52 protein-coding genes (1 of these 52 running past the window's edge) are annotated in these 57,671 nt (G+C 42.3%); 16 read left to right on the forward strand and 36 right to left on the reverse strand.

Translation table 11 applies throughout. The features are described from left to right. Nucleotides 1-274, reverse strand: a 274-nt coding sequence (locus H8B21_RS11975; RefSeq protein ID WP_223815002.1) for a hypothetical protein, incomplete at its 3' end; no start/stop codon positions are given. Between the two features lie 22 nt (nucleotides 275-296). Then, nucleotides 297-1,382, reverse strand: coding sequence for a PLP-dependent cysteine synthase family protein (locus H8B21_RS11980; RefSeq protein WP_190314033.1), 1,086 nt, complete (start codon nucleotides 1,380-1,382; stop codon nucleotides 297-299). A 151-nt stretch (nucleotides 1,383-1,533) separates the two neighbouring features. On the opposite strand from H8B21_RS11980, the gene H8B21_RS11985 reads away from it, so the two are divergent. After that, nucleotides 1,534-1,992, forward strand: a complete 459-nt coding sequence (locus H8B21_RS11985) for an Lrp/AsnC family transcriptional regulator (protein WP_223815003.1) — start codon at nucleotides 1,534-1,536, stop codon at nucleotides 1,990-1,992. 70 nt (nucleotides 1,993-2,062) lie between these two features. Here the strand turns inward: H8B21_RS11985 and H8B21_RS11990 are convergent, their stop codons facing one another. From H8B21_RS11990 to H8B21_RS12005, 4 genes are all read right to left on the reverse strand, one after another. Then, complete coding sequence (locus H8B21_RS11990) at nucleotides 2,063-5,011, reverse strand: M16 family metallopeptidase (protein ID WP_190314034.1); 2,949 nt, start codon at nucleotides 5,009-5,011, stop codon at nucleotides 2,063-2,065. Between the two features lie 24 nt (nucleotides 5,012-5,035). Beyond that, complete coding sequence (locus H8B21_RS11995) at nucleotides 5,036-5,482, reverse strand: protein-disulfide reductase DsbD domain-containing protein (RefSeq protein ID WP_190314035.1); 447 nt, start codon at nucleotides 5,480-5,482, stop codon at nucleotides 5,036-5,038. A gap of 353 nt (nucleotides 5,483-5,835) precedes the next feature. Further along, nucleotides 5,836-6,099 carry a hypothetical protein gene (locus H8B21_RS20625; protein ID WP_223815004.1) on the reverse strand — a complete coding sequence of 88 codons (264 nt, stop codon included), beginning with the start codon at nucleotides 6,097-6,099 and terminating at the stop codon, nucleotides 5,836-5,838. An 83-nt stretch (nucleotides 6,100-6,182) separates the two neighbouring features. Next, entirely contained in the window at nucleotides 6,183-6,599 is a 417-nt protein-coding gene (locus H8B21_RS12005; RefSeq protein ID WP_190314037.1) for a hypothetical protein, read from the reverse strand. 301 nt (nucleotides 6,600-6,900) lie between these two features. Between H8B21_RS12005 and H8B21_RS12010 the strand changes: the two genes are divergently transcribed. From H8B21_RS12010 to H8B21_RS12070, 13 genes are all read left to right on the forward strand, one after another. Then, on the forward strand, nucleotides 6,901-7,338 hold the full coding sequence (locus tag H8B21_RS12010) for a cytochrome c oxidase subunit II (protein WP_190314038.1): 438 nt from the start codon (nucleotides 6,901-6,903) through the stop codon (nucleotides 7,336-7,338). A gap of 13 nt (nucleotides 7,339-7,351) precedes the next feature. Further along, nucleotides 7,352-9,034, forward strand: a complete 1,683-nt coding sequence (locus H8B21_RS12015; RefSeq protein ID WP_190314039.1) for a cbb3-type cytochrome c oxidase subunit I — start codon at nucleotides 7,352-7,354, stop codon at nucleotides 9,032-9,034. Beyond that, entirely contained in the window at nucleotides 9,027-9,662 is a 636-nt protein-coding gene (locus tag H8B21_RS12020; RefSeq protein WP_190314040.1) for an SCO family protein, read from the forward strand. Before H8B21_RS12015 ends, H8B21_RS12020 begins: the two co-directional genes overlap by 8 nt. 12 nt (nucleotides 9,663-9,674) lie before the next feature. Next, nucleotides 9,675-10,307 carry a c-type cytochrome gene (locus H8B21_RS12025; RefSeq protein WP_190314041.1) on the forward strand — a complete coding sequence of 211 codons (633 nt, stop codon included), beginning with the start codon at nucleotides 9,675-9,677 and terminating at the stop codon, nucleotides 10,305-10,307. Then, nucleotides 10,294-10,950 carry an SCO family protein gene (locus H8B21_RS12030; RefSeq protein WP_190314042.1) on the forward strand — a complete coding sequence of 219 codons (657 nt, stop codon included), beginning with the start codon at nucleotides 10,294-10,296 and terminating at the stop codon, nucleotides 10,948-10,950. Before H8B21_RS12025 ends, H8B21_RS12030 begins: the two co-directional genes overlap by 14 nt. 26 nt (nucleotides 10,951-10,976) lie before the next feature. Beyond that, complete coding sequence (locus H8B21_RS12035; RefSeq protein ID WP_190314043.1) at nucleotides 10,977-11,402, forward strand: HYC_CC_PP family protein; 426 nt, start codon at nucleotides 10,977-10,979, stop codon at nucleotides 11,400-11,402. Between the two features lie 87 nt (nucleotides 11,403-11,489). Beyond that, a complete protein-coding gene (locus H8B21_RS12040) occupies nucleotides 11,490-12,878 on the forward strand; it encodes a TolC family protein (RefSeq protein ID WP_190314044.1) in 1,389 nt (462 codons plus the stop codon). A 12-nt stretch (nucleotides 12,879-12,890) separates the two neighbouring features. Then, nucleotides 12,891-16,055: an efflux RND transporter permease subunit gene (locus H8B21_RS12045; RefSeq protein WP_190314045.1), complete on the forward strand. Its 3,165-nt coding sequence runs from the start codon at nucleotides 12,891-12,893 to the stop codon at nucleotides 16,053-16,055. Then, nucleotides 16,045-17,172 (forward strand): efflux RND transporter periplasmic adaptor subunit, encoded by a 1,128-nt coding sequence (locus tag H8B21_RS12050; RefSeq protein WP_190314046.1) that lies wholly within the window; start codon nucleotides 16,045-16,047, stop codon nucleotides 17,170-17,172. The genes H8B21_RS12045 and H8B21_RS12050 overlap by 11 nt, the downstream gene beginning before the upstream one ends. A 12-nt stretch (nucleotides 17,173-17,184) precedes the next feature. After that, complete coding sequence (locus H8B21_RS12055) at nucleotides 17,185-17,562, forward strand: hypothetical protein (RefSeq protein WP_190314047.1); 378 nt, start codon at nucleotides 17,185-17,187, stop codon at nucleotides 17,560-17,562. Nucleotides 17,563-17,700: 138 nt separating this feature from the next. Beyond that, nucleotides 17,701-18,177: a DUF983 domain-containing protein gene (locus tag H8B21_RS12060; protein ID WP_190314048.1), complete on the forward strand. Its 477-nt coding sequence runs from the start codon at nucleotides 17,701-17,703 to the stop codon at nucleotides 18,175-18,177. Beyond that, complete coding sequence (locus H8B21_RS12065; RefSeq protein ID WP_190314049.1) at nucleotides 18,170-19,093, forward strand: AraC family transcriptional regulator; 924 nt, start codon at nucleotides 18,170-18,172, stop codon at nucleotides 19,091-19,093. Before H8B21_RS12060 ends, H8B21_RS12065 begins: the two co-directional genes overlap by 8 nt. Nucleotides 19,094-19,105: 12 nt before the next feature. Beyond that, the gene (locus H8B21_RS12070) at nucleotides 19,106-19,741 is read left to right on the forward strand and encodes a peroxiredoxin (protein WP_190314050.1); all 636 of its coding nucleotides are present in this window, start codon (nucleotides 19,106-19,108) and stop codon (nucleotides 19,739-19,741) included. Nucleotides 19,742-19,811: 70 nt separating this feature from the next. Here H8B21_RS12070 and H8B21_RS12075 read toward each other — a convergent pair whose 3' ends face one another. From H8B21_RS12075 to H8B21_RS12085, 3 genes are read right to left on the reverse strand one after another with little or no spacing between them, the layout of a single operon-like run. Beyond that, nucleotides 19,812-20,495: a beta/alpha barrel domain-containing protein gene (locus H8B21_RS12075; RefSeq protein WP_190314051.1), complete on the reverse strand. Its 684-nt coding sequence runs from the start codon at nucleotides 20,493-20,495 to the stop codon at nucleotides 19,812-19,814. 26 nt (nucleotides 20,496-20,521) lie between these two features. Then, nucleotides 20,522-22,618: a nitrite/sulfite reductase gene (locus H8B21_RS12080; protein ID WP_190314052.1), complete on the reverse strand. Its 2,097-nt coding sequence runs from the start codon at nucleotides 22,616-22,618 to the stop codon at nucleotides 20,522-20,524. A gap of 6 nt (nucleotides 22,619-22,624) precedes the next feature. Continuing rightward, the gene (locus tag H8B21_RS12085; protein ID WP_190314053.1) at nucleotides 22,625-23,560 is read right to left on the reverse strand and encodes a carbon-nitrogen hydrolase family protein; all 936 of its coding nucleotides are present in this window, start codon (nucleotides 23,558-23,560) and stop codon (nucleotides 22,625-22,627) included. A gap of 207 nt (nucleotides 23,561-23,767) precedes the next feature. Between H8B21_RS12085 and H8B21_RS12090 the strand changes: the two genes are divergently transcribed. Both H8B21_RS12090 and H8B21_RS12095 read left to right on the forward strand, forming a co-directional pair. Beyond that, entirely contained in the window at nucleotides 23,768-24,166 is a 399-nt protein-coding gene (locus H8B21_RS12090; protein WP_190314054.1) for a nucleoside deaminase, read from the forward strand. A gap of 326 nt (nucleotides 24,167-24,492) precedes the next feature. Then, entirely contained in the window at nucleotides 24,493-24,699 is a 207-nt protein-coding gene (locus H8B21_RS12095; protein ID WP_190314055.1) for a hypothetical protein, read from the forward strand. A gap of 260 nt (nucleotides 24,700-24,959) precedes the next feature. Here the strand turns inward: H8B21_RS12095 and H8B21_RS12100 are convergent, their stop codons facing one another. The 27 genes from H8B21_RS12100 to H8B21_RS12230 all read right to left on the reverse strand — a co-directional run. Continuing rightward, on the reverse strand, nucleotides 24,960-26,261 hold the full coding sequence (locus tag H8B21_RS12100) for a site-specific integrase (RefSeq protein WP_190314056.1): 1,302 nt from the start codon (nucleotides 26,259-26,261) through the stop codon (nucleotides 24,960-24,962). A gap of 336 nt (nucleotides 26,262-26,597) precedes the next feature. Further along, entirely contained in the window at nucleotides 26,598-28,955 is a 2,358-nt protein-coding gene (locus tag H8B21_RS12105) for an AAA family ATPase (protein ID WP_190314057.1), read from the reverse strand. Next, entirely contained in the window at nucleotides 28,939-29,667 is a 729-nt protein-coding gene (locus tag H8B21_RS12110) for an ABC-three component system middle component 1 (RefSeq protein WP_190314058.1), read from the reverse strand. Before H8B21_RS12110 ends, H8B21_RS12105 begins: the two co-directional genes overlap by 17 nt. Further along, nucleotides 29,664-30,857 (reverse strand): ABC-three component system protein, encoded by a 1,194-nt coding sequence (locus H8B21_RS12115; protein ID WP_190314059.1) that lies wholly within the window; start codon nucleotides 30,855-30,857, stop codon nucleotides 29,664-29,666. The genes H8B21_RS12110 and H8B21_RS12115 overlap by 4 nt, the downstream gene beginning before the upstream one ends. Nucleotides 30,858-31,018: 161 nt before the next feature. Next, nucleotides 31,019-31,870: an IS3 family transposase gene (locus H8B21_RS12120; protein WP_190314060.1), complete on the reverse strand. Its 852-nt coding sequence runs from the start codon at nucleotides 31,868-31,870 to the stop codon at nucleotides 31,019-31,021. Then, nucleotides 31,867-32,145 carry a transposase gene (locus H8B21_RS12125; protein ID WP_132776788.1) on the reverse strand — a complete coding sequence of 93 codons (279 nt, stop codon included), beginning with the start codon at nucleotides 32,143-32,145 and terminating at the stop codon, nucleotides 31,867-31,869. Before H8B21_RS12125 ends, H8B21_RS12120 begins: the two co-directional genes overlap by 4 nt. A gap of 198 nt (nucleotides 32,146-32,343) precedes the next feature. Beyond that, complete coding sequence (locus H8B21_RS12130) at nucleotides 32,344-33,237, reverse strand: hypothetical protein (RefSeq protein ID WP_190314061.1); 894 nt, start codon at nucleotides 33,235-33,237, stop codon at nucleotides 32,344-32,346. 131 nt (nucleotides 33,238-33,368) lie between these two features. Beyond that, nucleotides 33,369-33,650 (reverse strand): hypothetical protein, encoded by a 282-nt coding sequence (locus H8B21_RS12135; RefSeq protein WP_190314062.1) that lies wholly within the window; start codon nucleotides 33,648-33,650, stop codon nucleotides 33,369-33,371. Between the two features lie 316 nt (nucleotides 33,651-33,966). Further along, nucleotides 33,967-34,938 (reverse strand): sugar phosphate isomerase/epimerase family protein, encoded by a 972-nt coding sequence (locus H8B21_RS12140; protein WP_190314063.1) that lies wholly within the window; start codon nucleotides 34,936-34,938, stop codon nucleotides 33,967-33,969. Nucleotides 34,939-35,003: 65 nt separating this feature from the next. Further along, nucleotides 35,004-36,170, reverse strand: a complete 1,167-nt coding sequence (locus tag H8B21_RS12145) for an alpha-hydroxy acid oxidase (RefSeq protein WP_190314064.1) — start codon at nucleotides 36,168-36,170, stop codon at nucleotides 35,004-35,006. Between the two features lie 22 nt (nucleotides 36,171-36,192). Beyond that, nucleotides 36,193-37,134, reverse strand: a complete 942-nt coding sequence (locus H8B21_RS12150) for a DUF4886 domain-containing protein (RefSeq protein WP_223815005.1) — start codon at nucleotides 37,132-37,134, stop codon at nucleotides 36,193-36,195. 60 nt (nucleotides 37,135-37,194) lie between these two features. After that, nucleotides 37,195-38,004 (reverse strand): 5-deoxy-glucuronate isomerase, encoded by an 810-nt coding sequence (gene iolB / locus H8B21_RS12155; protein ID WP_190314065.1) that lies wholly within the window; start codon nucleotides 38,002-38,004, stop codon nucleotides 37,195-37,197. A gap of 14 nt (nucleotides 38,005-38,018) precedes the next feature. Next, a complete protein-coding gene (locus tag H8B21_RS12160; RefSeq protein ID WP_190314066.1) occupies nucleotides 38,019-39,134 on the reverse strand; it encodes a (Fe-S)-binding protein in 1,116 nt (371 codons plus the stop codon). A gap of 28 nt (nucleotides 39,135-39,162) precedes the next feature. Then, complete coding sequence (locus H8B21_RS12165; protein WP_190314067.1) at nucleotides 39,163-40,617, reverse strand: FAD-binding oxidoreductase; 1,455 nt, start codon at nucleotides 40,615-40,617, stop codon at nucleotides 39,163-39,165. A 9-nt stretch (nucleotides 40,618-40,626) separates the two neighbouring features. Continuing rightward, nucleotides 40,627-42,150: a xylulokinase gene (gene xylB, locus H8B21_RS12170; RefSeq protein WP_190314068.1), complete on the reverse strand. Its 1,524-nt coding sequence runs from the start codon at nucleotides 42,148-42,150 to the stop codon at nucleotides 40,627-40,629. 1 nt (nucleotide 42,151) lies between these two features. Next, entirely contained in the window at nucleotides 42,152-44,782 is a 2,631-nt protein-coding gene (locus H8B21_RS12175) for a hypothetical protein (protein ID WP_190314069.1), read from the reverse strand. Nucleotides 44,783-44,791: 9 nt separating this feature from the next. Next, nucleotides 44,792-45,889 (reverse strand): lactonase family protein, encoded by a 1,098-nt coding sequence (locus H8B21_RS12180; RefSeq protein WP_190314070.1) that lies wholly within the window; start codon nucleotides 45,887-45,889, stop codon nucleotides 44,792-44,794. Between the two features lie 11 nt (nucleotides 45,890-45,900). Then, nucleotides 45,901-47,361, reverse strand: coding sequence for a sialate O-acetylesterase (locus H8B21_RS12185; protein ID WP_190314071.1), 1,461 nt, complete (start codon nucleotides 47,359-47,361; stop codon nucleotides 45,901-45,903). Between the two features lie 14 nt (nucleotides 47,362-47,375). Then, the gene (locus H8B21_RS12190) at nucleotides 47,376-48,293 is read right to left on the reverse strand and encodes a dihydrodipicolinate synthase family protein (protein WP_190314072.1); all 918 of its coding nucleotides are present in this window, start codon (nucleotides 48,291-48,293) and stop codon (nucleotides 47,376-47,378) included. A 7-nt stretch (nucleotides 48,294-48,300) separates the two neighbouring features. Next, entirely contained in the window at nucleotides 48,301-49,839 is a 1,539-nt protein-coding gene (locus H8B21_RS12195; RefSeq protein ID WP_190314073.1) for a sodium:solute symporter family transporter, read from the reverse strand. After that, the gene (locus H8B21_RS12200) at nucleotides 49,829-51,010 is read right to left on the reverse strand and encodes a mandelate racemase/muconate lactonizing enzyme family protein (RefSeq protein ID WP_190314074.1); all 1,182 of its coding nucleotides are present in this window, start codon (nucleotides 51,008-51,010) and stop codon (nucleotides 49,829-49,831) included. The genes H8B21_RS12195 and H8B21_RS12200 overlap by 11 nt, the downstream gene beginning before the upstream one ends. 64 nt (nucleotides 51,011-51,074) lie before the next feature. Continuing rightward, a complete protein-coding gene (locus H8B21_RS12205; RefSeq protein ID WP_190314075.1) occupies nucleotides 51,075-51,842 on the reverse strand; it encodes an SDR family NAD(P)-dependent oxidoreductase in 768 nt (255 codons plus the stop codon). Nucleotides 51,843-51,859: 17 nt separating this feature from the next. After that, entirely contained in the window at nucleotides 51,860-53,197 is a 1,338-nt protein-coding gene (locus H8B21_RS12210; protein WP_190314076.1) for a glycoside hydrolase, read from the reverse strand. A gap of 32 nt (nucleotides 53,198-53,229) precedes the next feature. After that, on the reverse strand, nucleotides 53,230-54,588 hold the full coding sequence (locus tag H8B21_RS12215; protein ID WP_190314077.1) for a glycoside hydrolase: 1,359 nt from the start codon (nucleotides 54,586-54,588) through the stop codon (nucleotides 53,230-53,232). Nucleotides 54,589-54,682: 94 nt separating this feature from the next. After that, a complete protein-coding gene (locus tag H8B21_RS12220) occupies nucleotides 54,683-55,402 on the reverse strand; it encodes a hypothetical protein (protein WP_190314078.1) in 720 nt (239 codons plus the stop codon). 53 nt (nucleotides 55,403-55,455) lie between these two features. Further along, nucleotides 55,456-56,685 (reverse strand): fibronectin type III domain-containing protein, encoded by a 1,230-nt coding sequence (locus H8B21_RS12225; RefSeq protein ID WP_190314079.1) that lies wholly within the window; start codon nucleotides 56,683-56,685, stop codon nucleotides 55,456-55,458. A gap of 58 nt (nucleotides 56,686-56,743) precedes the next feature. Then, nucleotides 56,744-57,671, reverse strand: the 3' portion of a protein-coding gene (locus H8B21_RS12230) for a RagB/SusD family nutrient uptake outer membrane protein (protein WP_190314080.1). The gene runs 890 nt beyond the window's last position; 928 of the gene's 1,818 nt are visible here — the last part of the coding sequence; its start codon lies off the right edge, out of view; its stop codon occupies nucleotides 56,744-56,746.

Raw genomic sequence — 57,671 nt, forward strand, 5'->3', positions numbered from 1 at the left:
ATTGTTGTTCCGTATCACTGGCATCAACTGGTTGTACAGGTGCACCGACTGCCTGTCCCTCTTCATCCTCTCCACTGGCTGTTCCTTCCTCAAAGACGAGATCGTCCGGAATCTCCAACAGGGTATCACTTCCAGTAGAAGCACGCCCATCATCTGCCCGGCTCTCTTTAAATTCGATCCCATCGGATGAGATCAGCGTATCCGCCTCTTGTCCGAATATGATTAGGGGAATCATCAAGACTAAACTTATAAGAAATTTACGTATGCTATTCATACACTTTGTTTTTTTGAAAAAATTATGAAAGTGGAGCAGATGTTGGAAGTGATATAAGAGGCTGCGTTAGACGACTAATGGGATGGAACCCATCAAACGCTACGTCTGTCGTAATAAATCCATCCCGAACAGGCTCTTCTTTAACCAAATCTGTACTTAAATATTTTTTATTGTCGTCACATAGGAGCGTTACAACCGTTGCATCGGGTCCCAGCTGCTCTTTCAGTTTAATTGCCCCTATCACGTTTGCTCCAGATGATATACCCACCGCGAGCCCTAACTGTTTTGCCAGTTTTTGCGCCATGAGGATAGAATCACCGTCAGAAGCTTGAATGACTTCGTCCAATTGATCAAGTTTAACAATAGCAGGAATAAATTCATCTGAAATCCCCTGTATACGGTGTGAGCCTACTTTATATCCCGTTGTTAAGGTCGGGCTTTCGGCAGGCTCTAACGGATGCACCTTCACAGCAGGATTTATTCGTCGGAGATAACTTCCAACCCCCATTACCGTACCTCCTGTTCCGACGCCGGCCACAAATGCGTCTGCTGTTTTCCCAATCGATTCCAGTTGCGATGCAATTTCCCGTCCGGTAGTCAACTCGTGCGCTTCGGCGTTATACTGATTTTCAAACTGACGTGGAAGAAAGACACCGCCCTTTGCAGCCAACTCCTCACTCAAACGGATACTACCGAGAAATCCTCCCTCCTCTTTACTGACTAACTGTATATCCGCACCCATACTCTTGATAATATCAATACGCTCTTTACTAAGCCAATTGGGCATCATAATCTTAACCCGATGTCCCAACGCCTTGCCAATAGCGGAAAACGCTATCCCGGTGTTTCCACTCGTAGCTTCGACAATCATATCATCCGGACGTATTGCACAGTTCATATAGGCTTTATAAAGAATGTACAAAGCCATCCTATCTTTGATACTACCTGTTAAATTGTAATTTTCACACTTCACGTAAATCATTCCGGGTCTACCTTGGTAAACATATTGTAAAGCCAGCATTGGCGTATTACCCACTAAACACCATAGATGTTTAAATTTACTATCCAGCTTGGGAGACAGACATTTATTAATTACCTCTTCCATCATATTCAAATTATTATCTTACAAAATTTGCATTAAACAAAATAATATTCAACACTTTGATATCATATCAAAAAAAATAATTGAAAATCATATAAAAACAATAATTATTTCATTTTTTTATATCTTTAAAAGATCAAATCAAGAAAAACATATCATGGAACTTGACAATGTAGACATAAAGCTGCTCCGTCTTTTGCAAGAAGACGCGTCGCTCAGCAACAAAGAACTGTCCTATCATCTTAATAAGTCTATTGCAGCGGTTCACGAACGGGTGAAAAAATTAAAGGCAAACGGATATATAAAACGTACGGTAGCTATATTGGATCGTGTAAAAGTAGGGATCGACCTCATTTCCTTTTCTCAGGTATTTTTAAAGGCGCATACTGCGGAGGTACTAAATGAATTCGAAAAGGAGGTCGCGAAATTCCCGGAAGTGATGGAGTGTTACCAGATGGCCGGTTCGTACGATTTTATGCTGCGCATCGCGACAAGAGACATGGAAGCATACCATCAATTTTTAAGGTATAAACTGGCGGTATTACCACATGTCAATACGGTGCAGACCTATTTTGTACTGTCTGAAACGAAAAGCGAAACAGCTTATCCGATATAACTTAAAAAATACAAAAGAAGGCACCCTTTTACCAAGAGCACCTTCTTTTGCTGGTCAATGATGGATAATCTTAGTATCCGAATATTTCTTCGAGGCTTAACTTCGTAAGTTTTCCAATAGTACCAAGCTGTTCATCCGTAATATTTTTCTCGGAGGCGACAATACAATATGTATACGGCTTATTAGCCAACTCCGTTTGATGAACTTTTTCGATATCGGTGAACCCCATCGTTTTCACCCGGCTATACCAATCTTTGCGACGGTCGTAGTCGATACCCTTTTTAAGATTTTGCAGGTAACTAAAGATAACAGCATCCTTTTTGATCCGTTGCGTTTCGATATCGCTGAGGAAGCTTTTCTTGGCGGTATTAAATGCTTTCTCTGAACGTGGCAACGTATTCAACAGTGCATTCATCCCTTCTACGGCCTCACGGATTTTGTCAGATTGCGTACCGATGAACGCAGACACTGTAAAAGGATCTTCCTTCTTTGCCGGGGATGAATAGGTTGCATAGGTCGTATAGGCCAACCCTTTTGCTTCGCGTAGGTTTTGAAACACGATGGATCCCATTCCTCCACCAAAGTAACTGTTAAACAAGGCTACACTCGCCTCTTTATCAGCCTGATAGTCGCTTCCTTTTCTATACCAGCTGATATCTGCCTGTACCATGTCATAATTTGCGAAAAGCACAGTGTTTTCCGTTTGATCTAAACGAGTATACTGGCGTTTAGCAGGTATACTTTTATAAGAGTCCGATGATTTGTGATACTGCCCCAATTCGGCTGTATATTGCTTCAAACTCAAGGGGCTGTACGCAATAACTTTGTGCTCGTAACTGAACAGATCATGAAGCAGAGTTATCAATTGATCCCCCGTTATAGCTTCTAATTCTGCTGTAGAGAGCTGATCGTTGAAAGGATTTTTAGCCCCGTAAGCCGCATAGCTCATCAAACCTTGCATAATATTGCGCTTGTTGGTTTTATTGTTTTGGCGCTCCTGTAACACATCCTTTTTGAGATTATCCAAGGCCGCTTGGTCTACTTTACAATTCTTTAGCAAATCCGTTAACAATAACATCGCCTCGCGATAGTTTTCCTGTAGACCGGTTAGCGTAATACGAGTTTCTTCGTTGCTTATATTAATGCTGTAATTACTGGCTAATTTGTAGAAAGCTTCCTGTACCTGGGCCGCGGTCATCTTGTCGGTACCGAGATAGGAAAGATAATTCCCAGCTAAAGGCAGCAACTTGTCGTTCCAGCTTCCCATGTCGATAAGAAATGTTTGCCGGAAAAGCTGATTATCTTTATTCTGAACATAGAGGACATCTGCTTTACCTGCTTTTGCCTGCTGGATATCGCGCTTGTAGTCTAACCATTCAGGCTCGACAGGTAAGGATGGCATTGCAGCAATCTCGTTTAAATACGCAGATTGTTTGTCTGCATTGGTATGCACCGAGGTAATCGGTGGTTTTTCTACTTTAACGATATCACCGGCCTCGCCCTGTCTTTTGTTGACAGCAACATAGTTGTCCCTAAAGAATGTTTTAGCGAATTCAACAATTTCATCTTTGGTGATTTTAGCAAGTGCATCAAGATAACCTACTTCTCGATCCCAACCGGCACTCTTCGTTTGGATAAAATCAGTAACCAGGTGCTGAGTGCGCGCTGTGTTGTTATCCAAACCCTGCAAAAAGGATAGTGTGCTATTCGCACGTATGGCTTCTATTAAAGATGCATCGAATTCTCCCCTCTTCAATAACTCGATTTGTTCCAGCAACAGCGAGCGCACTTCTACCAGTGTCTGACCTTGCTTCGGATAGCCAAAGAGCGTAAAGAATCCATAGTCTTTTTGTTGATTCAAATTCGCACCTGCTCCCAATACAAGCTGTTTTTGGGATAAATTTAGATCGATTAACCCAGCTTTCCCGTTCGATAGCAATGAGGACGTCACATCGGCCAACAACGCCTCCCGACTCGTGCTCTTACCCACACGGTACCCCATCATCATGTACTGTGCACTTGGCCCGAAGACATCGAGAACGGCGGACTCTTGTATCGGATCCTCTAAAATATCGCTATCGGATACAGCGGTACCAGACGGAAACGCGCCAAAATAGTGGTCCACTTTCTTAATCATGTCATCCGAATTGAAATCTCCTGCTAGTACAATAGCCATATTGTTGGCTACGTAATAGGTATCATAAAATGAACGTATCACTTTTAGGGATGGATTTTTAAGATGCTCTACAGTTCCCAATGTGGTCTGCTGTCCGTAGTTCGTTTTTGGAAAAAGTTTAGCCAACAGTACTTCAAAGGCACGTCTGCCATCGTTGTCTATGCTCATGTTCTTTTCCTCATAGACGGTCTCGAGTTCGGTATGGAAAAGCCTGAAAACAGGATATCGGAAACGCTCGGCCTGTATCATCAAAAATTTGTCGATTGAGCTCGAAGGAATATCTTCTTTGTAAACGGTTTCATTAAACCAAGTGTGCGCATTGGTACCCTGCGAACCGATCGTCGACATCAGTTTATCATACTCATTTGCTATAGAGTAACGGGAAGCCTCTACAGATAGGCTGTCAATCTCCTTGTAAATTGATCGACGTTTAGCGACATCGGTTTCCTGTGTATAGGCTTCATACAGTTCTTCGATTTCATCTAATAACACCTTTTCTGATGCCCAGTCGGATGTTCCGATTTTATCGGTGCCTTTGAATAAAAGATGCTCCAGATAATGGGCTAATCCTGTATGGGTAGCAGGATCGTTGTTACTGCCGGCACGTACAGCAATCTGAGCCGTTACCCGGGGCTCGATTGCATTTTCGGTGAGGATAACCGTAAATCCATTTTTCAATGTATAAAAACGGGTATTCATCGGATCATTACTGACATAACGGTACTTATATCCGGCAGCTTCTGCCTCTTCCCATTTGTGTGTTTTCTGTGCAACAGCGGGCAAGAAAGAGTTCAGACCTATGAAAAGGATACAGATACGGAAAAAACTATGTTTGATATTCATTGCAATTTATTTAAAAAACGGAATCTATTTTACAGTGATTGCGAATGTCTTCTCATCTGGAGGGAGGCATTGCTTATCGTTACAGACCATAAATTCGACTGCGCCTTTGATGACCGTCTGACCCTTTTTCAGCTTTATTTTTTGCTGAAAAACCACCTCTTTACTGAAATATAGAACCTGCATATCAAAAGTCTTTTCAAACTTCTTGTTAGGTGTCGGTTCCAGTACCTTCCCTACAAGTTGATAATCACTTGACGGCGTAAAACTGAACGATGTTGGAACAGGACCGCCATCACCCACATGTTGCGAGTAAATATTCCAACCATTATCGATGGTAGCCTTGAGAAAGAGCACTACGTCCTCTTCCCCTGTCTTCTTAGCAGCAAAAGTCCATTTAACAGGATCGAAGATCTGTGCCTGTACCACACCTAGTGTTAATACGGCAGCTATCATTAATATCAACTTTTTCATATATAAATTTTTTTTACCAAACTTCTTAATAAAGTAAATTATTATCAATAGACATGATCATTTTCAATAAAATTTTCGGTTTTGCAGGTGTTATTCCATTATTTTCTTGTTTAACCAATTTAATTATGTCTTAATCTATATAAATTCATTTGGTAATTTAGTTTTATCACCTTCTTGCGAATATACGCCGTCAATAATGACCATCCGTGTCCGGTATTTATCTCTAGCCATTTTCAATAGAATAATATTTACCACATTTTGTTGCGCACTATCAGGGCTCCTATTCCTCTATATGATCAAGTGGGATTGGTCAATTTTCATTATCCCAGCATTGATGGCATTGAGCGTGTCGCTCACGGGCGAGCAAAAGAAAATACCAGTTCCATCGAATCGGTAAGGCTATTGATTTCTTTCGATATTCGACCGGTAAGCATATTCATGAATTTTTTGCTATTGAAATTCATATAAATTAATAATTGTTCTAAAGGAGAAAAACAATCGTAATCAGCCTCAGACCAATTTATCTCTTGCAATCCTTTTACCAGCTGCTTCTTATACAGGACTACTCGAAAAGTTAGTTCGTAATGATAGTTTTTCGATTTAAAAAAATGGTTCATCCTATCTAAAATCATCCGGGCAACGGCGTCATTATTTGACAGATGTCTTAGGGCTTTAACTTTCTCTTTTAGCTCTTGTTTTGTTATTGTGAAGTATGTGATTGGTACACGATCTCGAGACTGATATATTTAAAGAATCGCGTTTCAAAAAAAGAAAATAGTTCATCAATAGCGGCAACCAACTTCTTATATATTCGGTCTACAAAATCAATATTCGGAAGATCCCTTCTGTTGTCAATCAGCTGATCCAAAAGAATAATTAGGGAAGAATGGTATTTTCTCACTAAAAGATTGGTTTCGTCCTCATTATTTAGAGAAAAAACGACGTTGTTTATTAAGATTTGGAGATTTGTTTTTTCAGTTTCGATTCGATTTACAATAGCGTTGTATTGTGATTCCGTAATTTTCTGACAATCGGCTTTATAGGGGTTAAGCGTAACGGTAATCAGGAAATCTATCCAGTGTAAAGGGTATTCTTCAACGTTTTGAAATTTAACCATAGTGTTTTACTCTCAATGTTAACACAACTCCGTTGTTTGATATGGTATCATTCATGTAAAAAATAGTTCTTTTTGACCTTTCGTGATCCTACCTAAATAATACCATAACAAGCACATATACTACCTCATAATCAGATGTAATCCAGTGTATTTTTGTACAAAATTTAGGCTGATGAAAGATAAACAAGAACAAGAATTTAAGCCTTACGGCACCATTGTATTCATGACTTTACTATTGCTCTTAACCGCAGTAGTATGGTTTAGTGTATACTATATTCAAATTGATAGAGCATAAAGTGTTATGGATAAATATGAACTAAGAGCTATTGTATTAAGTGGTGGACTGTTGTCTGTATTCTTCTTTGCAGTATTATACAATTCCTATAGCCGTAAAATAGATATGCCCACCTGTATCCCTTTCGACAAGACATTTGAAGAATCAAAGGTTAAAGAAATTGACAAAGGGCTTTATGAAATCTATCTGGTTGCACGCATGTGGACATTTGATCCAGAGGAAATCGAAATTCCGGCAGGTTCCACCGTAGATTTTTACCTGACGTCAATCGATGTTGTACATGGTTTCCATATCAACGAAAAGGGAGTAAACATGATGGCCGTCCCGGGGAGTATCAATAAGATAACAACCCGTTTTGAACAACCGGGCATATACCGCTTTGTGTGCAACGAGTTCTGTGGTACAGGGCATCAGAACATGGCCGGAACTATTATAGTGAAATAAGAAAAAAGTTAAAATGACAATCAGCAGACCGTTAAAAACAACATTATTACTTGGGTTAACTATGCCTATGAGCCTCTTTATCTTAGGGGTTTACAATGGTGTGATGCAGACCCTTTATCGCGCCGGCGTCCTACAGCAACATGATGTGGCTGGAATAAACTATTATCAAGGATTGACTATGCATGGCGTCATCAACGCTATCGTTCTGACGACATTCTTTGCGGTCATTTTCGGCCATTACACCATCGTTCATTATCTAAGAAAAGAACCTCCAAAATGGTCATATATTACCTCCATTGTTTTCATGATTACTGGTTCGGTTATAGCTTTAGTAGTTATGGTCTTGGGCAAAGCATCTGTTCTATATACTTTTTACGCTCCGCTGCAAGCAGCCCCGCTCTTTTATATAGGTACGGCAATGTTAATTATAGGCAGTTGGATCGCGTTTGCAGGATGGGTGCCGTTATGGTTTGAGTGGAAAAGGGAAAACCCATTGAGTAAAATGCCGATTGCGATCCTGGGCACCTTTGTGAACTTTACCATGTGGTTTATGGCCAGTATTCCGGTCATATATGAACTTTTGGCATTGCTTACCCCATGGGCTATGGGGATTAGGGAAAAAATCAATGTTCCGGAGACAAGAACCCTATTTTGGATGTTTGGCCATCCATTGGTTTATTTTTGGATACTTCCGGCCTATATAGGTTACTATACCATGCTTCCTAAAATTGCAGGGGGAAAATTATACTCTGGCAATGCCGCCAGATTAGCGTTCCTCCTTTTTCTTATTCTTTCCACTCCCGTAGGCGTGCATCACCAATTCAGTGAGGGTGGTATTTCTCCAAGCATAAAACTTTGGGTCAGTATCTTGACTTTCGGTGTGTCGTTGCCAAGTTTTATGACTGCATTCACCGTTGGAGCATCCTTGGAATATGCAGGAAAAAAACGTGGGGCAAAAGGGGTATTCCAATGGATGGCAAGATTACCTTGGTTCAGAAAGGACAATTATCTTTTTGGCTATTTTATATGTGGCCTTATCCTATTTATTTTTGGTGGACTTTCGGGTATCGTAAACGGTTCATACACGTTAAATCAATTGGTGCATAATACAGGATGGGTGCCGGGGCATTTCCATCTTACTGTCGCTGGGCCATCTATCCTGTTCATTCTCGGTTTGACATTGTACATGTTTAATCATGTATCAGGAAAACCACTCAAACATCGAGCAACGGCCACTATAATCCCATACTTATGGACCATCGGTGTAGCTATGTTGGCACATGGGCTCATGGCAGGTGGATTGATGGGTGAGCCAAGGAGGACCAATATGGGGTTGACATACACCAATCCTGAAAGCCATTTATTCAATAGTGCCTGGGTTCCCTCTAGTACCATGACAATGCTTGGTGGAATTATAATGGGCACAGCTGCACTCCTATATTTTGTCATCTTTTTTAGGATGGCCTTTAGCAGACCGACAACTACCCCCAAAATAGAAATGATCGAATCGGAAGAATTGCATATTGAAAAACCAATCCCCTTGTTGCTGAATATGAGGCCATGGATAATCCTTGCTATAATATTGGTGGCAAGTACCTACTATCCCTCATTCAAAGAGGTCTTTAAGTACAGCAAACCTGTCGATAATAGGTTCGACATGGAAAATCCGGCTAATCTGAATAGGAACAATGAATAAAAAGAAAATATACATTGCTTTTATTATTGCTGTTATCGGTGTGCCGTTGATAGCTTTTGCTTTGGTCAGATATATTGAATCCAATTTTTCAGGGCTCCCGTATTATGCGGAGGATTTTTCAAAAATCAATAAGGATCAAGCCAAGAAAGTTGAGCCATTCAATCTCATTAACCAAGAGGGAAACCCCATCGCAGGAGATTTCGTCGAGGGAAAAGTTTGGATAGCTTGCTATTTTTTTACAACGTGCCCAGGTATATGTCCAATCATGATAGACGGCATGCGTGAAATTCAGCAGGAGTTTCTAAAGGAGGAAAACTTACGCTTGGTATCATTTACGGTAAATCCCGAAATTGACAGTCCAGAGGTCCTAAAGCACTATGCACATAACCGCAATGTCAATACGAAGCAATGGAATTTTGTTACCGGAGAAAAAAGAGAGCTGTATAGATATGCAAGGAAAGAGCTCAATTTAACGGCTACGGACGGAGACGGTGGTTTACAGGACTTTATACATAGCGACCGTTTGGTACTAATAGACCAAGAAAATTATATCAGGGGATACTACGATGGAACCGAGACGGCTGAAGTTCGCCAGCTTGCGATTGACATCAGGAAACTACTAAAATAAACAGGAGAGAAAATGATTAGGTATATTTCAATATTATCATTGGCATTTTTAATCAATGGCCATGTTTATGCACAACAGGACATTGAAGAGGGAAGAACAATCTTTAGAAGTCGTTGTGCCTCTTGTCACAACATCGACAGGAGACTGATCGGCCCTGCTCTTAAGGGTGTCGATGAGCGGAGGGAAAATCAATGGATCATCGATTTTGTACACTCTTCCCAGACGATGATACAAGCAGGAGATCCGGACGCCGTTGCCCTTTTCGAAGAATACAACAGGTCCATCATGCCAGACCACAAGGATCTTACTGACGACCAAATCAATAATATTATCGCTTATATAATCGACGAAGGATCAAAATCGACAACCAAGTCTTCTGGTAGTTGGTACACCCCTCCTTATGTAGAGCCTTATACCGATAAGAATAGTTTTATCGATAAAATCGTATATCTCAACTTGGATGGCGACCATCAACCGATTAAAAAAAATGATATTGGTTCATGGCTTGCCATCGCGTTGTTTGTGATATTCCTGATTATTTTCCTACATATTTTAATATACCTTAACCAAGTAATGGATATGTACAAACAGGTTAAAAACATACGTCGTAAAAATCAAAATATTAATCGTGATGAAAATACTTAATAGCAAAATACCATTTTTCAGCTTTACTTGCTTTTGCCTATTTTTCCATGTTGCTTGTAATCAAAAATCAGAAGAGAAACTGCCTATTTATGGGCAAAGTAATACCATTGAAAACGAAATCAATGGAAAAATCGTAGTGGATACGGTTTATCATAGCATCCCGGATTTTAGCTTTATCAATCAGGACAGCCTGTTTATCAGTCAAGACTTTTTCAATCAAAAAATTTATATAGCCAATTTTTTCTTTACGAGATGTCCGACAATTTGCCCTGTTATGCAGCAAAATATGCTTACCGTATATGAGGAATACAAAAATGATGAGCGGGTGGCCTTCTTGTCGCATAGCATTGATTACCGCAATGACCATCCTTGGGTATTAAAAGAATATGCAGATCGGCTGGGTGTAGATAACAGCCAATGGCAGTTTGTGAACGGGCAAAAAGATGAAGTGTTTAATATTTCAAAAGAATACCTTGTATTTACGACCGAAGATGAAAACGCTCCGGGTGGTTATGACCACCAAGGTCTATTTATACTTGTCGATCAACAAAGACGAATACGGGGGGCTTACGATGGAACTGAGGATGAGCAAATCCAAAAATTACTCAATGATGTAAAAATATTATGTAAGGAGTATGAATAATCACTACTTTTGATCTATTGAACATTATGAGGCAAATATTCGTTATATTCCTTTCATTGTCGTATCTGGTATTGTCTTCGGGCTTTTCCCAATATCAGCATACCTGTAAGGAAATGGCTGTAAAATTGTACAGCCTGACGAATACCGAACACCAAAATTCGGATAAACCTTGTCCAATATGCTCTGCTAAAGACAGAGAGCTAAAAGAAAAAAAGAAAGACTGTTGCAAACACGAAACGAAAATCATCAAAACGGATGATGTTGTAAAAAAACAATCAAATTTTGATTTTTCGGTAAAGTTTTGGGGAGATGCTATTCCCAACAAAATGTTGGGTAGTGTGTTCGATTTTTCTATCGCAACCGAAACCGAAAAATCTACCTCTTACCATACTTCCAAAATCCCCTTACGGGGCAATCCCCTCTACATCTTACATTGCGTATATAGAATTTGATTTTAGCGTATTGAATTGACCAAAGCAGTCCCAATATTCTTGGCACTACTCAAATTCGTTATGTCTAATTTCTAATTTTTATATACAATGAAATTAAAATTCATTGCATCTGTAAGTTTAGTATGTGCAGTCGGTTTAAACGGCTTTGCACAGACACTAAAACTTGAAGATGCCCTACAACGTTCCATCGAACGATACGACAAAATAAAGTCAAAACAACGGGTACTGTCCGCTTCGGAACAAAACACTGTTTTCCAAAAGCAACAGTATCTTCCCGATGTAACCCTTTCCGCACAGCAAAGCTACGGAACGGTAAATATGCTCCACGGCTCAATGTACGCCTACGGAGGTTTGGCATCCGCTTCTACCTCTATGCCGTTAGCGGAGCAAAATTGGAACGCCGCATTCGGCTCGCTCTACTTCGCCAATGTCAATTGGAACATGTTTACGTTCGGAAGAATAAAAAGCCAAGTAGCATTAGGTAGCAAAAAGGAACAGACCGCTAAAGCCGACGTAGAACAGGAAATCTTTCAGCACCAAATCAAGGTAAGTGCCGCTTACCTGAATTTGCTTGCAAGCCAACGCATCAAATACGTACAGCAAAAAAATACGGAACGTGCCGTGGTATTTTTTGAAATGACCGACACAAGGGCTAAAAGCGGATTAATCCCCGAAGTGGATGCAGAGTTGGCCAAGGCAGAAGTATCAAACGCCAAATCTCTGCAAATAAAATCCTATGATAAGGAATTGGAGTTCTCAAAGCAACTGGCAGTCCTGTTGGATGATGAATTTAAGACCTATCAATTGGACAGCCTGTACAGCACTACCCTTCCGTCAAGGGGCTTGGCAAATCTGAATGACGAAGTGAGCAAGCACCCGTTATTGCAATTACAGCAAAGCAAGATTAACGAAAGCCTGCAGTCCGAAGAAATGCTGAAATCCAATAAAAGACCAACATTGTCAGCGTTCGGAGTTGTACAAGGACGTGGTTCGGGCTTCGATTGGAACTATGCACAGGACAATTCCGCTTACACTTCCTCTTACCTCAAAGGCGTTGGCATAGACCGTAGCAATTACCTTTTAGGGTTTTCGCTTTCTTGGAACTTAACCAATATCTATCGTTCGGGTACAAAGGTCAAAGAACAGCAGTTTCTGACCCAAGCGTTGCAACAGGATTTTGACCTGTTCAAAAAGGAGCTGAACGCACAGACCAAAATGGCTTACGCACAGTTGAACAATGCCCAAGAAAATTTTGAGGAAACCAAAGTGCAGTTATCGGCTGCTGAATTAGCCTACAAGCAACATACCGCTTTGTACGAAAACGGTCTGACCACATTGGTAGATTATACACAGGCTCTGTACAGCCTGAACCGAGCGGAAATTGATTATGAAATCGCACAGAACAATGTATGGCAGGCGTTGCTTTTATTGGCTTCGGCAAGGGGCGATTTAGGTGTTTTTATTCAACAACAATAAACAGGATTAGCAATGAATAATATGATAAAATTTGCACTCCGAAAGCCCATATCCATAATGGTACTCGTATTGGGATTAGTGTTTTTCGGTGTGCGTTCCGTCAAGGATATACAGGTGGACATTCTGCCTGAAATGAACTTGCCCGTGGTGTACGTAGCCCATACATTTAATGGTTACACGCCCGAGCAGATGGAGGGATACTTCACGAAAATGTACGTGAATATGATGCTGTTTACCAACGGTATCAAAAGCATCGAAAGCAAGAATACGCAAGGGCTTACCCTGATGAAAGTGAACTTCTACGAGGGAACGGATATGGGCGAAGCCATTGCCCAACTGAACGCCCTGTCCAACCGTTCGCAGGTATTCCTACCGCCCGGAGCGCCGCCACCGTTCATTATCCGTTTTGATGCGTCTTCACAGCCTGTCGGACAGTTGGTGTTCCGCAGCCCGACCAAGACCAACAACCAATTGCAGGACATCGCCAACTTTACGGCCCGTCCGTTTTTGATTGCCATTCCGGGCCTGACCACCGCACCGCCGTTCGGGGGAAGCCCGAGAACCATAGAGATAAACATTGACCCGAACAAACTTCGGATGCACCAATTGTCGCCCGAGCAGATTGTGGAGGCTATCAGCCGTCAGAATGTAACGTCCGCCGCAGGGAACGTCTATATTGACGACATCAATTACCTGACGCCGACCAACAACACGCTGAAAACAGTGGAGGAATTTGGCGATATCCCGATTTTCAAAGGACAGGTGGACAATGTGTATATCCGTGATGTAGCTACGGTTAAGGACGGTGCGGATATTACCACGGGCTATGCCCTGATTGACGGCAAGCGTTCGGTGTATATGAACGTGGCAAAATCGGGCAAGGCATCTACCTATAATGTGGTACAGAACCTGAAAAAGACCATTCCAAACATTCAGCGGAATTTACCCGATGATGTAACGGTTTCCTACGAGTTTGACCAATCCGTCTACGTTATCAATGCCGTAAAAAGTCTGGTGGTCGAGGGGATTTTAGGAGCTTTGCTCACGGGCTTGATGGTGGTGCTTTTCCTGCGTGACCGCAGAGCCGCCCTGATAGTGATTTTGACCATTCCTATTTCGATTATTTCGGGGGTACTGTTCCTCAAATTATTCGGTCAGACCATCAATATTATGACCTTATCGGGATTGGCTTTGGCTATCGGTATTCTGGTCGATGAAAGTACCGTAACCATAGAAAACATACACCAGCACTTTGCAATGAAAAAATCCAAAGCACAGGCAATTTTAGATGCGTGTAAGGAAATCGCCTTTCCGAAATTGCTGATTTTGCTTTGTGTGCTTGCCGTATTCGCCCCTGCATTTATGATGACAGGTATTCCGGGAGCGTTGTTTATGCCTTTGGCGTTGGCGATAGGCTTCTCGATGATTTTCTCGTTCATTCTGTCACAGACTTTTGTGCCTGTAATGGCAAATTGGATAATGAAGAACCATCAGGAGAAAGAACACAAAGAAACACGCTTTGACAGATTTAAAAACAATGTGATTGCAAGGTTGCAACGTTGGATGAACCGTAGGAAAATCATTGTTGCAGGCAGTTTTACGCTCGCATTGATAGCCGTTGCCGTATTGTATATGTTCACAGGAAAAGACGTATTGCCTACGGTAAATTCAAGCCAGTTCCAAGTACGCATTACCGCACCGGAGGGTACACGCATCGAAAAGACGGAGGAAAAGGTAAAAGCCGTCCTGAAAGAACTGGACGGGCTTTTGGGCAAGGATAATATTGCCATTTCATCGGTGTATGTAGGTCAGCACCCCTCTACATTCCCTGTCAGTTCCATTTTCCTGTATAATGCCGGACCTCACGAAGCATTGATGCAGGTGGCATTAAAAAAGTTCAATGGAAATTCGGACGAGCTGAAAGAGCGAATCAGACAGCACATCAAAGAGAAAATGCCTGAACTGAAATTGTCTTTCGAGCCGATTGAACTGACGGAAAAGATTTTAAGTCAGGGAGCGAATACACCGATAGAAATCCGCATTTCGGGAATGATGAAGAAAATGAATGCGATGACGGCAAACAGGCTGTTGGCAAAGCTGAACGAACTCGATTATATGCGTGACCAGCAGATACCGCAGTCGATGAATTATCCCGCATTTGAAATCAACATCGACCGTGTGAGAGCCGCCCAATTGGGATTGGATGCACAGGATATTGCGAGGTCGCTGACACCGAGTTTGGCTTCATCAAGATATACCAACAAGAATATGTGGGTCGGCGGTATGATGGGCATCGGCTACGATGTACAGGTACAGATGCCGCAGAACATACTGAATAGCCAAGAGGAACTGGCCAATATTCCAATCTCCAAAAATTCGGACAGACCTGTTTTGGGCGATGTGGCGACCATTACACCGACCAAAACATTGGGAGAAAGCTACAATCTGGGTACAATGGGCTATACCACCGTAACAGCCAATGTACATAAATCCGATTTGGGCAAGGCACAGAAAGACATCGAAACCGCCATAGTTTCTTTGGGAGAATTGCCAAAAGGCGTAAATATCCAAGTGGCAGGTATGACACCTGTTTTGGACGATACGATGAACAGCCTCGCAAACGGATTGCTGATTGCCGTTGTGGTCATCTTCCTGATGTTGGCGGCTAACTTCCAATCATTCCGGGTATCATTCGTGATTTTGACAACCGTTCCGTTCGTGGTATTGGGGTCATTGATATTGCTCAATCTGACAGGCTCTACCCTGAACCTGCAATCCTATATGGGTATCATTATGGCGGTCGGGGTTTCCATTGCCAATGCGGTATTGCTTATCAGCAATGCGGAAACACTACGGTTGAAGGATGGCAACGCGGTAAACGCAGCCATAGGAGCGGCCAATCTCCGTATCCGTCCTATCGTGATGACCACGTTGGCAATGACCGCAGGTATGTTGCCGATAGCCATCGGATTTGGAGAGGGAGGCGACCAGGTATCCCCATTGGGCAGAGCCGTCATCGGTGGGCTGATAGCATCGACCTTTTCCGTATTGGTCTTGCTCCCGTTGGTATTTGCCTGGGTACAGGGCAAAGCGACCATCCAATCGCCGTCATTAGACCCCGAGGACGAAAACAGTACACATTTCATTAACGCAAAAAATCAAGACAATGAACTTTAAGTCAATCATCATATTTGCAACGGCACTCATATTGGTAGCCTGCAACAACGATAAAAAAGAAGAAGCCAAAAAAGAGGGCGGAATGCCCGCAATGGGTATGGGAATGATGAACCCGATGGAAACGGTCGAAATCTCCAAATCCAATCCACTGGTAATGCTGAAACTGGCAGGCGAGCTAAAGCCCGACCAGCGGACCGAACTGTTTGCTAAAGTGAACAGCTATGTAAAGAGCATCCGTGTGGATATAGGCGACAGGGTTTCGGCAGGACAGGTATTGGTCGTGCTGGAAGCCCCCGAAATACAATCGCAGGTAGCCAATGCCAAAGCAAAACTGGAAGCACAGGAAGCGATTTACCTTTCGACCAAAGCGACCTATGACAGAACGATGAAAGCCAACGAAACACAAGGGGCTATTGCCAAAGATGCTTTAGACCAAATCAAGGCTCGGATGTTGGCAGACGAAGCACAGTTAAACGCTGCAAAATCCGCTTACAGCGAAATCCGTGATGTCAATAATTACCTCGTCATCAAAGCACCGTTCAGCGGAACGGTAACAAGCCGGAACGTGGACCTGGGGGCATTCGTTACCCCGATGAGCAAAGAGCCGCTGCTGGTAGTCGAAAACAACAGCAAGCTACGGTTGAACCTGTCCGTTGCCGAAGCCAATACGCCGTATATCAAATTGGGCGACACCGTACGTTTCCACGTCCGTTCTCGACCGCAGGACAGTTATGTTGCATTGGTCAGCCGAAAATCGGGAAGCCTTGACTTAAAACTCCGTTCGGAAAAAATGGAAGCAGACTTTATCAACAAAGGCAATGTATTGAAACCATACATGATTGCTGAAACGACCATTCCGCTACAAAATTCAGAACCTACGTTTTTCGTTCCGAAATCCGCAGTCGTGGAGAGCGGAACGGGCGTGTACGTGATACGGGTGGAAGACGGCAAAACCAAAAATGTGCCTGTCAGCAAAGGTCGTGCGATGCCCGATAAGCTTGAGGTTTTCGGCGAACTGAACGACGGGGATAAAATACTGAAAATGGGTTCGGAAGAAATACAGGAGGGCACGGAAGTGCCGAACAAGCCCAACAGTGCAGACAACGAAAAAGAATAACGGAATATGAAAATGAAAACCAAATTTGTAAGTATCGTGGCTGTTGCCACGGTACTTTTCATCGGATGTAATCAGACAAACAGCAGTATGGACACGGCAGGCAACAGCCCTAAAAAAGGCGACCACGTACCGGGCCACTTGGTCTGTATGGTCAATGATGCCTATATGGGCAAACAGCAATTGGAAGTGCCGTTTGAGGGGAAGATGTACTACGGTTGCTGTAAGATGTGTCAGGAAAGGATACCCAAAGACGGAACGGTACGCTACGCCATAGACCCCCATACATTGGAAAGGGTGGATAAGGCGACCGCTTACATCGTTATGATTAGCGACGGTGGTGAGGTGGCTTATTTCGAAAATGAAGACAATTACAAACGGTTTGTTAACTAAGTTTCTATCAATAATACCGTCATAAAGGTGAAAATTACCATTTAAGTATAGATTTTACTTATTATTTTGTATAAAACAAAGTGCTTAAAAGCGATCTTGTTACAGTAATTAGGTTTATTAGATATTGATGCAAATACCATGAATAATAAAACGAATATTTATCCAAGCAAATGGAAAAGTGCAAAACAGGGAAAATGTCCTCGTTGCAGGACAGGCGATATGTTTAACGGTAGCGTACTGAACATCTTTAATAACGGTATGAAAAAAGAATGCCCCCACTGCGGTTTAAGGTTTGAGAAAGAGCCGGGCTATTTTTATGTGGCGATGTTCGTTAGCTATGTTTTTGTTGTGGCTGAGTTAATAACAGCTTGTGTTGCGACATACATATTGACAGGAAATGACAGCTCCCCTTGGTTATATGTTGTTATATGTTTTGTCGTCGTCATCCTATTGGCGCCGTTCAACGGCAGGTATTCACGTGTGGCGTTGTTGTACTGGTTGACCCCATCGTTCGGTTTTAATCCGAAGTATTTCGGAGAGAATATCAAGCAGCTTGATTTCAGCCTATCAACCGATACGGAAAGTAAAGATATTGAAATGCAGGATATTGGATAAGAGAGAAATGGTAGTGGAGACAACATATCCTACATTTGACATTTGCAATCTCGTAACCAATAGGTTGTCAAATGACCTATTTAATATCGATAGGTTTCACGGTTACGCCAGAAACAATCCACATCTCCAGAAAGTTCATAAACATTCATTTTACCATCTGGTGCTTTTTACAGCAGGCAATGGGCAGCATATTTTAGATTTCGAATCGTATCCTATAAAAGAAGGGATTATTTATTTCATGCGCCCGAACCAAGCCCATAAATGGATATTTGAAGGCGAAGTGGATGGATATGTTATTAACTTTTCATCTACATTTTTTGACCAATTGGCTATTGGTTCTTCTATCCTTGATAATTTTCCTTTCTTTAATTTATTCTCTTCCAGTCAAGTTTTAGAGCTGGATAAACCATCATTGGATAAGACTTGTGCGATCTTTGAAGAGATATTAAGCGAGGTCGGAGCACGGAATGAACACAATCAAATGTTGATCATGATTTCTTCGTATCTGCTCCAGATATTCGTTATTGCAGCCCGTAATGCCAAGGAGAATGCTATAGAATATAGCCGTAATAATTACAATTCCGTATTGCTAAAAAAATTCATGGAGTTGATCGAGGACAACTTTAGGGAGCTTAGGTTGCCTAAGGATTATGCATCTATGCTCTACATCACTTCGAGCCATTTAAATTTTATTTGTCAAGACCAAATTAAAACGTCGGCTGGAGAACTGATCAGAAAAAGAGTTCTACTGGAAGCGAAGCGTTTGTTAGTCAATTTCGAGATGTCAATTTCAGCCATCGCGTTGGATTTGAATTTTTTTGACACTTCTTATTTTGTGAAATTCTTTAAAAAGTATACCGGGCTAACCCCTGAAGCATTTCGAAAACAATACTATAATAAACCCAATAACACTTAATCATTTAAAATCATGAGCTTACAATTAGGAGATGTCGCACCAAATTTTGAGGCTGACACAACGATCGGAAGAATAGATTTACACGAGTATCTTGGTGATGCTTGGGGGCTATTACTATCCCATCCAGCAGATTTTACTCCTGTATGTACCACAGAAATAGGTCGTACTTCACAATTACAGGATGAGTTTAGAAAGCGTAACGTAAAAACGCTTATCGTCAGTGTGGACGATGTAAATGACCATCATGGATGGTCGAGAGACATCAATGAGATACACGGTACTGTCATTGATTTTCCATTGATAGCGGACAAAGACAGATTGGTTTCTAATCTGTACGATATGATCCATCCAAATGCATCTGCCACGTTAACGGTCAGATCGGTGTTTGTCATCGACCCAAACAAGAAAATAAGATTGACACTTACCTATCCCGCGTCCACTGGGAGAAACTTCAACGAGATATTGCGTGTGATTGATTCCCTTCAATTAGTCGACGAGCACAAGGTTGCGACTCCCGCTGATTGGAATCCAGGAGACGATGTCATTGTATCTAATGCGATCAAGACAGAGGATGCTGCTGAACAATTCCCTAAGGGATTGCGGGAGGTCAAACCTTATCTGCGATACACACCCGATCCGAAAGACTAATCCTCCAGAATAAATAATCTGACCATATTGAAATGAGAATATTCCAGATGGTCAGATTATCACTATTCATTTAAGAGCTAAATCTAAGTTGACGTAATTTTTTTATTCGCTGTTTACAACTCAAAAGCGTTTCTTTAGTGGATTCCCAACCGTCTTTTTGGTTGACTTTGTTGAATACTGAACTACCTAAGCCCACGCCGTCTACATCTGCCATAAACCACGGGCCTAAAGACTCATGCTCCACAGAAACACCCCCACTTGCAATGATTTGTAATCTTGGCACCAACGATTTTATTGTCAAAACAAATTTTGGGGAAGACAATTCCGCTGGAAATAGTTTAACAGAAGTTGTTCCAATTTTTAACGCTTTGTATATTTCAGAAACTGTCGACACTCCCGGCAACCACTCTATGCCTTGTTCAACACAAAAATGGCCGATTTGTTCATCGAGATTAGGGGCAATAATCATTGCAGCGCCTGCATCTATGTATTTTTTTGCCGACTGTACATCTGTAATTGTGCCTGCACATAGTTTCATTCCTGGCAACCAATTATCCACATAATCCTTTAACTGGATAAACGTATGTAAGGCATTTTCGCTACGGTTTAGAACTTCAAAAACTCTAAGTTCAGCCTCGTAGCAAATTGCTAATATGGATTTCATTAATTTAACGTCTTCGTGAATAAACATTGGAAGAATCCCAGACGAAGAAATCAGGTCAATAATACTTGCTTCTTTTTTTTGTTCTGTCATAATGATTATTCTATAATAGCGAAAGGTCAATTCAAATTGCGGTAATCTATCGCCTTATGAAATAATGACAATGCATGACCATAGTATGAGTCTGCAAATACCTTAGATGCCTTTTCTTTATTTATTTGTAGTACAAGATCAGCAAAGGTCCCTGAAAGCTTTATCTCTCCGTTTTCAATGAAGTTTGGATCCATATTATTAATAACGCTTAATTGCGTATTGCAAGGAACTTCTTTTGTCAATAGCAGTGCTTTACCTGTATTGATCATTCCGGTGTAGCTATAGTATATTGCATCTACCCACTGTTCTTCAAAAATCGCTTCCTTAGCCTTGTTTAGGGTCTCCTTGACCTCCTCTAAAACAACACCGACCATATCAATCATAGGTACAGCGCATTCCCCTATGCCGATTTTAGGAGTATAAATACTTTCGTTTCCCCAATCTGTCAGATGAAACTGAGTAACTTCATCTATATCACCCAGAGGCTTCAACAGATTGTAAAAATATGTTTTACCAATGCGTACAAAATAAGTATTAAAACTTTCTTCTTCAATCCTATTATCTGCATAATCGTTCAAAAGAAGCCGTAACGCATCAGGCACACACTTTGCAGGAAGTTTGATGACTTTTTCTCCCATCGTTCCTGTCCCATTATCAGTAGGGCCTCCGCCCAAAACTACTTGCATAGCAGGTAGAATAAGGCCTTTTACTTTCATTGACATACCATGAAAGCCAATATTGGCAATACTATGATGAGCACATCCGTTCATACATCCCGAAATTTTCACCTTAATATGGTGCATGTAATCAACATGTCCATACTCACTCCTTAACAAGCGTTCTAACTCGACAGATAATCCAACAGAACTTGCTATCCCAAGGTTACAGGTATCGGTACCAGGGCATGCAGTAATATCCGTTAGTGTATCGAAGCCAAAGTCAGACAAACCGTTATTTTCCAATTCTACAAACAACATTTTCAGAAACTGAGGCCGAACGTATTTCAACAAGACACCTTGGTTCACAGTAATCCGAATATCTGATGAAGCATACTTTTCGGCTATAGTGGATAAAGCACGTGCCTGATAGGCATTCATATTACCGCTACGTAATTTAACCCTTACCGCAAAATAACCTTGTTGTTTTTGCCGATAGGTATTTAGGAGCAACCAACGTTCATATCGTTCCTGATCGACCTCTACAACCTCTTCTTTCGTAATGATATTTGGCACCGCAGTTTCTTCAAAATCATTTAAATCCACAACATAGGACTTTAGGCTTACTGCTTCACGCTCTTGATGTACCAACTCCAAAAACTTCTCAACACCAATATCATTGATTAGGTATTTTAATCTGGCTTTATGACGTTTTGCACGTTCACCATAACGGTCAAATATGCGCAAGCAAGCCTCAGTAAAAGGAATAATCTCCGAATCCGGCATAAAATCAAATATGGGATGTGCGATAAAAGGTTGTGCCCCCAGACCTCCAGCCAACATAATCTTAAAACCTCGTTTCTCCTCACCATCAACAACTATTATACGTGGAATAAACCCCAGATCATGCATAAAGGTATAGGCAGAATCACTACTGGAAGACGAGAATGCAATCTTAAATTTACGTCCTAAGTTTTGACAAATGGGATTTCTCAAAAAGTATTTGAACATTGCATTAGCATATGGAGAGACATCGAATAACTCATCGGGGTCAATGCCAGCATATGGTGAAGCGGTGAGATTACGGATGGTATTTCCACAGGCTTCACGCAAAGTTATGCCGTCATTTTCCAAATCCGCCCATAATTGTGGCGTATCCACGAGTTTCACATAGTGGAGCTGTATGTCCTGTCTTGTGGTCGCATGAAGATTCCCACTGGCATACTTCTCGGAGAGTTCTGCGATAGTTCTTAGTTGCATGGGGGATAGCCTACCGAAAGGTAGCTTTATGCGGATCATGTTTACGCCATCCTGTCGTTGACCATATATTCCCCGTGTGAGCCGAAAAGCCCTGAATGACTCTTCGTTGAATTCCCCCTTTTGATATCGCCTGATTTTGTCATCCAGTTCGACAATATCCCGCCTTGCTAAATGATCCACATTTTTACCAATAAAAATAGTATCCATATCGTTTTATAAGCCTTTAAAGTGTTTCGTTTCTGGTTGACCGTTAACCCCAAAAGAGAACACATCGTTTCTCGAATAATGGCCGACTACATCAAAATCAAGTTTCATTTTGGCTAACAGGTCGAAATCAAGTTCCGCCATTAATAGCCCCTCTTTATTAATTAATGGCCCATTGAGTATCTCTCCCGATGGAGTTATGATTACACTGCCGCCCGCGCTCATGATCTCCGGCTCATCGGTCAAGAACTCCTGATATCGTTCCGGATAGTCAGATTTTCTAACATATTGGTTACTCGCCAAGACGAAACAGCGTCCCTCCAAAGCGATATGTTGCATTGTTGATTGCCATGATGATCTTGCATCCGCAGTCGGGGCAAGATATATCTCCACACCCTTGTTGTACATTGACATACGTGCCAAAGGCATATAGTTCTCCCAACATATTAAACCGCCAATACGACCCAGTTTTGTATCATAGGTCGTGAGCGTGGTACCGTCACCATCGCCCCAAAGAAAGCGCTCCAAACCTGTAGGTTTGAGTTTTCGGTGTTTACCGAGAAATGATCCGTCCGATCCGAAATAAAACAGGCTGCAATAAAGTGTACCACCTATACGCTCACGTTCGGTCACTCCCAATGCAACGTACATCCTGGCCTTTTTTGCAGCATCTCCGATTTGCTTTACATATTTGGAAGAATCCTCGATACTATTCTTCCAATAGTCTAACCAAAGTTCACGTCCCCTTTCTGTACGCTTACCAACAACCGCATCGTAAGAAATCCCCCTGGGATAGGCAGGAATAAAGGATTCTGGAAACAGCAAAAGTTCGCATCCCTCTCTTTGCGCATATTCAATCCACTGTATTGTCAGGGATACGCTTTTCTCTACATCAAATAATATTGGTGTAGCTTGTACTACACCGACTTTGATTTTTTCTGCCATGTTAAAATTGCTTTAAAAACATCCCACAAAAATTTGAACACCAATTCATAATTATTTATTTGTGATTTCGAAATTACTCTTCAGAGATATTTTAATGTGGTATAACACCCGTTATTTACGGTAATAATTGCCTAAAATCAATTATATAATAACGGTACGTCTTGGGCGATACGGAGGTGTTCCGACGAATGCTTATATTTGGTTATCATGGAAAATCATAGAGAATTTTTAAAGCATTGTTACAAGTTGGCACAGTTAGCATTAGATAATGGAGAAAGCCCTGTCGGATGCGTAATTGTTAAAGAGGGAGTTGTTATTGGTGAGGGGGTAGAGAAAAGCAGACAATTAAAAGATATCACCAGACATGCTGAAACAGTGGCGATACTGAATGCTATCGAAAATTCTCACGATTTGTCCGGGTCGACACTATATACAAATGTTGAGCCGTGCCTGCTTTGTTCGTACCTTATACGTCATTATAGAATAGAGAAAGTAGTTTTTTCGAAATATTCGGGCGAACTCGGAGGAACACGTGAACCATTCAATATATTGACATCGCCAGATTTTGAATCTTGGGGTAATCCTCCTGATATCATTGTTTTATGAAACCATAGGGTCGTTGGATTTTCATTGTACTTTCTTAAAATAATAATTTGGTTAAGTGGGCATTTTTGACGTGTGTGTAATATGGATGCCAGCTAAACTCGTATATTTGTGTAACGATTAAAAATATTCTTAAAGCGTTTTTGCTTTGAGTCCCGAACTGAAACTTAGGAAATTTCAATGACAATGGGGCAACAGGTCAAGAACGCTCATGCTATGGCGTGGGCGCACTTATTGTTGTCAGGGTTTCCTAAGACCTCAGTTCGGTAAGTTGTTGCCTACGCTTATTTTAAAAGCGGCAACAGTAAAGTTTAAATTCAATTTTAAGTATGACAGCCGCAACTCATTTCCCCAATTTTGAATATTCCGCTTCGGAAATTTTCAAATATCTAAATGTCTTTAAGGATTTCACCCTGTTATTGAACAATGGAAACATTGTGAAATTTACTTCTAATGACGAAGAAGCTTTTAAAAAATGGCTGGATGGTAATGGCGTGCAGAATATAAGAGAGGAAAATAATTGGGTGGCGAAATAATAAACTATATCACCACCTTTATAATCAACGACGGCGTCTCCGTGGTTTTGTTGTCGTCCACATAAAAATTATCCAAATGCCAAAAGCAACAGCAAGACCCGGCCACGGATTCGTCATGCTCAATGATGCGAAATATCCAAATGTGGCAATTATGCAAGTAATAAAAAACCAAACTATAGTTCTCATAATCAATCAAATTTACGTTTCAATATCGATATGAAGTTTCACGGGATGTCATACCCGTGCAACGAATTAATTATTTATGCCGCGGCCTTATCTGTATTCTTTTCGGCTTGGACTTTCTTCAACACCTTGACTTCAACTTTCCGAAGCTGTGCGATGACTTTCCGCTGTACGTCATCCACGATCTTCCAGTCTTTGGCAATGTATATATCCGTAGTGCGATTGCCCTCGTCTACATGGTTGAGCGCAAGGGCTACATCGTCCTTGCTCATACGGCAATCGTTTCGTGCGGTATTGGCAAAGGTGTGGCGGGCCCAATACAGCGTGAGATCGGGTATGCCAGTGAGCTTCCTCAATTGTTCCATCCCTTTACACAATGCCCAATTGAGACAATCACTACTGGAATAGCGTAAGGATAGTTTACCTAAGTATTTTTCAAGTAAAGGCTTTGCCTCGTCAACGATCTTGATGCTGATAAAGGCGTTATCCTTACGCTTGCCCTCGGTCTTGGAACGATTGTAATCCACACGGCCGTTTCTGATGTCACGCTCCGTCAATTGGTACAAGTCTACTGCATTCATTCCGCATAGGTAGAACGAAAGCATGTACAGCTCTTTTGCCAATTCGGCACGGCTTCCGGGTTTGGTTACACAATCCCGAATGGTCAATACCTGTTCGAGTGTGTTGTTTCTTTTCTTGGTGAGCGGTGGAGAACCAACCTTGTATTTCTTGAATGGATAATGCTTGATGCGGTATATTCCAAGGTCTTCATTGTTATAATGATCCCTCGCGGCGTTGAACAAGGTACGTAGGTCTCGCATCTGGTTGTGCAGGCCGCTGTCAGACAACCCTTTTTCTTTTGTTGTCACTTCATTTCCCAATTGATTTATACGTGTCATTGTCCTTTCTGACCGCATGTAACGCTCATAAGCCATCAGCATATTGGAATTGATTTCCTTGATGGATACGGATGTCCGGTTGAAATAATCGACCAGGCTGTTGCGGATTTTCCGGTGGTTGTTTGCGGTTCCGGTTCGACTTTCTTTTCTTAGGCAGTCGATATGCCGGTCGCAAAACTTGATAAAATCGACATCTTCGTCTTTATCTCGCAGGTAGTCCCGCAGAGATTCTGCGGTAAAATAGTCCAGCCGGTCGTCGAGTTCGCTGATCATCTTTCGATAATCCCTTAGCTGCTGCCCGACCTTGTCCGCGATAAACGGGTCTTTAACCTTGTTATCTTTGGTCAATTGTTTTCTGACAACGAAATGTACCGTGTCAATAAACTTTCTTTCACTTTTGTGATGGACACAGATTTTTACATTGTAAGTTCCATCGGCTTTCTTGTGGTGCTCATAAACTTTTGCGCTTACGGTTGCCATAATTTTTTCAATTGCCACACAAAGTTCCGTTACCTATTTGTTACGGTTTTGTGTGAAGTTCAACAAAAAACTATGTAAAACACACCGTTTCGGGGAATCCGATACAGCGTAGGGCGCATACTCCTAAAGTGCCCTAATAAACGCAAAAAGCCATTTTTCGTAAAGAAAAACGGCTTTTTTTGAAAGTGCTCCCGAATGTGCAGTTTTCGAACCAGTTTATAGAAGATTTGAGGGAATTATCCAATTTAAACAGTGGACAAATCTAAAATAAAGGCTAAAGGATAGAGCAATATTTTTCTGTTCTATCTTTAGTACCTCAACCGAAACATATAATTTCTAATTTAGAGAATCCGTATCCAGTCTATTGTAGAAATTCTCCTGAACATTGATTTTTTTATTGCTAAAGTGAAATTTTTCAAACTTATATAGAAGATAATTAGCGATATGTTCTTCGTGGGTTGATATTATTATTTTATAGTCTGAAAATTCGTGTCGTAGTAATTCGATGAAGGAATGAATATTTAAGTCGTCAAGCGTTTGAACAGGATCATCAATAGCAAGAAATTTAAAATGCTGAGGAGCATGATACACCTTATTCAATGCTAAACAAAAGGCTATTGATACTACTGCAAGTTGACCAGAACTCAAATGATGAATTATATCGTGATCGGTACTCTCACCTGTCAAAAACCGTACACGGCTCGTGGAGTCCTTCACATCGACAAATATCCCATAGCCTTGTTGATAATGCTGAAGAATCTTTCCTGAATAAATGTAAAATGGAATCTTAATTTTTTCTATCATCGTTTTTTTATATTGCTTAATAGAAGCAGAAAGATTATCCTTTATTATCTTTACACGCTTTTCAAGTTCGCTAATCTTTGTAAAACGTTCAGACAGTACGTTCAAAGAAAATTGTCTTGTATTATTGTAAAGTGTGTCAATGTAGGCAAGTTTGTTTTGGATTTGTTGCTCACTAATTATATTTTGAGGATTTTCTTGGAAGTATTGAGAATAAAGTTCACTTCCAACTAGGCTCTCCTCATCTAAGGCTATATTATCAATTTCAGATGTTAAAAATGTTTGAAGCCCAAGAATATTTTCATTAAACCTTTCTAGGGTAACCGGATCATTTATTATAAACCTTGACACATCAATCCTATGATTGTTCAAAATCGTCATAAATCGATTGATAGCGTCTAGATTTCCTCTCCGCTCACTTATCTCTTGAAAAAATTGTTGATCAATTAGATTATTTGGCGAAGAGATATGATTTTGTATTGACTGAATTATGGGTTGATTAAAATTTTCTATTATTTCTTGTTCAATATCGGATAATTGACGTTGTTGCGTTCTATTGTAATCCATAAGGCTTTCGGCTTTAGATTCAAAGGAACTATACATTTCTTCCATGCTATTCCAATGTGAATTACATAGCGGACAATTTGTATCCTGTGGATGGAGAGAATGTAATTCGTTAAATCTTGTAATTGTTTGTTCCCGGGCATTGTTTAGATCTCTTATAATTTTTCCGATTTCTCCAATTTGTGAAAGAAGCTGTGTTCTTTGAGTAGTTAATCGGTTAAAATCTATTATGAATTCGTCCGGAAATCCTAAACTTTGCAATAATTGTTCGTTACAAATAAATTGATCTAATCTAGAGAGATATGAAATGTAATTCGAATTGGCAGCTACTATCAATCTAAGTTGATCTAAGCGAGTTTCTTCAATTAGATTTTTTGCCACAAGCGTCTGTAGCAGTGTCCTATTATTGGCTACAGAAGAAAGTTGACTACGTAGCTTTCTTCTTTCAAACTCATTCGGCGAAAAATTCCGTGAGAAATTTAGTAATTCTTGAAGGACACTTCTTACTCCATTATATACAGATTCCAGTTGGTCAGTTGATACTGAACCGAAGGGATCTTGTGTATCGAAAACATAGTTCGATTCTGGAAAAAGCTTGAAGTAGGAAACTTCTTGACTACTTTGTGTCACTAAACCAATGTTAACAATCCTAGCTTCAAGAGCTTGTCGTAGACTGGTAACAAACTCAAAAATTTCAGTAACCTTTTCAAGATTTTCGTTCTCTCTTTGTGTTTGGAAAAGAAATGCTAATTCATTCTTTTTGGCATCCTCATCCTTTTTTAAAAAATATATATTGTCTTCTTGCTGAAGATAATTAAAAAGAGGGTATAAATTTACCATGGAAAGACCTAACTCTCCAAAAAAAAGATTGTCAATAAATTCTTGATTAATGTTGCTGACTTCGCTATAGTCGGGATGTTGCTCAAACTGTGAGGTATCTTGAGTATAAAACGTGTCGATTAGTTCCCAAGCATCAGGTCGAAAAGCTTTAGCATTAGATATACTTCCCGTACTGTCTTTATCTAACCTTTTTATGATTACATGATCTTCCTCTCCATTTGTAAGCCAAAGTTTTAACAAGACATCTTCTCCAACTGTATTTTGATAAAAAGGCTTTTTATGACCTGAATTCTTTTTTGTAACATGATTATAGGTCATCGTTCTATTTAATCTTCCTCGGAGACACAACTCTATTACATCGAATATGGTTGTTTTTCCAAATCCATTTGGCCCACTGAGGATCGTTAGGTGCTTATCTTCAAAGTCAACAATAGTACGATAGTGTACCCCTTTGAAATTTTCTAAATATATCTTACGTATCTGAAGCATCTTGTTCTCGGGTAAAGGAATTAATAAATGAATCAAATGACTGGCTGTTGGGGTCAAGAATCTCTTGAAGCAAACGATCACGGTTAAAGCTTTCAATAGGAAAAGGCAATAGTACTTCATTCAAGAAATTTTGCTCCAGAAAAGAAATCCTCGTCGCAAGTAATTGTTCAATAGTATCTAATCGTTGCTCTGAGTCAATCGTTAAATTAAGAAAAGGAAGTTTTAGGAAAAACTGGACGGCAAGAAAATATTTTTCATTTGAATAGATTTGTGCTGTAAATTCTTCAAAAAGTGCATTGTTTGAGACGGTCTCATTAAGATGATAAATAATATTAGAATTTTGTCTCAGAGAATCAACAGAGCTCATTGTATACGGAAGAAGGTATTTTTTGAACCAATAATCATCTTCCTCAATTGCCAACATCTGATTTTTGTATTTTATACAATCTTCTAAAAATGTAGAGAATTCCACACAGACAATCAATGACGTATTATTGCCTACATCTTTTATCAGCTTTTTTTTCTCTTGAAAAAGTTCGTGCGCCTTTTTTAAAGCTTCTTGATTAAATGTTTCAAGTTGGTTCGTCGAGATAAATTGTAGTAAATAATACTCAACTCTTTCTGAAGAATTTCTCCGGTAAAAATGAACATCGTTCGACTCTTCATTAACAAACCCACATTCAATGAATATGTCTTTTATAAGTTCTTTCATTGCGTATTTAGTTTATTTGTAGCTTCTATACGAGTAATAAATTCCAAATCATTCTGGTTGATGATTCCATTTTTGCGAGGAATATTTTTAGGAGCATAGTCAGAAAGTTTACCTTCAAAATTTTCATTAATAATATAGTCTGCTTCGTAGCGAGCAGTATTAAGTTTGTCGTTCTCCAAAATATTTTTTGCCACGATTACTAAATAATCTGGCTGTTGTTGCAAAGCGGTAATCAAATAGTTTTTATCCACTTTATAATGAGGGTAGGTTCCCCCCTCAATTGTAGGCATGACGCTATAAATATCAATCAAAGTTTTGAGAAAAGTAGTAGCAAAATCCTTTCCTATAAAAAAATCATCTGTTAAAACTGATGATGCAAGTCTTTTGCCCTTTGTTGACGACGGAAAAATCTGACATAGAAACTCTTCTAAGTCATCATCATTTAGACAGCAAAACATTTTAATAACATCAGCTACAATTTTTTCATGAGAATCCAACATCCTAGGATATTGATTATTCTCCAACTTATCCACGAAATCTACATATATGTTGTAAATTGCTGATCTTATGGCACAACTAACAGTTTTGCTTCTAGTTGGTGGACTGTCTATAATTTGTAATATCTCATCTAAACCTATCGAAATACAATAAGTTTTTTTTGTTCCATATTGATGTTGTTCACGAATACGGGAATCGAGGAGAGCTAAATATTCATGATAACCATTTCTACACCAATCTTCATTTTCATGATTTTCATTTCCATTAATCTTTAGAACTGAGCTGATTTCACTTAAGATAATTTCTTCTATCTGATCAAGTCCACAAAAATTTTTCCCGGGTGAATAGGAATATCTTTGGACATTATAAGGATTCTCTTCAGCAGTCAAAGTTTCCCAATCTTGAAGTTCTAAGATAGTATGGAGATAATTCGAAGATCCAGGTTCAAATTCTTGCAATGCTTTTTTATAAGAGTTGATAGCATTAGTACTCATATAAGCTTTAACCTGATGAACTTCATGGATTATTGTTCCACATTTTAGACACACATCCTCTTGTGTTTCTTGTTCCACTTGATAATCTACAAGATTTTCGCAGTTTAGGTCTATAATTTTTTTTAGGGCAATCAATAAGCCAATTTTTCCTTGATGGGCATAACCGCTCCAACTAGCTGTTGCATTTCTTGATGACATTTATTCTTGATTAATACTTTAAATATATAAAAAGTATGTTTTAAATGAAATATAAAATTACGATGTATCTGACTTCCTATCTTGTCTCGCCAACATTGCTTCTAGTCGCAATTATGATACTCCCTATTTGTTGGACAACTTTTTACTAAACTAAGATATAATTACGATACATTTTTAATTTCCTGATAGAACTTTTCATCGGGTGTTATCCTTCCTAGGGATTTGTGCCTTCTTTCCGTATTGTAAAATAACACGTACTCTTTAATCTGCCGGTACAGATCCACACCACCATTGGGTGGATTGAGGTATATCTTCTCTCTTTTCAGGGATCCCCAGAATCTTTCAATGTAGATATTGTCCAGCGCTCTACCTTTGCCGTCCATTGATATCTTAACCTCATTTTTCTGTAAGGCTTTCACAAAAACTTCAGATGTAAACGGAGATCCCTGATCGGTGTTGAATATCTCGGGCTTACCATGAGTTTGGATCGTATCGACCAACACATCCCTACACCACTCGGCACTCATCGTATTGGATACGTCCCAGCCCATTATCTTTCTGCTGTATACATCTATGATAGCAAACATATACATAAAGCCCTTGAACATGGGTATGTACGTGATATCTGCCTGCCATACCTGAGCAGGCCTTTCGATCTTAAGGTTCCTGAGCAGGTACGGAAATTTATAGTCCGCCTTATTTGCTTTACTCAAGTTCTTTTTAGGATGTATAGTTTTCAGGTTCATGAGCTTATACAGCCTACGAACCCGCTTCTGCCCAACGAAATAGCCCAGATCCTGCCTCAAATAGTCCGTCATGCGCTCTACTCCGTAAAAGGGACAGTCCAGAAACTTACGGTCGATGGCATTCATAACCTGCAGGTTGAACAGAGATTCTCCCTTGGGTTTAAAATAATAACTGCTCCGGGGCAGCTCCATAACTTTGCACTGCCTGTAAACGCTCATTTTCTTATAGGAAGGGCAAACAAGCCCGCGTTTCTCGTCAAGACTCATTTGCCCAATACTTTTTTTAAGAAATCAACCTGTATCTGTAACTCCCCGATCTTGGAATAAAGCTCTTTCTCTTTGGAGTCATCTTTTATCGGGCTTTTTTCTGTGGTAAAAACCGATTCAGCATTATCCAGAAATTCCCGTTTCCAGGTGTTGATCTGGGTCGGGTGCAATTCGTATTTAACGGCTAGTTCCTGAATGGTCTGCTGTTCCTTGATCGCTTCTATGGCTACCTTCGCCTTAAAGCTTGCACTGAATTTCCTGCGTTCTTTTTTCATTTTCTACTGCTAATTTAAACATTTATGCAGTTGTCCAGTATTTGGGTAGTATGATACAATAGAATACAAACCATAAAATTTTATGGATAATTAGGGCTCCATATAAAGTTTAAATATTGTAAGATAATGTTTCGAGGCAACGGAATTTTTAGACTGAAGAGTCCATCTGTTTTCCCATCCCAAAATTATTTTTAATTGTTAGTTTTTCTTAGTATTAGGGTGAAATTCATCTATATTCTCTGACATGGAAATTGTCTTAGCCTTTCCTTTGACCATTGTCTCAGCTACGAAAACCATTTGCCCCTTTTTATTAGTAAAATAATCTGATTGAAGTCTTCTAAAATGACCCTTTCTAAAATGTGGTATTTTTGACAATGGTACATTTTCACTTTCTTTAATCTTTTCAGATACTTGAAAAGTAAGGTTTTTCGCTAATTTATTTTCACTGTAATCAAAATAGTCTTTTGGAACACCATCAGTAACACAATCGGGGAAACAATTCATATACGCAATTGTATTAATCACAAGCCGAAACATATTGGAATGCGTTTTTGAAATTTCGTCATCTTTTTTAATCACATCTGCATAAAATTTATCAGACATACGCCCACCATTTTCTCCTAAAGAATAGTATAATTCCAGACTACCATCATTTTCTATGCTTAAAGAGAAAGCATAGCCTTCTCCCTCAAAAGGTATATGGAGAGCAAATTTATATACTATAGTTTCTCTATTTTCATTGGAATATAAATGAATTACCTCTCTAGTTTGTCCATTTTCAAATAAGAACTTTTTAATACCATCTAAATCCGATAATGGAGTTGTTTCGAGGAAGGTTCGTAATCCTTCATCAAGGAAAAACATGTGTAAAAGTTCTCCTTTAGAATCCTCTCTCCATAATTCTAATCCTGAAACCATTAACCCCCTAGACTCTTGAGTCTCATCATGAGCTAAGGGAATAGACAAGAGATTTTTCTTGAGCACAAAATATATTTGTTCATCTGTAAATTCTGGAGTAAATTTCTTTTGTGTTCCATAGAGCTGTTTCCAAAAAAACTTTAAAGGTTTGCTGTAATATACTTTTTTAGCCATATTAATTGTTTAATCTATGATAACAACTTTATCAAATATGCAAAATTTACGATAACGGCGCAAGTGAATAGAATTGACCAAAAGGTACGTTTAGAAGATCTGACCTTAAACCTGTGTTTCATCATAGCTATTCAATAATGAAATAAAAAAAGGTTATTCGAAGTCGAACAACCTAATCGGGTGGTATTGACGATAATATGCTGGATATATTCCGGTATATCATAGGTTGGGTTTGGCAACAGACCGTTTGCCGTATTGAAGATAAGAAGGAGCAAAAGCAATATCAAGTAACCGAGCCTTGACCGATCATGGCGACGTTCAAGGTAAAGCACGCTCTGTGCCCCAAATATAACAAGTCCGATAACGATGGCCGTCAATGTAACGGGGTGCATCTGTGTACAACCTATCTGCATAATCCAATAGTTTCAGTGATGAATGACCGGCCTAAGCACGGGTTGTACTGTCTGGCAAAGAGGTACTGGTATACCCGATACACAAAACAGACAAGCCCGCACTTAGGCAGGCCTGCACTTGTTCCCGTGTATCTTCAAAAATTACCAGTTTTCTTTGCTTGGAAGCGTGTGCACGCTAATTTATTTCTATATTCTCGTTTTTGCTATGTATTCAGCATTATTATCTTTTTTTATTCCTATTAGTTATAGTAGTTCATGTTACTGTTTGAAGATTATTTTAATCACGTCAGGTTCATATTGCATATTTGGACGTTCCTTAACCTTTCAGCGCTTTTCGAGCAAATTCCACGCACTTCGCTACTTCTTTTATCTCGTTAGAACCTTTGGGAACTGGGTACTCTAATTCGATTGTCGCCGGAAATTTGTGCCTTAACTTTGCCATCTGCTGAAGGACTTCCACAATAGGAGTATCTCCCTCTCCCCAGGGCAGATTGGCACCGCCGTTCTGTTTATTCTTCCGATCTTTAAGATGCATGCTGACAATACGCTTATTCTTTGCCCGTATAAAAGTCTGTGGATCAAATCCTGCGGCCACATAATGTCCCATATCGAAATTGATCGCATTGTATTTAGACTGAGCAAGTGCGTCGTCCCATAAAGTGAATGTCTGCTGAAGATGACCATGATACCCAACAAACACCTTGTACTTGGAAGCGATAGCAGCTAATCGTTTGGTATGGACAAGATCGTCCGGATACTCCACAGTGACGTGGCTTGCACCTAGTGCGCGGGCTGCCTGACAGGCGTAGTGTATTTCTGAATCTGTATTACTGAGACCCAAGGCACTTGGCTTATAAGCATATATCTTTACACCAGCATTGTTGTAAACCTTACGAAGTTGCTCGAATCGCTTCATATCGGCTTGAGCCCGCCAAGGCGCCAATACTTTGGCGTACGCTTTCCATGCTGTCGGATCCGAGCCCTCGCCCCATTTCGGGGCGGTGGGAGCTACCGGTGCGCCGGCAAAAGCCTCAGCAGGGTCGCCCATCAATTCTACACCGCTGATATTACATTCTATACAATATTTGAGCAACTGCTCTGCATCGTTTGTCAGGTGGCGAAAAGAATAAGTGATCATTCCTATCTGTACCCCATTGAACATAGAGTTTGGCTTCCCAAGATTTTTAATATAAGCAGGCATTCCTAAGGTTTTGCCATGGGTTGCAACCGCTCCCAAAACAGCTAAGGATGAAACCTCTATAAATTTTCTCCTTGATATGTCTTTCATCTAACGTGTTATTCTTTTAAAAATGATTGATTATGGCAGTGATATTGTCTTCCTGTCAGACCTCTTCAATACTCCTGTGTGTTAAGCCTGCGTCGTGGAAAATCCGTCGGTTTGCTGATGGATACCTGTTGCATTATCTGATAAAGTTGAGCCTTAAACATATTGATGGTGTGGTGTCCTCCGAAATTGCCCAATGCTCCAACACCATACATGAATGGCCTTCCCATAAAACTAAAATCGGTGCCGACTGCATGAGCTCTCGCCAAATCCACTCCCGACCTGATTCCTCCATCAAGCATTATCTTCAGTTTGCCTTTGTAGAGGGGATTAGCAGCGAGGCGAATTAATGAGTTGACCGACGACTCACCGGCATCCAGCTGCCTACCCCCATGGTTGGATATGATAACGCCATCGGCACCCAATCGAATTGCATCATCCATGTCCTCTTCCGTTGTAATTCCCTTTAGTACTAATGGCCCCTTCCACTTTTCACGTATTACTTTGAGTTTGTCCAAAGTGACTTTTCCGGTAAAAGTATGGTTCATAAATTCACCCAATTGGCTCAAATTCATTCTCTTTTCCATATAGGGTTTCAATGTAGCAAATGATGGTATACCATGTTGCAAGGTCTTAATACCCCAACTGGGCCGAAGAAGAGCTTGCAGAATGTTGGATATATTTAGTTTCGGAGGTAAGGAAAGTCCACTCTTGATCTCCCGATAACGTAGTCCGAAGGACGGAACGTCGACCAAAACAACCAACACCGGATATTGAGCATATTTTAACCTTTTTAGGATATCATCCCTAAGTTTGTCCTCTGTTGGATGATACAATTGAAACCACGCTGTGCCTTCAGACACTTCGGAAATACGTTCTAAACTTGCTGTAGACACTGTGCTGAGTGTGTAAGGAATACCATTTTGGGCAGCCGCTTTGGCCAATATTTCTGATGCATTGGGCCATATCAATCCCTGTAAGCCAATGGGCGAAATGCCAAAAGGAGCCTGATACTTTATACCAAAAATCTCAGTGGACATATCGATATCTTCCGTTTGTTGTAGGTATCTCGGTTTTAAGAAAATATCATCAAAATCATTTTCATTTCTGGAAAGATTCAATTCCTCATTACACCCTCCTTCTAAATAATCGAAGGCAAACTTTGGAATCGTCTTTTTCGCCTTTCGCCGTAAATCGGTAATAGATGGATACTTATGATTATAAGGAAAAATCATTTTTTTTGTCATATTCACTTGTTTACTTTTTGTAGTGTGCCAGCTCCGTAATTTTATAAGGATTTAACACAGCGGCGTGTGCTGCCTGTTGCGCTATTTCTACTTCATTAGCTGATGATGCTTCTGGTTTGAATGTATTTCCAATTACACTTTTTCCTGAGATAACCTCAAACCACGTAGCCGCGGCAGTGTACCTGCCAATATTAACGTCAAGATGAAACCCATCCCTACAAAAGTTATCTCCAATTACACTCGTTCTTCCGTTTTGAATTGCCGTACCAGATGGAACAACGATATCAATAGGGACTAACTCTTTGACCCTTTTCGACACTTCTACGATTGCATGGTACATTTCCAGTTGATTACGATTGTACTGCTTAAAGCCACCATGGGTAGTATTCTGTGCATAGGCCCATGTTTGGTGAAAGACAAATTTGGTTTCCTTTCCCTGTAGCTTTTCTTGTACATAACTATACAACATAGGCAGGGGCTCTATAAACGTCTCGAATCTACCTGCGTTCTGGCTGACTTGTTGAAAACTCACAAAGTCCCAGTCTTGATCTGACAGTGCTTCGCTTATGGTAACATTGCTCCGGGATTCCCTTTTCCCCTCAGCATTGATTTTCCTATAGGCATAGACAGCCTTATCGTTGCTCGCATTGTCCCAATGTAGGGCCAAAGAAGCACCCCCTATAGACAAATTGCCAATTACTATGGGAATACCAGCCGCTCGAGCCAGTCCGCTCAGATAAAATTCAAGTGCGTCTTGGGAAAAGCTATTCCCGATGGCTAGCACCTTTATGGTATCTGCCGTTATATTTTCTATCCCCGGCAGATTTTGCTTTTTTGGACAGGCCACACTAGAAAAAAGGCTCATGCTTAATACGCATACTGCAATGGTAGATTTTCCTATCATTGCTATCCGTTGTAGCCGTCCAACCACAGTGTGTCGATTGGTTATCATATATCTTTCTTTTATATTGTGTTATTCAAAGACAACATGCTTAAATTCTGGAATTTTTATTTATCTGGATTTCAAAAAATGGTCGTATTGAGCTACCCAGCGATATTGATCCTGCGGTCTGGCAATAAATAGCCGCTTCTCTCCGGCCATGAACCACAGCATATACAGCGCATCAACGGGAGACGATGCTACTGGATGATATCCGTCTGGAATAAGGACGGTATCCTTATTTCGAAGTAGATACGCTTCATCTCTTGAGCGATCATCGGTATAGCCTAATTGGATTCCAAATCCTTCTTTAGGCTGGAACCGGAAGTGGTATACCTCCTCCATGTCTACTTCATTTGGTAAGTCATCCTTATCGTGACGGTGTGGAGGGAAAGCCCACTTTCCGGGAGGTAACAGTGTTTCTCCCAAAAATAAGTGTTGCGACGCCACGTCCTGATCAATGACAAAGTGTGCTTTCCGTTTCCAGTTTCCACTGCCCAATTCTACTTCCTTGACCTCTTCTGGTTTAATGACTCGTGGCAAATGTCTGACGTCTGCCTCGGCCGAACAGATGGCCAGCTCGACATCGCTTACGGCTGTCAATTGATAACCCGTTCTGATGGGCAAATACACAGTCGTAGGCTTTCCTGAAAAAACATCTTTTCTATTACCCAAATCTGTAAACGAAAAATCATCTCCGGAGATATGGCATGATCCCGATAGAATAACAAAGGCCGACTCAAAATTCTCGGTATCTCCAGTGTAAGTTTCGCCCGCCTTGAGTTCCAATAGGTCAAATGCGGACTTTTTCAGTCCACCTTCGCCCAATGAAACAATTTGCTGTCTGCCAGGTCCGGCTTGGTATTTTTTTCTCAGTTCCATTTCCTTTTTAGCTATCAAAATATATCTATATGTTCATTTACAAACTCAACGATATCCACGACCTTGAGGGAAGTCGTTGCCGATATATGTTGTTTTGCCGTGACCGAAAGCACAACGATAATCTCTGCACCTGCCTCTTCTGCTTTTGTGCTGATCTTTTCTCCTAAATCTTTCCCCCGTCCAAAAGCCTTGTCATCAAACGTGAACGCAGCTTCTCCGGTCGATTGCATGTATCCGTGATGCCACTGCATCTCCACAAATTGTACTGGATTAAAAGATTGGATAACAGCCCGAGGTATTTCATACAGACCATTAAATCTTCCGAGAAATTCAGAATCTGCCAATGTCACCGTGAAGTCGACAGGCTTCAAGCGAAGCTTCCCTCCTTGGATAAGACGCAGCAAGTATTCAGATACATGGAGTACTTCTGCTTCAAGCGTGATGCCCCATTGTTCATAGTCATTTTTAAAAGCGTCATAGACAAGTGGGTCCGACACGACGACTGTCCGGCATCCCGTTGCCTGAATGCGATTGATCAGAGCGGATGCTTTTTCTTTCGCGTCATCACGATAGCCTAATAGATCCAGTTCCTTCCCGCTGTTGGGTTCACTCTTCAGCAGTGTATGGTCGACCCCGGCAGTTTGCAGTATTTGTACAAATGCACGGGCTATTTCGGGGTACCTGTAGTCTACACCTTCTCCAAGTAAATAAAGTACGTCTGCTCTTTTCTCTTCCACGGTAGCGGTAAAAGCATGGCTCTTGTCCAGAGCTTGCGTATTGTCATGGACCAATAGGGAATTCCGAATGTCTTGTACGATCTGGGGGGCCAAACCTTGATCCACGATGTCCCTACGGGCAAACTTAACGAGTTCGGGTATATCATATCCTCCGAGTTCCTGTCCCTCGCACCAGCTTTTGCAGGCTCCGCAAAGGAAGCAATTGTACATTGCCTCGACGGTAGACGCTTCAAAAGGCTTTCCTCCTTTATAGACACTATACAGCAACATCGCACGCCCACGAGGTGTGTCTGATTCTTTGTAGTTAATAAATTCAGAGGGGCAAGATTGCCGGCACATTGGGCAGTATCGACATGCCTGTATAGTATTCAGTTCTTTCGCTGTGATGTTCATGATATTATCTCTTTTTATGCTATATGTACTATCCTATTCCGAAACCTAATTTTCCCGGATTCATAATGCCATTGGGGTCCAGTGTGGTTTTGACATTTTTCAACAACTGGAACGCCTCTCCATACAGTTCCGGTGTAAGTCTGCTAAGCTTCAGCCCGATACCATGATGTTCGTTCAGCACGCCTCCGGCTGCCATGGCTGCGCGTAGGGCATCGTTCCATATACTGTTGTGCAGGTAGATGGCTTCGTGTGGATCCTCGGGAGGCGTATCAATGATAAATCGACCATAGAGCATGGCTCCCCACGGAAACCAATGGGAGAAGTGACCGATAAACCGAGCCATGGGATATTGTTTTTCTACGACATCCTTCATGGCATTGTAGACATTCTGGATATCGCTGTAAGATGCTACCGTATCCAAAGTACCGAAGCACTGAGGTAAGCGGTACATATAGGGAGGGAAGAAGAATTTATAGCGATTGTTCCACCACTGTTCTCCAGGATGAGCCCCGAGGTCTTCGCCACCTTCGCTGTCGGCAATCTCCTGGGCATATTTCATTTGGAGGTCGACCATGTCCTTTTTCCCGTCAAAACCATACACCATGTAGGCACCGGTCTTTTCGATACCCAGCACTTTTTTGATGACTTCCTTGGTTTCATTCTCGCTATAGAGACGAATGACCGATGGTTGTAGGTTTTCTGATACCAGTCGTTGTCCTACACGCAATCCTGTTTCAAGATCTTTGAACACGAAAGCCCGAAAGGCCCTTGTCTCCGGCAAACGGTGGATGGTAAGCGTGACCTTAGTGACAATACCCATTGTCCCTTCAGCACCGATGAAAATTTGGTTCAGGTCGGGACCACAGGCCGTCTTCGGAACAGGAAGGGTACGGATGATCTCTCCCGTAGGCAATACAATCTCCATATTGACGATCATGTCCTCTATCTTTCCATATTTCGTGGATAAAACTCCGGTACCGCGGTGCGCTATAAAGCCTCCGACCGTTGCGCAACGAGCAGACCCGGGATCGTGCATGGTCGAAAACCCTTTCTGCTCGAGCTCCCATTCCAAAGTTTGGTGGATAATTCCCGTACCTACCTCCACCGTCATGGATTGTTCATCTATCTTATAGATGGTATCCATACGCTTCGTGTCTAAAATAATCCCACCAAATACCGGAAGAGCTCCACCTTGAGAACCGCTCCCGCCACCCCAGGCCGTTACCGGTATCTTGTAGTTGTTGGCAATTTTGAGGATTTTGGAGACGTCTTCTGCATTTGCCGGATGGACAATAAAATCAGCCATCGGGCGTGTGATGTTGCTGCGATCCTGTCGGTCATGGCACATTTCCGGAAGCCAGAAGTAATCAACAGAATACACTTCTTTGTCCGAATCCCGAACAGAAACATACTCTTTTCCCACAATGTCCCGCAATTCGAACAGGAGCATATCAAACATGTAAGAAGTTTTTGCTATATTCATTTTTCTCTATTATTTATTCATTTCAATGTATAGATTCTGTAATCTATCGTGTATTTCTCTATAATATTTGTACTGTTTTTTGTAGTAATCATGGTTACGGAGATCGGGTGTGAATTCATCCTCAGATCGCACACATCGTTGTACAGCATCCATCAGGTTCTGAAAGATCCCGATACCTACCCCTGCAATTAACGCTGTCCCAAAAGAAGCATCCGTAACCTTCGGCCTACTTACTTTTTTTCCCAAAACGTCAGAAACGATCTGTGACCATAGTCTGCTTTTGGCTCCTCCACCGATGAGTATGAACTCGTCCACAGACAGTCCCATATCATCGGCGAGATGAAAACAGTCTTTTAACGAAAAGGCGACCCCTTCCATGACCGACCGAATAAAATGGCCTTTTTCGTGCGCTATGGTGGCCCCAATAAAACTTGCCCGTAGATTAGCATCCCAATGAGGCGCTCTCTCACCCATCAGGTATGGATGAAATATCAATCCGTCTGATCCGGCCGGTGCTTTTCTAGCCTCCTCCTCCAGAATTTGGTAGACATGCACTCCGGTACGGTCTGCCTCTTCCTGTTCTGCCCTGCAAAATGTATCCCTAAACCAACGCATGCTCGATGCCGCAGTATTCGTTGCAACTGCGGTGTACCACAGCTGAGGAACAACATGTGAATAGGTCAATGTCTTGGAACTGGGCATGGCCTTTGCTGTCATGACATTCAAGTTTCCGGCTGTTGCGAGTTTGACAATACATTGACCAGGTTTGACAGCACCAGCGCCATAATCTTCTGCCGTAACATCGGAGGTGCCACAGACAACAGGGATACCAGCTCTCAACCCCGTAAGTCGGGCGGCCTCTGTGGTAATGGTTCCAGTCACATCGGTTGGATCACAGATCGGAGGAAGAACCTGCATGGGTAAGCCAATCAAGCTACACAACAAGGGAGACCAATTGCTCTCTTCCATATCGAAGAGTAAGGTGCCCTGGGCGTCTATATAATCCGTCTGCCAAGTGCCGGTCAACTGGTACCGCACATAGTCTTTGATAAACATGATCTTATCAATCTTGCCGAAGTTTTCCGGTTCGTTGTTCTTGATCCAAAGCAGTTGCGGCAGTGTCCAGGTAGGAGACACTCTTTGGTAGCCAATTCTAAAGATTTCCTCTCCCCAATGCTCTTCCAGAAAAGAGACCTCTTTGGTGCTCCGTTGGTCCAACCACATGATCGTAGGGCGAATGACTTCCATATCCTTGTCCAGAAGTACGGCGTTGTGCGTAGATGCGTCCAGACTTAATCCAACAATATCGTGGAGGTTGATCACATTTTTTATTTTCGAAAGGCAGGCCAAGAGTGCCGGGAACCAATCCTCGGGATTTTGTTCACTATGGGACAGATACGGATGATAGGTGTGGTAGTCCTGAGAAGCTTCTGCCAAAACAAACCCCTCCGGATTGATGACCGTAATTTTACAACCTCCAGTACCAAAATCTATCCCCAAAAGCAGTGTCTGATCCATATTCGTTTTTCCCATGTTATTTCGATGCTATTTTTATGGTTTTCATCAGGTCTGCACGCCTTGCCTTGCTTTTTGCTTCCGCTTCCTCCCACGCACTGCCCGAGTAGAAACTGACGATGGTATATCCTTCGATCAGCGGTACAGTTACTTTAACCTGCCCTTGCGTGACCTGCACGGAAACATCCACGGTCTGTTCGGGGTTCTCCAGACGAATAAGCTTCGCCCGATCTACCACAAAACCTTTGGGCAATCGCACGCTCCAGGTCGTTTCCTTTGTGGGGTAAAACTTGTCCTCCGGTTCATTGATATTGCCGTTGACGAGATGAAGGGATAGAACTTTGCCTCTTTCGTCCAATTGCAAACTGGACCAGATCTCTTTCGGAGCATCTGTTCGGATAATCTCATGTCCTTCCAATGCCTTAGCGATCAAATTTTGAAAAGTATTGTGAAAATGCTTATAGTCCGTTAGGATGTCGGGAGATACCTTAGTCACCTGTCTTCCCTCGTTAAACACGGAGCTGGAGATCGGTTCCACGTTCTCGTCGTACAAATTTGGAAGTGCTACCGTAATGATATGTCCTCCGCGCTTTTTGAACTGCTGAAGTTGCTTGAGCTGACTTTCTGTGAAGCACTCCACCCCCGTTAGGATCAGCACTTTGTACCGTGACAGCCGTTGCATGGATACAGTGTCGTCTCCCAATAAGGGATGCCACCAACAATTCACTTCATAGGATATGTGCATCTCCTCTAATGCCATGGCAAACGAATAAAACCAAGTCTGGTATTTCTCCGGACTGAGTTCGAAGGCAGCACACCGTTTCCACATCTGTGTGGGGAGGGAGTAAACCAATCCTACATTCGCATATCCATCACACCGGGAGAATAATTGACGATAACGCTGCATAAACCGACATATTGACGCCTCCGTATCGAAGAACCATCCGCTTGGTCCAACCGTTGTCGCCCATGTGAAAGGTATACCATTGTTGGCGAGAGATTGTGCAGATATAAAACGTAATCGGCTTTTGGCAGCCACAGGCGAATGGAAAAGGGCTGAATACTGTAGCCAAACCGGCCTACGGAACTCGCCAGATGCATATCCCAACTTTACCAACATCAATGCTTTTATACGGTCAAACAAGGCAAATTTGGCATCGGTCCCTATGTTACTCTCCGTACACACGACGTCTCCGGCTTGTGAGAGTGCCACGGAAAACGGTTTTTCTCCATTATTCCCATATTGATTGCCCATGACGGCTATGGGATGGTTTGCGGCTTGCTTGATTTTGCTCACTGCATCTTTCCAAAGATTGACCTGTGATACATACTGAAAAAGGAGATAGGCTTTCAGAACAGGATCACGAAGGACAAACTGCTCTTTCTGTGTATCTATTTTTTGTCTTACTCCATCAACGTATTTCAAGATGTCAAAAGATCCTGCATCCTGAATGCCCGTGCGCTTAACTAAGTCCAACGATCTGTTGTTAGCCAGCCATTGTCTAAATTCTTTATTGCACCAGGTACAGAAGCATCCTTTGCCCCAGCCTTGAAATGATGGCATATTGATATTGTCCTGCGTAAATAGGTTGATCTCCGGGCTTATCCGAGTCACCCGATCGATAAAATATTTGCGGTAAGCCGGTGCGCTATGGCACATCTGGTACCCCGGCCAAAGCAAGCTGGTACCGATCTTTTTCCCATCTATATCCCGGGCAATACCGTTGTCTTCAAAACTTGGCAGCATCGGATCGTCTATAGAGACGTGATTGTACTCCTGTTCCCAATTCCCACCACCGACAAAGACCCCCTTGTCAGAAAAGAAACCGTCCCAATTCAGATAAACCCCATTGTGGCCAGCTAATGCATCTGGATGCAACGTATCCATCAACACCTGTCGGTTATCTTTCAGCTTGGCTGTTGTTCGGGACGAATGAAAATAGTTCTGCGGATTCCACCAGGCATAGTCTTCGCGTGACAGGCGAAACTCATCTGCATAGTACAGACAGGGATACCGTTTGACCGAAGTAGCATATACAACACAACGGACTTCACGCAGATCACCACTTGAAAAAGACACAGTTCCCTTTGCCCAGTCACCACGTACGATATCCACTTGTTTTTTTTCGATTACCCGATCTTCCATGTCAAGTACAGCTGCCCACACTTGCATGCTATCTTCTTGCTTAGTCCCAAAATAGGAGCCCCCCGGCACATGGATCAGTACCTCAAAAATGTAGTCCGCATTTGGGTCGACAACAGATGTCAATCCTGCGCCACTATCCGCACCTTCCTGTCGGATTAGCACACCTCCGTTTCCGCGGACATTCCTACTCGTGAGCCAACGAATGATCGCCTGCTTCCATGGCTCAATACCATTTTCAGCAGCGGTATATACACCTGCATTTTGTCCTCCTACAGCGGCGGCTGGCATAGCGACTACCACAAGATCCCTAACCCACTCTGAGGCGGTCTCTTTTAACGGGCTTCCTTTTAATACCGGATCCATCTCCAATCGCTCTTCACCTGAAGAATCTGGTTCCACAGCCCTACCTTTTACCGAAAACGGCAGAACCATACCGGCAAGCATCCCTGCGCCCCATTGCAGGGATTCACGACGTGTTATTCCTTTCTTGTTCTTATTATCCATATAACTTTCTTAATCGATATAAAATTGAATATCCCAAGGCTGAGGGAAATTTACAGGGTGCGCTACCTCTTTCAACTGTCCTGTTATCTGGTCAATACGAAACTGATGGATTTGATCTGAGTCGCGTGCGGATACAAACAGCCATTGCCCCGTAGGATCTATGTTAAAATGTCGGGGATGTATCCCTGTAGAGAGATACTGCACAGGAGAAATAGCTCCAGAAACCTCGTCCCTTTTAAAAACTGCAATCCCGTCAACCGTTCCTTCTCCGTTTGATCGGTTGGTCACGTATACATACTGTTGATTGGGATGTAGTCTAATTTCGGAAGCCATTTGCGTTTCAAAGGTAGCCTCAATCTGATTCGGTAGCGTCGAGATGACCTGCATGGCCTCCAACGACTTCTCCGAATCATTGTATTGATATACGGCAATGGTATTGTCCAATTCGTTGATAATATATACATGCCGTCCGTTATTACTGAAACGCATGATCCGCGGCCCGGCACCGGGTCGGATAGACGTCTGAGGAGGATCTTGCCGTATCAGATCTCCATGAGCCTCGTCCAATCGGAAACGGGTAATCACATCCGTTCCCAGATCACTGACAAACACAGTTTGATCGGTAGGGTGTATGTTGATGCAATGCGGATGGGATTTGGTCTGCCTGATTGGGTTAACTCCCGTACCTTCAAATCGATGTACTTTGCCCGACAGTATCAGCGAACCATCTGCCGAGATCGTTAAAACAGACGCCACCGCTGTAGAAAAGCTCGCTTGAAACAAAAAACGACCATCTTCCGAAATCGTAATAAAAGTAGGCAAACCTGCTCCGATCAGCTGCCTGTTTAGCAATTCCAACATACCTGTATCGGCATCAATAGCATAGGCATCGATGCATCCTTGATTATCCTCCACCTTCCCTTCTACGCCCACGACGTACAGGAGATTCCGCTGTGGGTGTCGCACCATAAGACCTGCCCTTTCCAAATTGGCTACTTTCCGAAAATCGGATAGCCTACCATCTAAAATATCGAACCGACAACAATAGATACCAGGTCCTTCCGAACCGGTGTGTGTACTGACGTATAAAAAATAGTTCTTTTTCATCTATTATATCGTTATCTTTCCCAATCATCTGTCCGGAAAGGCGAGGCCGGCAATCCTTCTTTGTTGTATAAGTTACCCCCCTCCGGATTGCTCGCCCAGGCATATCTGACTGCAACCGGATCTTTTATATCATCGTTCCAAACAAAGACCCGATCTCCCTCAATCTTTGCTGATGCCCAAACGAATTTTTTATCGTTTCCGGCAATAGCAAATCGGGTAAGCTCTCCTCCTTGGGCTATTAATCCACTACCTATATCGGTAAATGACAAAACAATTTTTCCATCCTCTTTTTTCATGGACCGGTACATCGGGCCACTGTGCACCACGCTTTTATCGTTGTATGCGGTCTTTTCGGCCGCTAAAGCAAGTCTCCTTCCCACTTCTTTCTTATTCAAAGGGTGGATATCATTGGCTTCTCCAACATCGATCGCCACTGTCAATGCCGTATTTGGAACTGTCTGGAAAACTTTTAGCTGTGCTTCCCTTATCCATGCCCAGCCCCCTTCCGAAGGATTTTTCTGAGGTGCCATATAATTTGCCAGCTGTACAATCAAAAATGGTATATCACCTTGTTGCCAGTTGTCGCGCCAACCATGTATCAGAGCAGGTAGTAGTGTTGTGTATTCGATCGCTTTGTCTTTCTTCGCATTGGCTTCACCTTGATACCAAGCAATACCTTTCAAAGTATACGGGATTAAAGGATAAATCATAGCATTGAACAACGTTGCAGGTTGGTAATGCACCTTGAAACTGTTGTCATTATTCTGTTCGCTTCTTTCTAATGTTGCCTTTAAATTGACCGTATCACGTAAATAGTTATATTTCTCTGCATAATGCGGAAACTCTCTTAAACCTGCCGGACTTGTCCATGCTTCGGCAGGTGTACCTCCCCAGCTTGAATGAATAATACCGATAGGAACATTATACTTTTCATACAGTGCTTTAGCCATATAATAGCCGACAGCACTGAATTTGAGCACGTTTACAGGATTTGCCTCTTTCCATTGACCGACAGTATTTTCCTGTGGTTCGAAGCTATATTGCTTTTTTACTTGAAATTCGCGAATATGGGGATTAGCTGATTGAGCAATATCGTCGGCTTCTCTTTCGGACAGGCTAGACATGGCAAGGGTCATATTACTCTGTCCGGAACACAACCAAACATCTCCAAAGAGAATATCTTTTATGACAATCGATTGATTATCTGTCGTTATATTGATATCATACGGTCCACCGGCTTGCATTGCATCTAGCGTTACGAACCATTTTGTATCCTTATCGGGGGTGGTTTTGTATATTTTACCATTAAACGACACGGCTACTTCTTTGCCAGACAAATTCCAACCCCAGATTTTTACGGGTTGATCTCTTTGCAACACCATACCGCTACTGACCAAAGCCGGTAACCTGAGTTGGGCAGAGGAAATGAATCCAGTAAAAAGTAAAATGAAAAATAAAATTCCTTTTTGCATAATGAAATTGTATATCAGTTGATGGATTGTCTATTGTTTACGTACAGTGCGATCCTCTCTGAAACTCTTCTTCCGGCATCTTCATCCAAATCGTTAAAAGGTTGGGTCATCATGCGCTGACAAATTCCCTGTTGTTCCAGCACATATTTTATGACCTGTATGGATGAAGTCGCACCACAGCCCATCGCATATATAGGTCGGCAATCCGACAGGATACCTTCCAACGCGGAAACCTCCCGAGCATTTTTGCGTTTTATAGCTGCATAAAAATCTGACAATAGCTTCGGAAAGATATTTGCCCCGCCCAACACACCACCATCCGCTCCAGCTTCCATCGACTGGGCTAACAATTCTTCGGTACCGGTCAACAACGTCCAGTCCGGACGTTGTTTCGTCACGTGGAGTACATCCTTAAAATATTCCCAATCTTTCGAGCTATCCTTAAATCCTATGACTCCTTTTTCATCCATCAAGTGCTTTATCGCTTCCGTTTCAAAGACGGTCTTAGTCAACCGAGGAATGTTGTACAGTATGACCGGCAAAGGAGAATGACGGATGACATAGCGGACATAGGTCACGAGCTCTTTCTGTGTGTAGGGGAAATATGGAGGTGGTGCCAAAACCACGGCATCTGCACCGTTGTCGGCAGCTATGCGGCTCCATTTGATGCTTTCCTCCGGGGAGGTATCTGTGATACCTATCAGGTTTTTTGTCCTGCCACGGAGAAAATGATTCGTATATACGATAACTTCGTTCTTCACCTCGTTGCTTAAACCTGGGCCTTCTCCAGTCGTTCCCAATACAAACAACGAATCCACCCCTCCGTCCACCACGTAGTCAATCAGACGTTCCAATCCCTCTTTGTCCACGGTAGCACGATCCTTTAGTGGCGTGATCAGTGGGACAACAACCCCTTTTATATCTTTCTTCATGTAATTATTACTGATTGTCATCGTTTGTCTCAAACCTTGATTTCCATACAAAACCCGTTGTCTTGTCATCGGACGGTTTAGGCCATAGGTAACTAAAGCACCATCCAATGACATAACAGGTAACGAGTCCGATCACGGCATACCAAAGAAAGGAGATGTCTGTGGCAAACACTACTACGAGCGTTATCAGTGTACTGGACAGCCAACCAATGGTGGCACCCTGTGCATTAGCACGAGCAGACAACATCCCCAATAAAAATAAACCGAGCAGTGGACCGCCCAGCAGACCAAATATCCTGACAGGAGCTTCCAAAAGCGATCCAAATCGGCCTGCCGAAAATGCGACCAGCGTAATGACAATACCGTATACCACTGTCAGCGTGCGGGCATACCGTACCTTTTTCTTTTCGTCGGTTTCCCGTTTAGCGTACGGCTCTATTAAATCGACTAAGGATACCGTCGTCATAGAATTGACCCCCGAAGAAATACTCGACATAGAAGCCGCCGCAATCCCAGCAATGATCAATCCGGCAAAGCCCTTGGGCATTTCGTTAACAACAAAATAGGGCAGGATCTGATCCACATTCCGTACCGCTCCCGAAGACACAGGATCGTATCCCGCTCCCTGATAAAAGGTATAGATCACCAGACCTGTCAGATAGAAGAGAAATGCACATGGAACCCACACGTAGGCTTTAATCCACATGGATTTTTTTGCCGTTTTTATATCCTTGGCAGTCATGTATCGTTGGATTGAGGTCTGATCGGTCGCCAACAGCACCAGATTGTGTACCGAACCACCTAATATAATGCCCCAAACCGTGACCCTAACGGCAGGATCCAAACTGAAATCAAAGGAGATATGGCCTGTTTCCATCCCGGTCGTCCATACCCCGGCCAGTCCTCCTTGTGTTCCGAGTAAGGCTACCACCAAAATGGCGATCAAACCTCCCATCAGAACAATAAACTGCATTACATCTCCCCATATCACTGCTTTCATCCCACCCAACGTGGTATAAAATGTGGTAATGACACCCATGACTAGCACCAGTACCCAAAGTGGGAAGCCTGACACATGCTCCAATGCCAACGCCGGAGCATATATGACCAACGAAGCCCAAAGCAATGTCCTGCTCAGAAAAATCACTGCAATAGTGGTGCGGAGTTTTCCTGTAAACCTGGCTTCGAGATACTGATAGGCACTGAACAGTTTCACACGGTGAAAAAAGGGCATAAACAAAGAGTTGACGATCGGGGTCGTCACGAAAGAAGTGAATGCCAATAAAGAATACCCCATCCCGTTGGAATATACTTCTGCCGGAAATCCTAAAAAGCTAATTCCAGAGAATACACTGACCATCACCGTAATGGCAACGACTAATGATTTCATGCTCTTGCCTGCCATCAGGTATTCCTTGATATCGCGTTGTCCTTTAGAAAAATACAAGCCTATGGCAATGGTAATCAATAGGTACACCACGAAAATACTGTAGTCAACCCATCCCAGATGGTTCGCACTATGTTGTATGATCGTATTATTTTCCATGGCTCAAATCACGCTTAAACCATTCTTTTGCCCCTTCTGGCCTTATTGCGGTCAGATCACCCCTGTAGTGGCGCAAGGGGTGCGGTTTGTAGGGGTATTTCTCTATACCTTCCTCATTGAGTGTGATACCGATGCCGGGCTTGTCCGGAACAATCATTTCTCCCTCTTCGACATAGATATGTTCGTCACTCAATTCCGTTCTCCACGGCACGTCATTGATCATCGTTTCCAACAGGTAGAAATTCGGTGTACTTGCTGCGATATGGAGCGTAACAGCGTTTGTCAAAGATCCCATAGGGTTGTGTGGACAAAAGCCTATACCACTTGCTTCAGCCATGCTCGCAATAGCCCTCATATCTACTATACCGACCTTGCTTGCATCCGGCTGAATGAAGTCTGCATATCCCTGTCGGATGAAATCCATGGCTTGATATTTATTGTATATACGTTCGCCTGTCGCCAGAGGTACGTTCACTTTTCGTCTCAATTCCGGCATGACGTACTGTAGTTCCGGAAACAGAGGTTCTTCGATCCATACCACATTAAACTCTTCCAGGCCATGTGCGATACGCAGTGCACTTGGTAGATTGAAACGTCCATGGCATTCGATCAACAAATCCACGTCTTTGCCAACAGCCTCACGCACGGCCGCGACACAGGCCAGGGAATTATCCATATCCTTTGTACTGATATCTCTGTAGCAACTGCCAAACGGATCCCACTTCAATGCTTTCCATCCATCCTGAACAGCAATCTTTGCCTTAGCGGCAAACTCCTCCGCTGTCTTTGCACCTACAAACCAAGCGTTTGCATAGCACGAGACCCTATCCCGGACTTTTCCACCCAATAGCTGCCATATCGGCTCGCCCAATAACTTTCCCTTTATATCCCATAAAGCCATATCGATACCCGAGAGTGCGCTGCTCAACACAGGGCCTCCTCGCCAGAAAGAATCTCTGTTCAAATCGTGCAATATCTTATCGACATTTCTTGGATCCAATCCCACAAGCTTACGCTCCAGATCCTTGAACATACCCACGATGGCATGTTCAAACTGACCGATGGATGATTCTCCATAGCCACAGATTCCCGCGTCTGTCTCAATCTTGACAAAAGCAAAGTTCGTCCGGTATGCATCGCATAGCCAAGTTGTTATTCCTGTGATTTTCATTAAAATAGTTGTTGTTTTATTATCGTTTTTCTTAACAGCATCGGTAGTTTGATCTCGTGGTATATCACGATAGTACAAATCTGCCACCATTGACGAAGATGGTCTCACCTGTGATGAAACCAGAATCGACAAGAAACAATACGGCCTTCACTACATCGTCTGGTTTCCCGCCACGACCCATAGGCACGGATTGTGCATATTGCGCCATCTTCACTCTTCCCCAACGTTTCTCCATCACTTCAGTCTCTATATAATCGGGAGCAACAATATTGACGGTGATTCCCGATGTCATACCTCGTTTTGCCAAAGAACGGGTCAATCCCTGCAGACCCGATTTTGCGCTACTATAGGCGATCCAGTCATCCTCTGCCTTACCTGCGTACGCCTGTATAGATGAGATATTGACTATACGGCCGAAACCTTGTTCTTTCATATTTTCAAAACAGGCCATCGAACACAGGTAAGCACCCTTTAGGTTGACTGCAAAAATGCGGTCCCACCATTCCTCATGAGGCAAGCTTTCGGGTCGGGGAGGCTCTGCCCTCGCATTGTTGACCAAAATGTCGATATGGCCAAACTCCTTGATTATTCCATCGACCATATTATTTACAGCCACACTGTCAGAAATATCGGCATATTTAGAATATGCCTCGCCACCTGCACGTAACACTTCGGCAACGACTTGATCCGCTCTTCCTGCACCCACATCGTTGACGAAGACAACGTAACCCCGTGCCGCCAGACTCAAAGCCAATGCACGTCCTATTCCCTGTCCTGCACCTGTGACCAGAGCGGTCTGTGACGTTGATTCTCTCTCTTTTTCCTGTAACATCGTTTATCTCGTTAATATCAAAAAGCCAGTGTATTTACAGACTGTGCCTGTAGTTCTATACCACCGTCATTAAGGGTGATCTTTTTGTCTTCCCACAGTTTTCTTTCGGTAGAAGTGACCATTCGTGCTACGGTATCAGGAAGATTTTGCAATCTCACTACCACCGGTTCGTTCTTTAAATTGACCAGTTGCAGAACCAGTTTGCCCTCCTCGTTGAATCCTGCAAGAGGCATGATATCAGGGTCGGAAGCCTGCGCGTCCACAACCTGTACCTTGTTCCAGAAATCAGTTTGATGTCTAGTAATATAGTACACCGGATATTTCGTCTGAGTGTCGGCCGACATGATCTCATAGTTGCTTTGCCATGTCCAGAACATCGAAACTTCTGACTTCGAATACCGAAACACACGATGGGATATCTTGGCAAAACGAAATGCGTAATCCCAATTTTTGTTGTAGTCTTTCGTTTTATGCGCAACGGCGTCGTGTCCCAATTCCGTACACCACACCGGGCGGTTCCATTTTTTTGCCAACTCGGCAATGCGTTCAAATTCTGAATCTGGGAGGTTTTCGGACCACCAACTGTGAAAGCTCAACGGACCGAGATATTCTACAATTTCCGGGTCTGCGGCGATTGCAGTCGCAAAGCCAACAGTAGGTTTTGTCGAAGAAGTGTCTCCCCACAAAAAAATCGTTTTCAGTCCGGCCTTTTTGAACCTTGGCCCGGCCATTTTTATAAACTCGATCGTCTCTTCAGGTGTAAACAGGGTCATATAGCCGCCATTGGATTCGTTGAAGGAAAAATAATCTACATCGATGCCATGTTTTTTCATCTGCACCAGGAAAGCTTCGATCATATCGATGACTTCCGAATAGTGTTCCGGTTTTATCCTTCGCTTATTGTAGGCTTCTGGATTTTCGACCAGTTCATCGGGCACACGCCAGACCGACAAAGTAAAGCTGACTACGCCGTACCTTTCCTTCATTCTTCTCATGGCCTTTACCAACGTAATAACCGCATTCTGTTTGAGAATCCTTTTGCCTTTGTAGATATTGTAATCTACACCCTTAAACTGTAGCGGAATGGCAACACGCACATGGGTAGGCTTAAATTCCTCTAAAGTCTTTTCTCCAACGAGATCCCAGGCATCTCCTTTGTAATTGGCCTGTGGATAATTCCCTCCGATAGAAATGATTTTCTGCCTTTTACTATCCGGCAGAACGGTTACTACCGGATTATTTGAGCTTGTGTCTGTGAACGCCTTTGCCATTACAGAACAGAAATGCCCAGAACCGGAAAGCCATAGGCCAGCCAATAAAAGGGCATATTTTCCCTTTTTCAAAAGTCTTTTCATGATTTTTTAAATATATACTTGCGAGTTATTCGTCACCTAAATACTACCGTATTTACGGACTGCGGTTTTAAATTCAAGTAAATGCCATTGGGTCCAGGAGCGAATGCTACATCCCCTTCATCCCATAAATTACTCTCTATAGAAGTCACCTTATACGCCGTGGTTCCAGAAACATTTGGAAGTCGTATCGCTACCGGCTCAGATTTCAGATTGATCAATTGCAAAACCAGCTTGTTGTCTTCGTTGAAACCGGCCAGCGGCCAAATATCCTCATCTGAACTCTCAGCCTCGACCAATTGCACCTTGTTTAGAAAATCTGTCTGGTGCCTTGTCAAGTAATAAACAGGGTACTTGGTCAGGGTATCGGCCGACATGATCTCATAGTTTCTCTGCCATGTCCAAAATTGGGACACTTCGGTATTGGAATACCTAAAAACCCTATGCGATATTTTCGCAAAGCGCCAAGCATAATCCCAATTCAGATTGTATCCCGGTGTCTGGTGGGCAAGTGCGTCATGGCCAAGCTCGGTACACCAAACAGGTCGGTTATATGTCGCAGCCAGATTCGCCACCTCTTCAAAGATAGAATTGGGTTCGGTCTCTGACCACCAGCTGTGAAAACTCAACGGTCCCAGATATTTAACAACGTCCGGATCGGCTGCGATGGCAGAAGCAAATGGCACAGTGGTCTTTGTGGAAGATGTATCGCCCCAAAGGAATATAGTTTTCAAACCTGAATTTTCAAACCGCTCCCCGGCCATTTTGATAAAGACAATCGACTCTTCCGCACTGAACAGCGTCATATATCCACCATTCGATTCGTTGAAAGAGAAATAATCTGCCTCTACACCATAGTTATTTTTAGCCTCCAACAAAAAAGCTTCGATCATGTCGATTACCTCGCCATATTTATCCGCTTTGATACGTCGTTTGTTTTGGTCTTGTGGATTTTCAACGAGCTCGTCAGCCACACGCCATACCGAAACCGTGAAGTTGACTACTCCATAATCTTCCTTCATGTCCCTCATAGCCTCAAGCAGAGAAATTACGCGCGCCTGCTCAAGGATTTTTTCACCCTTGTAGTTTTCATACGGTACTCCATAGAACTGTAATGGCAATGCTACCCGGACATGGGTCGGCTTGAACTGTTGAATGGTGTTTTTCCCCACTAAATCCCAAGCTTGTGTCGTGTAGTTGGCCTGGGGATAATTTCCTCCAATAGAGATGATTTTCTGTTTCATCCTTTCTGGAAAGATACGTACCTCGGGATAATCGAGCGTATCGATTCCACTATATATCTCTAATTCCTTTTTGTACACTTCTCCGGAACAGGCGAGTACTATACATGCCAATACCGTAGCAATTTTTCCTTTTATTAAAAATCGTTTCATAACATCTTGTTTTAGTAGAGAATAGTTTCCCACCACACCTATATCTTACTATCGGCGGGCCCACATTATTATCCAATTCTGTATATATGCTCTTTTATTTTGACTGGCTCAATCTCAAGGCATTGATACAGTAGAAATCGTTGAGATTGTTGTTGTTTTCTCCTTTTGTGATGGTGATCGTGATATGGCCATTTGCATCAGGCTTCACTCCATTGGCAGAAACCGTTTCCGAACTGTTATTTGAAGGGTTCAAAAGAGCCACGACTTCATTTGAACCTTTAACAGTATATTTGGTTTCACGATTGCCTTTTGCCTCGATGGAAGCAAAGAAGGCCAGATCATATTTTTGACCGTTGGTCAACCCTTCTAACCTAAATACTGCCTCTTGACCATAGCTATAAAATCCTTGACCAGAAACGGCATTGGGCATTTCAAAGCCCTTTATATTTGTTCCTGTGGCACCGTTGATGTATCTCACCTTATTGAATGCCGTGACATACACCAATGAAATTCCGGTTTTATTTCCCTCCTTATCGATGAGGTTTGAAATAGTACCACGGGGGTGAGGTGCAGGATGCATAATATGGGTCAGATTATTCCAACCGGCCTCAGTGTTATCTACCCCAAAGTTGACAAATATAGGATTGGTCAAATTTGTTGCTCCAACCTGTCCATCACTCTTTTCCGATAAATTCGGGTTGAATATCCCTGCAACAGCGTACGTAGCGGTATAGACAATGATTATCAAGATCATCCACGCTGATTTCAAACCAACTGTGATTAAGTTTCTTCTAGCTTTTAAGTTACTTTTCATAAGATTTAATTTTCGCATTATCATTGTTTTTCTGATTTTGTCATATTCCTCTATTAATCTGATAAGGTTAGTCGCATCGCATTGATACAATAGAAGCCGTTTGAAGTCGTGTTATTATCTCCCTTCCGAAGTGTAATGGTGATGTTGCCGTCGGCATCCGGATAAACAGCACTTGCGCACGCTATCTGAGAAGTGTTATTTGTAGCGTCCAAAGAAGTGGAGACTTCGTTAGTTCCTGTTACGGTATATTTCGTCTCACGACCGCTTCCACCCGGATATCCCGAAAAGAAACATACATCATAAGCCTGCCCGTTGCGTAGCTTTTCCAGCCTAAACACCGCCATACCTCCACCGGCATCAACCCCGTAAAATCCTTGCTGTGAAACAACATTTGGCATCTCAAAGCCCGTTATACTTGTCCCAGTTGGTCCGTTAGTAAAACGCGCGCCAGAGGCTCCAAATCCCGTAGCGTATACGAAACTAACTCCCGTCGGGGCTCCTGTCTCGTCAACGAGGTCGGAAATCGTTCCATTTGCATGAGGATGTGGATTGGGGATGTGGGTCAGATTATTCCATCCGGTAGCGGTATTGTCCATTCCGAAGTTTATAAATACTGGAGCAGCCAAAGCCAATGCACCGACTTCTACGTTTAGCGTTCCCCTCAACATCTCCCCCTTATATATCCGGAACGTATACGCCGTTGCTGGGGTTAATTCCTCAACGAGCACCTGTCCATTTTCAATTTCAGAGGAAGAAAGGGAAATCGTACGCGTGGCTGCTCCCGAAGCAGAAACAGTGATTCGATCTACGTCTTTGCCGCTATCCCAGCTCAGTAAAACTGAAGTCTCGGCTATATCTGCTTCATCAGGCGTAAAAAATATGTTCTCAACACCTGTCTGAAATGTAATAGCAATAAACTCTGAATCCTTGACAGCAGGATTTTTGCTGACAGCTTTGATCCGTGCTGAATAGCGGGTCGAGCTCCACAAATCGGTAAGTACGTATGTACTGACCTCGCCTAACTCTATCTGCTGGAGTTCCGTTTCGAACAGAAGATTATCTTTGCTGACTTCCAGCAAATAGGTAGCATCTGCAATGGGTATCCAAGACAATGTTACCTCATTGGTATTGACGCTTGCCTCAAAGCTAGGTGGACGGAACAAGCGTTCCGTGGTGTTTTCCGGATCTTCGAGATTATGCTTTTCACAGGAAAGCATAGCTCCTAAAAAGAATATTCCCAGTACAACAAGTAAAGTGTTGCATTTATTTCTTATCAATCTCATAACTTATAATTTTTTAAAAAATAACCATCAGTTTAAAACTAGTGTGCTAATTATCCCATTAAGGTATCTGATCATTTTCCAATACACCATTGCTCGCCGTGATGATATTGACATTGATCGGATGGAGATGATTGTTTTTGGTTTCATCGTAGCCGTGGGCGACATTATTCATACTATTTGTGAATGCCGTCTTGGCCGAAGCCGACATTAATGGAAGCCAATTGGCACGTGTATAACCGGGAACCGCTGTACCTGGTAGGCGGTAGTCCGGATTGAGGATATCAATGGTTTCGCCGTCGCTTCCTGTCTGCCAGAATATATAATTCGGCACCAAATCAACGTATTTGGGATCATCGTTTATGATCTTATGGCTTTCTTCCTTCATTTCCCTAATTTTTGGCCCCAATAGGTTCCATCTTACGAGATCCGTCTTGCGCAACATCTCCCCGCCAAATTCCCACGCACGTTCATCTACGATAGCCTCAAAAAAATCTTCTTTGCTTCCAGACACACTCTCTATATAAGCAGTCACCTTGGTTGGCCACAGGTCAGATTCAAAAGCTCTTTCTCTTACCTTTGAAAGTGCGGCTTTGGCCTCTGGCGTTGGTCCTTCGTTGATTTCGTTTTCAGTTTCAGCATACATCAGGAGAATATCCGCATAGCGCATGATCGGCCAGTTTACACCGGTATATTGCGCCGTCTGATTTTCCCCTCCCATTGCCGGGCTGATCCAAGACTTTCGCCATTTTGTAGGACGAAATTCCGTACCCCCACCGGAAATTAAGCGTTGTACATCGGCAAATCCCGATAGACCATAAGTATATAGCTCCACAGAAACATCTCTACGAGTATCCTCTCTGTCGAAGGAATAATAGTAGTAAGGAGAGGTTCGGATAGTGCCTACGCCACGCCCATATTTGGCTGATGGGACAGTAAACCCGAAAAGCATTCCGATATCATAGCCAATACGACCACTTATCAACCGA

Origin of the sequence: Sphingobacterium chuzhouense, assembly GCF_014692525.1 — a bacterium.
In the GTDB taxonomy this organism is placed as follows: Bacteria; Bacteroidota; Bacteroidia; order Sphingobacteriales; family Sphingobacteriaceae; genus Sphingobacterium; species Sphingobacterium chuzhouense.

Coding starts and splice junctions, on each gene's coding strand:
- H8B21_RS12085 (WP_190314053.1), bottom strand. CDS start 23,560: ATGGCAGAAAAAATCAAAGTCGGTGTAGTACAAGCTACACCAATATTA.
- H8B21_RS12020 (WP_190314040.1), top strand. CDS start 9,027: ATGAATAAAAAGAAAATATACATTGCTTTTATTATTGCTGTTATCGGT.
- H8B21_RS12200 (WP_190314074.1), bottom strand. CDS start 51,010: ATGAAAATCACAGGAATAACAACTTGGCTATGCGATGCATACCGGACG.
- H8B21_RS12225 (WP_190314079.1), bottom strand. CDS start 56,685: ATGAGATTGATAAGAAATAAATGCAACACTTTACTTGTTGTACTGGGA.
- H8B21_RS12215 (WP_190314077.1), bottom strand. CDS start 54,588: ATGAAACGATTTTTAATAAAAGGAAAAATTGCTACGGTATTGGCATGT.
- H8B21_RS12100 (WP_190314056.1), bottom strand. CDS start 26,261: ATGGCAACCGTAAGCGCAAAAGTTTATGAGCACCACAAGAAAGCCGAT.
- H8B21_RS12015 (WP_190314039.1), top strand. CDS start 7,352: ATGACAATCAGCAGACCGTTAAAAACAACATTATTACTTGGGTTAACT.
- H8B21_RS12195 (WP_190314073.1), bottom strand. CDS start 49,839: ATGGAAAATAATACGATCATACAACATAGTGCGAACCATCTGGGATGG.
- H8B21_RS12135 (WP_190314062.1), bottom strand. CDS start 33,650: ATGCAGATAGGTTGTACACAGATGCACCCCGTTACATTGACGGCCATC.
- H8B21_RS12205 (WP_190314075.1), bottom strand. CDS start 51,842: ATGTTACAGGAAAAAGAGAGAGAATCAACGTCACAGACCGCTCTGGTC.
- H8B21_RS12035 (WP_190314043.1), top strand. CDS start 10,977: ATGAGGCAAATATTCGTTATATTCCTTTCATTGTCGTATCTGGTATTG.
- H8B21_RS12180 (WP_190314070.1), bottom strand. CDS start 45,889: ATGAAAAAGAACTATTTTTTATACGTCAGTACACACACCGGTTCGGAA.
- H8B21_RS12060 (WP_190314048.1), top strand. CDS start 17,701: ATGAATAATAAAACGAATATTTATCCAAGCAAATGGAAAAGTGCAAAA.
- H8B21_RS12040 (WP_190314044.1), top strand. CDS start 11,490: ATGAAATTAAAATTCATTGCATCTGTAAGTTTAGTATGTGCAGTCGGT.
- H8B21_RS12030 (WP_190314042.1), top strand. CDS start 10,294: ATGAAAATACTTAATAGCAAAATACCATTTTTCAGCTTTACTTGCTTT.
- H8B21_RS12110 (WP_190314058.1), bottom strand. CDS start 29,667: ATGAAAGAACTTATAAAAGACATATTCATTGAATGTGGGTTTGTTAAT.
- H8B21_RS12220 (WP_190314078.1), bottom strand. CDS start 55,402: ATGAAAAGTAACTTAAAAGCTAGAAGAAACTTAATCACAGTTGGTTTG.
- H8B21_RS12115 (WP_190314059.1), bottom strand. CDS start 30,857: ATGTCATCAAGAAATGCAACAGCTAGTTGGAGCGGTTATGCCCATCAA.
- H8B21_RS12185 (WP_190314071.1), bottom strand. CDS start 47,361: ATGCAAAAAGGAATTTTATTTTTCATTTTACTTTTTACTGGATTCATT.
- H8B21_RS12125 (WP_132776788.1), bottom strand. CDS start 32,145: ATGAAAAAAGAACGCAGGAAATTCAGTGCAAGCTTTAAGGCGAAGGTA.
- H8B21_RS12150 (WP_223815005.1), bottom strand. CDS start 37,134: ATGATAACCAATCGACACACTGTGGTTGGACGGCTACAACGGATAGCA.
- H8B21_RS12175 (WP_190314069.1), bottom strand. CDS start 44,782: ATGGATAATAAGAACAAGAAAGGAATAACACGTCGTGAATCCCTGCAA.
- H8B21_RS12165 (WP_190314067.1), bottom strand. CDS start 40,617: ATGAATATAGCAAAAACTTCTTACATGTTTGATATGCTCCTGTTCGAA.
- H8B21_RS12045 (WP_190314045.1), top strand. CDS start 12,891: ATGAATAATATGATAAAATTTGCACTCCGAAAGCCCATATCCATAATG.
- H8B21_RS11980 (WP_190314033.1), bottom strand. CDS start 1,382: ATGATGGAAGAGGTAATTAATAAATGTCTGTCTCCCAAGCTGGATAGT.
- H8B21_RS12090 (WP_190314054.1), top strand. CDS start 23,768: ATGGAAAATCATAGAGAATTTTTAAAGCATTGTTACAAGTTGGCACAG.
- H8B21_RS12190 (WP_190314072.1), bottom strand. CDS start 48,293: ATGAAGAAAGATATAAAAGGGGTTGTTGTCCCACTGATCACGCCACTA.
- H8B21_RS12025 (WP_190314041.1), top strand. CDS start 9,675: ATGATTAGGTATATTTCAATATTATCATTGGCATTTTTAATCAATGGC.
- H8B21_RS12210 (WP_190314076.1), bottom strand. CDS start 53,197: ATGAAAAGACTTTTGAAAAAGGGAAAATATGCCCTTTTATTGGCTGGC.
- H8B21_RS12120 (WP_190314060.1), bottom strand. CDS start 31,870: ATGAGTCTTGACGAGAAACGCGGGCTTGTTTGCCCTTCCTATAAGAAA.
- xylB (WP_190314068.1), bottom strand. CDS start 42,150: ATGGGAAAAACGAATATGGATCAGACACTGCTTTTGGGGATAGATTTT.
- H8B21_RS12095 (WP_190314055.1), top strand. CDS start 24,493: ATGACAGCCGCAACTCATTTCCCCAATTTTGAATATTCCGCTTCGGAA.
- H8B21_RS12055 (WP_190314047.1), top strand. CDS start 17,185: ATGAAAACCAAATTTGTAAGTATCGTGGCTGTTGCCACGGTACTTTTC.
- H8B21_RS12080 (WP_190314052.1), bottom strand. CDS start 22,618: ATGGATACTATTTTTATTGGTAAAAATGTGGATCATTTAGCAAGGCGG.
- H8B21_RS11985 (WP_223815003.1), top strand. CDS start 1,534: ATGGAACTTGACAATGTAGACATAAAGCTGCTCCGTCTTTTGCAAGAA.
- H8B21_RS12160 (WP_190314066.1), bottom strand. CDS start 39,134: ATGAACATCACAGCGAAAGAACTGAATACTATACAGGCATGTCGATAC.
- H8B21_RS12140 (WP_190314063.1), bottom strand. CDS start 34,938: ATGAAAGACATATCAAGGAGAAAATTTATAGAGGTTTCATCCTTAGCT.
- H8B21_RS20625 (WP_223815004.1), bottom strand. CDS start 6,099: ATGAACCATTTTTTTAAATCGAAAAACTATCATTACGAACTAACTTTT.
- H8B21_RS12005 (WP_190314037.1), bottom strand. CDS start 6,599: ATGGTTAAATTTCAAAACGTTGAAGAATACCCTTTACACTGGATAGAT.
- H8B21_RS12130 (WP_190314061.1), bottom strand. CDS start 33,237: ATGGCTAAAAAAGTATATTACAGCAAACCTTTAAAGTTTTTTTGGAAA.
- iolB (WP_190314065.1), bottom strand. CDS start 38,004: ATGGAACTGAGAAAAAAATACCAAGCCGGACCTGGCAGACAGCAAATT.
- H8B21_RS11995 (WP_190314035.1), bottom strand. CDS start 5,482: ATGAAAAAGTTGATATTAATGATAGCTGCCGTATTAACACTAGGTGTG.
- H8B21_RS12010 (WP_190314038.1), top strand. CDS start 6,901: ATGGATAAATATGAACTAAGAGCTATTGTATTAAGTGGTGGACTGTTG.
- H8B21_RS11990 (WP_190314034.1), bottom strand. CDS start 5,011: ATGAATATCAAACATAGTTTTTTCCGTATCTGTATCCTTTTCATAGGT.
- H8B21_RS12075 (WP_190314051.1), bottom strand. CDS start 20,495: ATGACAGAACAAAAAAAAGAAGCAAGTATTATTGACCTGATTTCTTCG.
- H8B21_RS12145 (WP_190314064.1), bottom strand. CDS start 36,170: ATGATTTTTCCTTATAATCATAAGTATCCATCTATTACCGATTTACGG.
- H8B21_RS12070 (WP_190314050.1), top strand. CDS start 19,106: ATGAGCTTACAATTAGGAGATGTCGCACCAAATTTTGAGGCTGACACA.
- H8B21_RS12105 (WP_190314057.1), bottom strand. CDS start 28,955: ATGCTTCAGATACGTAAGATATATTTAGAAAATTTCAAAGGGGTACAC.
- H8B21_RS12050 (WP_190314046.1), top strand. CDS start 16,045: ATGAACTTTAAGTCAATCATCATATTTGCAACGGCACTCATATTGGTA.